Origin of the sequence: Pseudomonas sp. PICF6, assembly GCF_009831705.1 — a bacterium.
GTDB classification, from domain to species: Bacteria; Pseudomonadota; Gammaproteobacteria; order Pseudomonadales; family Pseudomonadaceae; genus Aquipseudomonas; species Aquipseudomonas rhizophila.
In genome coordinates, this window is the sequence record NZ_WUUD01000016.1 from 4,714 (window position 1) to 62,384 (window position 57,671).

Below are 57,671 nucleotides of genomic sequence, written 5' to 3' on the forward strand. Positions count from 1 at the left end.
GGCTGTCGATGCTGTTGACCGCGTTGGCGAACAATTCCCGTCCCGATCGACTTGCGTTTTCGGCGACGGCGGCGGCATCAGCGGCCTGGTGGGAATGACGGGCTACTTCCTGGGCGCTGGTGCTCATTTCATGCAGGGCGGTCGCTGCCAGTTCGACTTCCCGGTACTGCGTATGCATCCCCGCACTGACTGCCCGGGCCACCTGCGCCGACGTATCGGCGGTGTTGCGGGTGTCCAGGGAGGCTTGCTGGATATCGCGGATAATGGGCTGCAACTTGTCGAGAAAGCGGTTGAAGCCCTGTGCCAGATGGCCCAATTCATCGTGACGGTCGTTGGGCAAGCGCTGGGTAAGGTCACCGTCGCCTTCGACAATCGCATCAAGCATATGCGCCACCCTCAGCAGCGGCCGGGTCACGCCGTAAGCGGTGAGCCAGATGAGCAACAGTCCCAAGCCGGCAGCCAGCAATCCCAGGCTGAGGTTGAACCAGTTGGCCTGGCGATGCTTGTCGTCCAACTGGGCCTGCATGTGCAGGGCTGGCGCTTGTACAAGCGTTTCAGGCACGCGTATCTGCAATTGCCAGGGCGCATTGGCGGGAACGGTTTGCACGGCTTGCCGAACGTCGACCGAGGTGCCGTCAACCGCGCCGCTGTGGCCGGCAATTTGCCCGGATGGGGAAAGAATGTTGATTTCGCTGTGACCGGGGTACAAGTCGTTTGCAAGGCTGGCGGCGAGTTGCTGAAGGGTATCGAGGCTGATGTCCATGCCGACGACACCGATGACTTTGCCCTGGTCCAGCAGCGGTATGGAGATGCTGCTCATCAACGTCTTCTGGCCTTCGACCTCAATTGCGTAGGGCTCTGTTATGCAGGTGCGCCCCTGGGTCTGTGGGCAGACGTACCAGGCGTTGGCCGGCTCGCTGCCCGGTGGTGCGGTGTTGGCGCTGATCTGGGCTTCGCTGAGCACCTCTTGCACCAGATGGCCGGGTTGGCTTTGCGACCAGTACAGGGCAAAGCGACCTTTTTCATTGCCGGCCAGATCGCGTTGGCTAATGAAACCGGCATCTTCACCGACCAGCGCGTCAGGAAGCAGCACCACGTAGAGGCCGAGGACCTTTTCACGATTCTGAAGGGCCTGGCGGGTCGTGGCGATCAGGTCCCGGCGCAACTGCGCTGGCGTCAGTCGCCCGTTCCACGCCTGGGCGCGCAGTTGCAGGACCTGTTGGGCGAAACCTTCCCCATAGATCGCTGTTTCGCTGAAAAAGCGCTCCACCCGCTGACCATGGGCCAGAGCCTGTGCCTGCAGGCCTTCCAGGGCCGAGCGCCCCAGTAGTTGACTGCTTTGCTGCTTGAGCAGCGTGGCGCCTTGCTGGTTCTGATACAGGGAGGCACCGGTCAATGCCCCGACGACGGCCAGCAGGCACAGCCCACTCAGGAGCGTGATCCGCCATTGGATAGAGAGACGAGCGAAGAACATGCTGAAGTTTTCCTGCGCGTGGGGGCTTTTATTGTTTTGGGCCCAGCGCTGTCTGAACGGTGGGCGAGGTTATCTTGCGGCAGGAAGCGCCTGCCCGTTATCCCGAATCGGCAGCCGTTGTGCTCCGGCATGGGGCTAATGCGGTTCACTTGGGGCAATGACATACCTGTGGCGAGGGGATTTATCCCCGCTGGGCTGCGCAGCCGCCCCCCTAAGCAGTCAACTCACTCTGTCAGATACATCGGGTTGCTTGTATTAGGGCCGCTTCGCGCCCCAGCGGGGATAAATCCCCTTGCCACAGGTATGTCGTCGGCCTTAATGGGCTGACCTGTTTTAGGGCGCGGCTTCGGATGCTGCCGTTTTGGGATAGCGAAGGGTTTTGGCAAGGGCCTAGCATCGAATCCAGCGTGCAACCAAAACAATAAGCATCTGGACAGCGGTGAAGCTGGCCGCGCCCCGATCCTACAGCGACTGCCTCATACAATAAGGTCAAGAGAAATGAGTGTGTCTTTCCCGATCAGCAGCTCGACGGAGCTGAAGCGAGGCGCCCTGGGCGTTGGCTTCATTATTTTCTTTGTGATTTCGGCGGCGAGCCCCTTGAGCGTCATCGCCGGCGGTTTCCCCATTGGCATCATGCTAGGAAATGGCGCCGGCACACCGGCTTTGCTGATCCTGGCGCTACTGGTGTTACTGGCCTTCTCGGTGGGCTACACCGCCATGTCCCGGCACATGACCAACGCCGGTGGATTCTATGCGTTCACCGCTCGCGGTTTGGGTGGCTTGGCCGGTGGTGCGGCGGGGGTGCTGGCGATGTTTGCCTACAACATTCTCCAGGTCGGCCTGTACGGCATGTTCGGCGGCGTGGTCAGCGGCACGATGGCCAGCGTCTTTGGCCTGGATTTGCCGTGGTGGACGTATTCGCTCCTGGCGATGGCGAGCATTGCTATTCTGGGTTATCGCAAGATCGACCTGTCGGCGCGGGTGCTGTCGGTAGTGGTCATTGCCGAGTACCTGGCGATCCTGACGCTGGATTTCGCCATTCTGAAAACCGGTGGTGACAGCGGTATCAATCTCGATTCCTTCGACCGCAGCCATGTGTTCAGTGGTACGCCGTCCATCGGCTTGCTGTTCTGCTTTGCAGCGTTTATCGGCTTCGAGGCCACGACTATCTATGGCGAAGAGGCCAAGAATCCGCACCGTACGATACCCATCGCAACCTACAGCTCGGTGCTGCTGATCGGTGCTTTCTATGCCCTGTCGGTCTGGGCGATGGTGATTGGCGTAGGGGCCGACAAGATCGTGCCGACCTTGCAGGCACTGCAGGATCCGACCACGTTCATCTATGGCATGTCCGATCATTTTGTCGGCCCGCACCTGACCCAGATCATCCGCGTGCTGTTCATGGTCAGCATCTACGCTGGGCTGTTGGCGTTCCACAACGCCGCGGCGCGTTACTTCTATGCCATCGGGCGTGACGGTTTGCTGCACAGCCGGTTGGGCACCACCCATCGCGTGCACCAGAGTCCGCACATGGGCTCAGTCCTGCAAAGCCTGATCGCGGCGGTGGTGGTGCTGATCTTCGCCGCGCTGGATGCCGATCCGATCCTTCAGTTGTTCGCTTGGTTTTCCAATCTGGCGACGCTGTGCGTGATCTTGCTCATGGCCCTGACCTCTGCAGCGGTATTTGTCTATTTCCGCGCGCACCCGGAACTGAAGCTGGGACTCTGGCGCGGTCGGATTCTGCCGGGTTTTTCGTGCCTGGCATTGGTGGCGGTCCTGGTCCTTGCAGTGATTCATTTCGACGTGCTGACCGGCGCCAGCCAGCTCTTGTCCTACGGTCTTTGCGCGATCATTCCCGCCGCACTGATCGTCGGCGTGTTCCTCGCCGCCCGATTGCGCAAGGCCTCGCCCGAGCGGTTCATGGCGCTGGGCAGCCACAAGCTCTAGGGCGTCCGCGACATCGTCAAACCCCACAAAAAACAACTGCGCTGTCGTTCGGGACGGTCTGACAGCGCGTGAAAGGAAGGTGTCATGCACGATTATCAAATGCTCATCAATGGGGCCGGGGTCGACGGCGATAACGGTCACTTCGATGTGGTCAATCCGGCGACCGGTACGGTGTTCGCCCGGTGCTCGGCCGGTTCCCTGGCCCAGCTGGACCTTGCCGTCGAAGCGGCGCAGTCGGCCTTTGTCGAGTGGCGCCACAGCACCCACGAAGACCGCCGCCAGCGCCTGCTGAGCATCGCGGCGCAGATCGAGCAGGACGCCGAGTCGTTGGCCCGACTGATTGTTCTGGAGCAGGGCAAGCCGCTGGAACTGGCGCTCTTTGAAGTGATGGGCGCGGTGGCCTGGACGCGCTACACCGCCGAGCAGCAGATCCCCGTGGAGCTGGTGGAAGAAACCCTGAGCCAGCGCATTGAACTGCACCGCAAGCCGTTGGGTGTCGTCGCGTCGATCACGCCCTGGAACTGGCCGTTCATGATTGCCGTCTGGCACATCATGCCGGCGCTGCGTGCCGGCAACTGCGTGATCAGCAAGCCGTCCAGCCTGACCCCGTTGAGCACCCTGCGCCTGGTGGAGATCATCGCGCGCCATGTGCCTCGGGGCGTGATCAATAGCGTGACCGGTGAGCAAGGGTTCGGCAGTGCGATCACCGCGCACGCCGGTATCCAGAAGATTGTCTTCACCGGCTCGACCGCCACCGGCCAAAGCGTGATGCGCGGCGCCGCCAGCAACCTCAAGCGTCTGACCCTGGAGCTGGGCGGTAACGATGCCGCCATCGTGCTGCCCGGCACGCCGGTCGAGGAGGTCGCCGATGACATTTTCCAGGCGGCCTTCCTGAACATGGGGCAGACCTGCGCCGCCCTCAAGCGTTTGTACATCCACCAATCCCAGTACGAGGCCTTTGCCGAGGCCCTGGCCCTGATCGCTCGGCGTCAGGTGGTAGGGGATGGTTTGGCGCCTGGGGTCACGTTTGGACCGGTGCAGAACCTCGAACAGCTAGCGCTGGTGGAGGAACTGGTGGCGGATGCCCGTGCCCATGGGGCGCGGGTGTTGTGCGGCGGTGCCCGCCTGGACCGACCGGGCTTTTTCTATCCGCCGACCCTGGTCGCCGACGTGACCGACGGACACCGACTGGTGGACGAAGAACAGTTCGGTCCGGTGCTGCCCCTGATTGCCTACCAGGATGTCGGGGACGTCCTGCGTCGCGCCAATGCCAGCGACATGGGGTTGGGCGGGTCGGTCTGGGGCCCCGATGTCGAGCAGGCACAGGCATTGGCCAGTCGTCTTGAAAGCGGCGTGGCCTGGGTGAATTGCCATGCACAAATTCAGCCCAATACGCCATTTGGCGGCAGCAAGATGTCCGGATTCGGTGTCGAGTTCGGCCTTGAAGGGTTGCTGGAATTTACTGGCCAGCAACTGCTGTACGTACGCAAGCGTGAAACAGAATGAGGACTGCAACCATGTACGAGCAATACAAGACAGCACAGAAGAAGTTCTGGCACCCGATGAGCTCTGCGGCGCCAGCCAATCGCTCCAAAACGTTGATCATCGCCCGTGGCGACGGTAACTACATCACCGATATCGAGGGCCATCGCATGCTCGATGGTGTCGGCGGCCTGTGGAACGTGAACGTGGGCCATAACCGGGCTTCAGTGAAAGCGGCCATCGCTGCGCAACTGGACGAGCTGGCTTATTACCAGACCTTCGACGGCATTGCCCATCCCCGGGTGTTCGATCTGGCCGAGCGACTGACGTCGATGTTCGCCCAGGAGAACATGGCGCGGGTGTTGTTCAGTTCCGGCGGTTCCGATGCGGTCGAGACGGCACTGAAAATGGCCCGCCAATACTGGATTGCCAGCGGCGAGCCAGGGCGCACGCGCTTTCTGTCGTTGCGCAATGGCTACCATGGCGTGCACGTGGGCGGTACATCGGTGGGCGGCAATGGGGTCTATCACTACAACCACGGGCCACTATTGGCCGGCTGTCATCTGCTCGATACGCCCTGGCTGTACCGCAACCCCTGGGACTGTCGCGATCCGCAAGAGTTGACCGCTCATTGCATTCGCCAGTTGGAAGACCAGATCGCGTTGCTTGGGCCACAGACCATTGCCGCGCTGATTGCCGAACCGGTACAAGGCGCCGGCGGCGTGATCGTGCCGCCCGCACACTACTGGAAGCAGCTGCGCGAAGTCTGCGATCGCCACGGCATCCTGTTGATCGCCGATGAAGTGGTGACCGGCTTCGGCCGCACCGGCTGCATGCTCGGCAGTCGTGGCTGGGGTGTCGCGCCCGACGTACTGTGCCTGGCCAAGGGCATCACTGCCGGCTACATCCCCATGGGCGCCACGGTCTTCAACCAGCGCATGGTCGATGCCATCGAGAATGGCCCGGGCTTCAGCAGTGTGATCATGCACGGCTACACCTACAGCGGTCATCCAACCGCGTGTGCCGCGGCCCTGGCGGTACTGGATATTGTCGAAGCCGAGGACCTGCCGGGCAATGCCGGAAAAGTCGGTGCCCAGTTGCTGGAGCAACTACAACCGCTGACCGAGCGTTATGCGGTGGTGGGTGAAGTGCGTGGCAAGGGCTTGATGATTGCCGTGGACCTGGTGGCGGACAAGGTTACGCGCGAGCCGCTTGACCCGGCCAACGGCCTGGCCTCGCGCATTGCCGAGCAGGCGCGCCGGGCCGGCGTACTGGTGCGCCCGATCGGCAACAAAATCGTGATGTCGCCACCGCTGACCCTCACCAGCGACGAGGCCGCCCTTATGGTCGGCGCGTTGGACGGTGCGCTCGCCGACTGCCGCTAGCCTGTTCGCCGGCGCAGTGTCTTGCGCCGGCTCCTGAATACAAAGACAGCCTTCAAAGGCGCACCACAAGGGAGCTCCAGCCATGCGGTCTCTATCGCGTATGGATTTTTTCGGCAGTGGCCTTGCCTGTACGCTGGCGCTTTGTGCCACGAGTCAGGTTCAGGCCTATGAGTTGTATGCCGATGAAGACACTCACCTCAACGCCGACATGCTGGCGGTGTTCGGTCATTTCAACAGTCGCAAGAACTACGACGGCAGGCCCGGCGGTTCAACCTGGCGCGAAGGCTTCATCAAGTATGGCGTCAGCGGCGACCAGGGCCTGGCCGGCCGGGGCATCGCCTACGGTGCGTTCAGCCTGGTCAGTTCCGCTACTTGGGGCGATGGCGACCCTTCCGGGAATACGCTTGGGAGCGAGCGCACGACGAAGATTGAAGACGCTTACCTGGGCTGGCGTTCCGCGGATCTTTTTCCCGCGTTGGGACAGGACGGTGTCGATATCTCTGGCGGACGCCAGGTGGTCAAGGTGGGGCGAGGTTTCCTGATCAACGATGACGGGCCAAACCTGGGCAAGGGGCCTGCCGATGGCCGCTTGAATCGAGGGGGCGCCTATTACCTGGCGGCTCGGCACGCGTTCGATCAAACCGCCGTTCTGCGTCTGGGTGGGCAGGACGGCATGCATGGCAGCGTGGCGTGGCTCAAGTCCGATAACCGCGCCCAGGCCGAAACCGAACTCACCGCCGCTACGCTGGATTACACCGCCAAGGCCGGTACGTTGGGCCTGACGTGGATACACGGCATCGACGTTAATGACCGCTGGGCCAGCGATTTCCAGAAGCAGCGCAAGGGTATGGATGTCTACAGCATTCGCGGTGAAGGCGATGCGGGTATCGAAAATGCCAGCCTGGCATTTGAATACGCCTGGCAAGACAAGGACGCCGGACCTGAGAAGGCCTGGTACGCCGAGGCCGGATATACCTTTGCAAGCGTTGCCTGGGCGCCGAAGCTGACCTATCGCTACACCCGCTATTCGCAGAAGTGGGACTCATTGTTCACCGGGCAAAGTACCGGCTATGGCACCTGGTTCCAGGGCGAAGTCGCGGGTAACTATGCCGGGCCCTTCAACAGCAATACGGGGGTCCACCATGTCGGTCTGAAGGCCACACCATTGGAAAACCTGACCCTCGGTGCGTTGTACTTCGACTACAACACAGTGCGTAAAAGCAATGCCCTCAACCTCGACGCCCGTGAGCTGGATGTTTATGCCGAGTGGGTCGTCAATGAGCACTTGATCGTCACGCCGCTGATAGGTCTCTACAAACCGGATCGGGACGCCACGACGGGGGGCAATCAAGTGACAGGCAATGGCACTAACGTGTACAGCCAGGTGAGTGTGGCCGTGCCGTTCTGAAACAGGGGTTGTTCGGTAAACCCTGTGGCGAGGGGATTTATCCCCGCTAGGCTGCGCAGTAGCCCCATACAGCCAACTCAATCTATCTGACACACCGAGTTGTTTGGCTTTTAGGACTGCTGCGCAGCCCAGCGGGGATAAATCCCCTCGCCACAGAGGCATCGTTTCCCTTTAGTGAGCCGCGCCTGGCTTTTAGCCGACTGCAGGCGGATGTTGCATCCGCTCGGCAATCCTCCGGGTGGTGTCCATCACCATTTCAACCACGGTTTCCTGGCGCAGTAGCTTGAAACTGTCGGTGCTGCCCACGGCCGAAAGGCTGCCCACCACTTCGTCGAGCTCCGGGTTGAAGATCGGCGCTGCGATACCGGTGAGCCCCAGGTTGAGTTCGTCGTGGGTCATGCAATAGCCGTCTTTGCGGATCTTTTTCGCGGCCTTGGAGAAGCTTGTCCAGTCATGGCCGCTGTCGGGGTCGTGGGCCAGGTGTTCTTCGAACAGGCGTTGCAGGCGCCGACCCTTCTGGAAGGCGATCAACACCTTGGATTGCGCACCGCGAAAAAACGGCAGCGGTTGGCCGCGGCCGAATGAAAACTGATAGGTGTCACTGGGTTCGGCGATGTAGGTGTTGATGATGCGCCCGTCGTAGAAAACGCTGGCGAACACCGCCAGGCCGGTGGCTTCGGACAGCTCGTGCATCAGCTCGCGGCCTGCCACCAGGATCGGGTCGTACTGGCGCATCATCCAGTCCAGCTCAATGATGCGTGGCCCCAGGCCGTAGCTGCCGGCATCCACCCGCACCAGCAGGCCGGCATCGCACAAGTCCTTGACGTAGCGGTACACGGTCGCCCGTGACAGGCCCATGCGCTCGGCGATGGTATCGGGGTCGATCTTCAGTGTGGCCGGGCCGAACAGGTCCAGGACACTCAGCATTTTGCTCAGACTGCTCATTTCGCTCCTAAAGGGGGAATGGCGCGTAGGGGGCGTTGGGTGAGCACTATAGGTAGCCGCGGCGGTGATGAAAAGCCCGCGTGCTCGCTCAGGAGCGCCTTGTCACGGTAATCCATTGCTTGAGAAATATGAATGGATTTCCAATATTTTGATCTGATAAAAACTGCATTAATCTCAAAATATGATTTTAATGCAGAAAAACAGCTTGTTTTGTCGATCTTCATGTGTGATAAATCTCAGCCACTGCAAACGCTCGAGCGAGAGGGCTGGAAATGAATGGTGCGCAACTGATAGTGAAGGCGGCGGTGGCGAGCGGTATCGAATACTGCTTCGCCAATCCCGGAACGACCGAAATCCCCTTGGTGGCCGCCATGGCCAGCGCACCTGCCCTCAAGCCGGTGTTGTCCTTGTTCGAGGGGGTATGCACCGGTGCTGCGGACGGCTACGGCCGGATTGCCGGCAAGCCGGCGATGACCCTGACCCACCTGGGGCCTGGCTTTGCCAATGGTATTGCCAACCTGCACAACGCCCGTCGCGCCAATACCCCGATCGTTAATGTCATCGGCGATCACGCGTCATGGCACGTCAATTACGATCCGCCGCTGGCCAGTGATATCCAGGCGCTGGCCGGGAGTGTTTCCGGGTGGGTGCGCACATCGCGCACCGCGTCAGGTGTGGGGGAAGATTTCCAGGAAGCCGTGCGTGCGGCCTGGCAAGCCAAGGGGCAGATTTCCAGCCTGATCCTGCCGATGGACTTGCAAGCCAACGAGGTGGAGCGCGAGCGCGCCTTCACCGCGTTGCAGGCCCCGGTTCGTCGTTTTGCCGGTGACCGGATCGAAGCCGTGGCCCAGGCACTGCGCAATGGCCAGCGCCTGGTGTTTATCGTGGGTGATCAGGGCTTGTCCGTCGCTGGCCTCGAAGCGGCGGGGCGTTTGGCCCAACTGCCGGGTGTGCGGATGTTCGCCGAAACCTTTCCGCGCCTGAGCTATCGCGGTGGTGGTTTGCCTGATCTGGATCGCTTGCCGTATTTCCCCGAGGTTGCCATTGAGATCCTTGACCAATACGACGCCGTGGTTTGCGCCGGGGTCCCGGATCCGATCAGTTACTTCGGTTACGAAGGCATTCCTTCGCGCCTGGCGGAACGTGATCGCCTGCTTTACCTGGCAGAAGTAGGGGACGACGTTGCGGGTGCGCTCACTGCGCTGGCTGATGCGCTTGAGGCTCCGGCTTATGTGCCCACGTCGCGGGCTATCGAGCTACCAGCGGGCAGTGCCGAGCTGACGCCGCAGTCGATCGGGCAGGTGTTGGCCGCCTCGCTGCCGGACGATTGCATCGTCTCCGTGGAGGGTGGGACCTGCGGTTATCCGTTCTTCACCGCTTCGGCCCATGCCGCACGGCATCGGGTGTTGACCAACACCGGTGGGGCCATCGGCCAAGGCATCCCGGTGGGATTTGGCGCCGCCCTGGCGGAGCGCGGCAATACGGTGTTCTGCCTGCAATCGGACGGCAGTGCCCAGTACACCATCCAGACTTTGTGGAGTATTGCCCGGGAGCAACTGCCGGTGGTGATTCTGATTGCCGCCAACCATCGCTACGCGATCCTGCAGAACGAGTTGCGCCGCTTTGGTATGACCGAGCTGGGCCCTGAGGCCCTGAGCCTGACGGTGCTGGACCGTCCTCGCATCGATTGGAAAGCCCTGGCCAAAGGCTACGGCCTGCCGGCCAGCACCGTACACACCAATGCTGAATTGCAGCGCGCCCTGGCCAACGCCAAGGCCGATGGCGGTCCGTGCCTGATTGAAATGGCGCTGTAAAGGAGGAGCTATGAGTCAGATCCAATTGTTACCTGCCGTCGAACAATTCCTGTCACAACCTGGGCGCCTGTTTATCGGCGGCACCTGGCAGGACGCCGCCAATGGTCGCCGGTTTGCCGTGGAGAACCCGGCCACTGAACACACCCTCGCTGAAGTTGCCGAAGGCGGCGAACGCGATGTGGATGCCGCCGTCGCTGCCGCCCGCGCGGCCTTTACGGGGACTTGGGCGCAGCAGTCGCCGGCCCAGCGCGGCCTGCTGTTGTTTCGTCTGGCTGAACTGCTCGACCAGCACCGCGAGGAGCTGGCGCAACTGATCACCCTGGAAAACGGCAAGCCGATCGCCGCGGCCCGGGGTGAAGCGGCCAGCGCGGCCAACATCATCCGTTACTTCGCTGGCTGGCCGACCAAGATCGAAGGCAGCACGCTCCCGGTATCGCCCTCCAGTGGCGCGCCGATGCTCAATTACACCTTGCGTGAGCCGGTGGGTGTCTGCGCGTTGATCGTGCCGTGGAACTTCCCGTTGACCATGTGCGTGTGGAAGCTCGGTCCGGTGTTGGCGACCGGCTGTGTCGCGGTACTCAAGCCCGCCGAACAGACGCCTCTGGTTGCGATTCGCCTGGTGCAACTGATCGAAGCCGCTGGTTTTCCGGCCGGGGTGGTCAACCTGATCACCGGCCTGGGCGTGCATACCGGCGGACCGCTGGCCCAGCACCCGGACGTGGACAAGATCGCCTTCACCGGCTCGACCCAGGTGGGGCGGCTGATTGCCCAGGCGGCCACCGGCAACATGAAGAAAGTGTCCCTGGAGCTGGGGGGCAAGTCGCCCAACATCATCTTGCCGGACGCCGATATCGTCCGTGCGGCCAAAGGCGCCGCCGATGGCATTTTCTACAACCAGGGCCAGGTCTGCACCGCCGGCTCGCGCCTGTATGTGCACGCCAGTGTTCTTGACCAGGTACTTGAAGAACTCCAGCGCCATGCCGCCGCCCATGTGCTGGGGCCAGGGCTGGATCCGGCCAGCAGCATGGGCCCGCTGGTCTCGGCCCGGCAGTTGGGCACGGTGCGTGGCTACCTGCAACGGGGCCAGGAAGAAGGTGCCGAACTGATTTGCGGCGGCGACCGGCCGGCCCATCTGGAGCGCGGCCACTTCATCCGCCCCAGCGTGTTTCTCGACCGCGCCGAGCGCGCCTGTGTCGCCCGGGAAGAAATCTTCGGCCCTGTGCTGACCGTCATGAGCTGGACCGAAATCGATGAACTGGTGCTGCGCGCCAACGACTCGCCCTACGGCCTGGCGGCCGGTCTGTGGACCCGCGACTTGCGTTCAGCCCATCGCGTGGCGGCACAACTGAAGGCCGGATCGGTGTGGATCAATTGCTGGAACGTCGTAGACCCGGCCTCGCCGTTTGGTGGTTACAAACAATCCGGATGGGGCCGGGAAATGGGTAAGAACGTGATCGATGCCTACACCGAAACCAAAAGTGTCTTCGTCGATCTCGCATGAGCCGAACAATCACAAGAGGAACTGCTATGGATCTGGAATTGCAAGGCCGCGTGGCGATCGTCACGGGCGGTGGTATGGGCATCGGCAAGGAAGTCGCGCGTTTTCTGTCCCAGGAGGGATGCAAGGTGGTGATCTGTGCGCGGCGCATGGAGTATCTCCAGCAGGCCGCCGAAGAAATCAGCGCACAGACCGGCAACGAAGTGCTGCCGCTGTTCTGTGACACCAACCAGATGTCGGCCGTGTCCGACATGGTGGAGGCCGCCCACAAGCACTTTGGCCGCATCGACATCCTGGTCAACGGCGCCGCCGCACCGTCCGGCGTGGTGCGCAATGACATTGAACATGCGGGCGACGATGAACTGCTCTCCGACCTCAACACCAAGGTGATCGGGTATTTCCGGTGTGCCAAGGCGGTGACCCCGCACATGAAGGCCGGGGGCTTTGGTCGCATCATCAACATCGGTGGCTTGACCGGGCGCGGCAGCAAGGTCCTTTCGGGCATGCGCAACCTGGCCATCGCCCACATGACCAAAACGCTCTCCGATCAACTGGGCCCTTCGGGCATCACCGTCAACCTGATTCACCCCGGTGTGGTGGACACCCCGCACATCCAGGAGTTGTACGAGCGCGAAGGCGTCAAGCAGGGCAAGACGCCGGAACAGGTGGAGCAGGGCTACATCGACGCAACGCCGATCCGCCGCACGTTGGCGCCCATCGAAATGGGCTGGCTGATCGGTTTCCTGGCGTCGCCCAAGGCGGGCGCCGTGACGGGAGAGTCCATCGGTATCGATGGCGGCCTGACCCGTGGCATCTTCATTTGAGGAGCAACAGTGATGAGTAACGGAACCCTTTTGGTCGCCACTGTGGGACAAGCGGTGATCCGCAGCGCCGACGATGGTCATACCTGGCATCGCCTGGGTCTGGGACAGGATCTGGAGTTTGATGCAATCACTCGATCCCTGAGCGTTCATCCCGATGCGCCTGAAGTGATCTATGCCGGGACCGACGTCGGCCTGTGTGTCAGTCATGACACCGGAGGCCATTGGCAGCGAGTGGATTCGCCATTCAACGGGCAGACCGTCTGGAAGGTTGCAGTGGATCCACAGGATGCGCAGCGCATCTTCGTCGGTACTGGTGCACCTTCGCGCGCCATGCTGTGGCGCACCCTCGACGCCGGCCTGAGCTGGGAGCGCGCGCCGGTGGATATTCCGGAGTTCTGCGAAGGTGTCAGTCGGCCGCGCTTGCTGGCTTTCGCTTATGACCCGACTGATCGCGACCAGCTCTGGTTCGGCCTGGAGGAGGGCGGGTTGTTCCACAGCCGTGATGGCGGTGATTCCTGGACCCGTGTCGATGATCGGCTGCTGTGGGACTTCAACTCGGACGTCCACAACATCCTGGTCCTGCCCAACCATGGCCAGAAGGTCATCGTGGTGGTGTGCGTCAACGCCGTTTACCGCAGCCTCGATGAAGGGCAAACCTGGACTGGCATCATTGCCCGGGAAACATTCGGCCTGTACTACGTGCGCGCCATGAACGCACCGCTGGGCAGTGAAAGCACCCTCTACCTGAGTATTTCCGACGGTACGCCTGGCACGACCAGCAAGGTACTCATCTCTCGGGATGCGGCCCTCAGCTGGGAGGTGCTGCCGCTGTCACAACAACCCAACTCGTGTGTCTGGGCCATTGCCTTCAACCCTGGCAACCCTCGTCAGATCGTTGCCGGGACCAAATACGGACACCTGTTCACCTCCGAGAACGGTGGGGACGGCTGGCAGAAGCAGTGGCGTGAGTTCAGTGAAATTGCTGATGTGCTCTGGACGCCCGCCGTGGCGCAGATCAAGTCCGGGCATCAATCCATCGTCAAACAGAACTGAGGTATCGCACGATGAAAATCGAGGTCGTTCGAACTCACCTGTCGCTGTTTGTCAGCGACCCTGAAACCTCGGCACGTTGGTACGCCGATGTTCTGGGTATGCACGAAAGCGCCCGGGGTGATAGCTGGGTCATGATGGCGTTTGGTGCCAAGCATCACGATATCGCTTTGATCCGCGCAGAGCCGGGGGCCCATCAGGGCGGCCTGGGCTTGCAGCACTACGGGCTGGAAATCGCCGGCGACATGACTACCCTGCGCCAGCTCTACGGCATGTTGCTTGCCAAAGGGGTTGAGGTGGTGAAGATCACCGATCACGAAATCGGTAACGGCGTGTACTTCAACGACCCCGATGGCAATCGCATGGAATTTTTTCTCGAGACCGAACATGACGACGCGCGAGGCAAGGCCCGTTTCAAGGCTGCCGGAGCGCCCAGCCGAAATTTTGATCTCGACCCACTTTGAAAGAGACCTGTCCGATGAAAACCGCAAATTTCGCCAGTTACCACATCCGCAAATGGTATAGCTTCGTCGAGGAAACCCTGGCCAACGAAAGTGGCCAGTTGGCCGACGGTGAACCGTTGTTCAAATACGCCATTGGCGCCGTGATCGCCAATCCCTATGCCGGGCGCTACAGCGAAAGCCTGGCCGAGTTGGTCGAGCCATCACCTTTGTTGGGGCAGGAGTTTGGTCGTCGCATCCAGGCACTGGCTGGCCAGCGTGAGATTGTCAGTTATGGCAAGGCGTGTCTGGTGGGCTGCCAGGGCGAGTACGAACATGGCAATGCACTGCTCACCAATCCAGCAGCGGATCCGATTCGGGTGGCATTGGGCGGTGGCAAATCCTGGGTGCCTTCCACGGGCAAGCGTGGCGGGCCTGGCGTGACCATCGATGTCCCGCTGGCCCATAAGGATGCGCTGTATGTCCGCTCGCACTACGACAGCATTTCGCTTTCGTTCGGTGATGGCCCCTCGGCGGACGAGTTGATCATCATCTGGGCCTTCGCCACTCGCGGGCGTTTGCATGCGCGCCTGGGTGGTCTCCAGGCTGCCGACATCAAGGGCAATGATGGCCTGCATTGAGGTGGGTTGACCGTGGAGACCAAACGAATGTCTGCAAACAGCCACTTCTTCACCAATCGCTCGCAGATGCGCCTGCACTATCTGTCGTGGGGCAACCCGTCGGGCATCGCGGTGGTGTTGTTGCACGGGCTGCGCTCCTATGCCCAGACCTGGGATGGCCTGGCTAATGCGCTGGGGGAGCAGTACTGTTGCTATGCCCTTGACCAGCGCGGTCGCGGTTACAGTGACTGGGCGGATCCCTCCAGTTACCGAACCGAAGCTTATGTCAGTGATCTTGAAGATCTGGTGGCGCACTTGGGACTGCAGCGTTTTGTCCTGGTGGGGCATTCCCTCGGCGGAACCAATGCACTGGAGTATGCGCGACTCAATCCGGGCCGACTGCAAGCCTTGGTGATCGAGGACATCGGTCCGGGCTCGTCGGTCAGTGGTGATGGTGCCGAGCGCATTCGGCGCGAGATGAGCCAGACACCGCTGGTGTTTGCTGACTGGGAGAGTGCCGCGCAATTCTGGCGCCAGGCTCGACCTGGCCTGTCGCTGGAGGGGCTGGCCTCCAGGCTGATGTACTCCATGAAGGAAACACTGGCCGGAATCGAATGGCGTCACGACCAACAGGGCATTGCCCAGGCGCGCCTGAGTATTGCTCCGACTGACCTTTGGCCTGCGGTACGGGCACTGGATTGCCCGACGCTGTTCATTCGAGGCGCGCGTTCCGATTTCCTGCCCTTGGCGACCCTTGAGGCGATCAAACAGACCAGTCCATGGGTGCGGGCAGAGGAAATCGCCGACGCCAGTCATTACGTCCATGATGACCAGAGCGAAATGTTCAACCTTGTCGTCATGGATTATTTGTACGACCAACGCCTACAACCACAACAACAAAGCGGTGAATAGCGATGAAGCAGGAGAAAACCCAGGTTGTCATCGTGGGTGGCGGCCCGAACGGGATCACGGCTGCCCATTACATGGGGCTGTACGGAGTCGACTGCGTCGTCCTTGAATTGGCTGACGGCGTCCTGCCGTATCCGCGCGCGGTGGGCATGGATGACGAGGCGCTGCGTGTGTTGCAGGGCATCGGCATCGCCGAGTTGGCCGCGCGCGACATGATCTGCAACGTGCCCTTGCGTTACTACAATGCGCGAGGCGTCTGTTTTGCCGAGGTCAAGCCGAGCACGGCAAACTATGGCTGGCCGATGCGCAATATCTTCATGCAACAGTTGCTTGAAACGACGTTGCGCGAACAATTGGGCAAGCACGCCAGTGTCGAGTTGCGCCAGGGCCATGAAATGCTCGACCTGGAGCAGGATGCCGAGGGCGTGACCTTGCAGGTGCGCGATGCCGGGGGCGAGCTCTATCAATTGCAGGCGCAGTACGTGATCGGCGCCGATGGCGGACGTTCCAGCGTGCGCAAGAAGCTCGGTATCGAATTGCTGGGGCTGACTCATCCACGCAAATGGGTGGTGATCGACACGGCCAACGACACCCTGGATGCACCTTATACGGCCCTGCATGCCGACCCTCAGCGGCCCTTTGTCTGCATCTACCTGCCATATCAGCAACGGCGCTGGGAGTTCATGCTCCTGGAGGGCGAAGACGAGACCAGGATGTGCGAGGAGGCAACGATCCGGGACTTGATCCGTGGGCATATCGGCGATGCGGTCGATCAACTGGAAATCATCCGGATCCGCGCCTACACCCATAACTCCCGGGTCGCGGCGCGCTTTGTCCAGGGCCGGGTGGCACTGGTGGGGGATGCGGCGCATATTTCCCCGCCATGGGCCGGGCAGGGGCTCAATTCGGGCTTGCGAGATGTCGCCAACGTCACTTGGAAGCTTGCGGCGATTCTCCAAGGGCGAGCGTCGCCGGCGATTCTTGCCAGTTACGATCAGGAACGCCGTGGGCATGCGACCGATCTCATCGCGTTGGCCGACAACATGGGCGCCGTCCTGGGGCTGACCAACCCGCTGATGGCCGGTGTCCGGGACTGGTTGTTCCAGGCCGTCAACAGCGTCGACAACCTGCGTTCGCACTTGTTGGAGTTCAAGTTCAAACCCAAGGCGACCATCACCAAAGGCCTGGTGTATCACGAGCGCGCCGAGCTGCATGAGGATGATCTGGTCGGGCAGTTGTTCATCCAACCCTCTATCGAAGATGCCCAGGGCCAGCGCCGGCGTCTGGACGAGGTGTTGGGGCATTCCTATGCGGTGCTGGGGTATCGGGTCAATCCGAGCGAACCGCTCAGCGAGCAAACCGCTGCCTATTGGGCGCGCTGGGACACGCGCTTCATCCAGATCAATCGTTCGCGCAGTGGCGTGGGGCGCAACCAACCCTTGTCTGCCAATGGTGCCCTTTGCGTCGAGGACGTTGATAACCGCCTGGGCGAGTGGTTTGCCAAGGTGCGTGACTGCATCGTGGTAGTGCGGCCGGATCGTTTTGTCGCCGCGATCACCACACCCGAGCGGCTCGAAGGCGTGTTGCGCAAACTGGCGGAGCAACTCTCATGAGACGCGAAGATGATCTGCTGGTCCGGCTTCATGATGCCGCACAGGCCGTACACGCCTTGCCTTCGTTGGAGCTTCAGGCCTTCGACCTGTCGGCGGGCTACACTTTGCAGCGCGAGGCATTGCGCCGACGCCAGGTCGCTGGTGAGCAGTTGACCGGATGGAAGGTGGCCTTCGCTGGCCGCGCCGCCCAGGACCGTTTCGGTATTGATGAACCGGTATTGGGCGGGCTGACCGATGCCATGGCGGTGGAGCCCGGCAGTACGGTGCCGCTTGCACGGCTGATCCAGCCCAAGCTGGAAATCGAGTTGGCATTTGTCCTGGGGCGTACCCTGGAGTCAGGTTTCTACAGCGACGAGGACATTCTGGCCGCCGTGTCTGAGGTCGCGCCGGCGTTCGAGATTGCCGATTGTCGCTGGCAGGGCTGGCGTTTCGGTGTCGGGGCGTTTCTTGCCGACAATGCCGCCGCGGGGCTTTATTGCCTTGGCTCGCGGATCAGGTTTCATCCTGAGCTATTGGCCCACGTGACCTATCGGCTGGAATGCGACGGGGCGCCCTGCGGCGAAGGCGATGCCCTGGCGCGCGAGGACACGCCCCAGACAAACCTGTGCTGGCTAATCCGGCGCCTGCTGGCCGACGGGCAATGTGTTGAAGCGGGTCAGGTCGTGCTGTCCGGAGCGTTGTTGCCACCCATGGCTATCCAGGCGGGCGAGTACCGGTTGCATATGCTTGGCACGGAACTGGCTTTGGCTTTCCAGGCATAAACCCCAGCCATCGTCAGGGAGGATCGAGCCACTTAAGACAGGCCGACAATAAGAACAGCGCCTCTGAGGAACGATGACCATGCTCGCCGAAGTCCGTACCTTCAATGATCCCCAGCAACACGCCGGTTCCATCCTGGGCTGGCAACAGGTCTATGACCAGCTTGGTCGTGGATGTCTTTCCAGTGAGCTGCGACAGATTTGCGCCGACCGTTTTCAGATTTTCCAGGAAGTGTTGGATAAACGTGTGGTGCAGCGAGGTTGCGCACCAAAAGGGCGATTGTGCATTGCCATGTCGCTGGGCAGCGCGCCGGTGGTCCAAGGGCATCAGGTGGGCGCCCACAGTGTGGTGCTGCTGCGAGATGGAGAGGACTTTGTCTTGCATGCCCCGGAAGGTACGCACTTCTTTGCGGTCAACGTCGACACTGTTCGTTTCGCCAAACTGGCGGCTTACGAATTGTCGGGCGAACAGCTCAAGCGTTTGAAAAGCGAATCGCAGATCAGCGTGGATGAGGCGGTGTTGCTGAGCGTGCAGCAAAGGATCCATCCGTTGTTCCGTCACCTTCTGGAACAAGCGGACGCCATCTCTCCAGCCTCGGAAAAAATGTTGGAGGAGGTGCTGCTTAACGCATTCCTCGATCTGTTCAGTCACGCCTCTGACGAGGTTCGTGGCCGTCGCGGCAACGTCGCTGTCAGTGCCTATCTGGTCAAACGTTGCCAGGAACTGGTCGTAGACAGTGGTGACACATCGCTGAGCATTCTTGATCTGTGCGAGCAATTACGGGTGAGTCGCCGGACCCTGCAGAACAGTTTCCAGGCGGTAACCGGGATGCGTCCGGTCGAGTACCTGCGTAACTTGAGGCTCAATGCCGTACGGCGGCGCTTGATCACGACCCGTGCGACCACGCTGAATGTCGGTGAGATCGCCGTTGCCATGGGCTTCTTCCATCTGAGCCACTTCGCCGCTCATTACCGAGCGCTGTTTGGTGAGTCACCTTCGGACACTCCCAGGGCTGGATGATTGAGTGTTACCTGGCTACCACTGTGCACACTAATGGGCGTCGCTTGAGCCATTTGGTAGCACCTCTACCCAATTGACGCCGGGCCCATGCACGCCCCATAGCAAGACCCTTTCCTTCAAATCAATCACTTGCACATCGATCCATTCAGTTGGCACGCATTCTGCTTTTTTGAATTCATGGATAATTGGATACAAAAATTCAAAAGGTGCTGCCATGCAATTCGCTCCGAGTTATGTTGAGCGCCCGCCGATGACGGCCGAGGAGGAGGCTTACAACTTCCTGCTGGATGCCATTTGCGGCGGTCGATTCCGCAAGGGTGACCGGCTGATCGCTGAAGACATCGCCAGCGAGATCGGTATGAGCCGGATGCCGGTGCGCGAGGCGTTCCGTCGATTGGACGCCCAGGGCCTGGTGACCCTCAGGCCCAATCGCGGGGCCGTTGTCAGTGGCCTGGATATCGATGAGCTGCACGAAGTCTTCGAGATGCGCAGCGTCCTCGAAGGCCTGGCGATCCGTGTCGCGGTAGCCAGGATAGGCGAGCGCCAATTGGCAGCCTTGGAGCGTCTGCTGGACGAGATGGACGATTACCGCGAGGAAAGCGCCGAGTGGGTCAGCCGGCATCGCGCCTTTCATGAATACCTGTGCAGCCTCAGCGGTCGTCCCCGGTTGCTGAAGCAGATCAGTGCCCTCTATTCCCTGATCGAGGCGCCCATGCGCCTATGGCTTGAGCACGTGGAAAAACCTCTGAGTGCGCGCCAGGAACACGCGGTGATTCTCGAGGCGATTCGTACTGGCGACGCCGATAAGGCCGAGGCAGTGGTGCGTGCGCACATCGAAGGCACCGTTCCTGAGTTGATCCGATTTCTGCAATCGAAAAAATAACCAGTGCGGGCCCCGAGCCTGCCGTTGTTTTGACTTTGAGTACTGCCCGTTACTAACTGAACTGGAGTGTCTGGTCATGCATAAGCCTCGCCTGTTGGTTGCCGCCCTATCCTTGGGATTCTGTGCTCAGTGGGCGGTTGCCGCGCCCGTTGTTCCGGAGCGCTTGCTCAAGGTCGAAAAACTCGTCTATTGCTCAGGCATGGATTCGCCGCCCCTGGTGTCCTTCGATGAAGCGCAGAAACCCAGGGGCTTGACCGTTGACCTGGGCCTGGAAATCGCCAAGCGGCTGGGCGACAAGAAAGTCGAGTGGCGGGTGATTCCCTTTTCCGGGCTGCTCCCTGCTTTGCTCGCCAAGCAGTGCGACATGATCGTCGACCAGTTGTTTGACAAGCCCGAGCGCCGTGAGGTGATCGATATCGTCAACTACATGTACTCCAGCCAGGCGGTGGTCGTGCCCAAGGGTAATCCGAAGGCAATCAAGACGCTGTCGGACCTGTCCGGGCATAAAGTTGCGGTGCTCAATGGCTCCACCATCAAGACGCTGCTCGACGCCGAGAATGAAGCGCTGACCAAGGCTGGCAAGCCTGGAATGAAACTGGTGGTCTACAACACCGACACCGATGCATTCCAGGCCTTGCGCATCAGCCAGGTCGATGCCTACGGCACCACGGTGGAAACCGCCGGTTATTACGCCACCATGGCCCCCGATTTGTTTGAGGAAGGGGTGCCTGCCTTCAGCCGGATTCTTACCGGACTGGGTATTCGCAAGGACGACACGCAACTGAGCGCCGCAGTGCAGCAGGTGATCAACGACATGCGCAGTGATGGCAGCTACAGCCAACTGCTCAGCAAATGGCATGTCGCCAGTGACACTCTTGATTGAGGTGAGCGTTGATGAACTTCAATTGGGATGTGTTTTGGCAGTACTTGTTGCAGCCCAGTGATGTTTACCTCACCGGGCTCTGGCTGACCTGCGTGATCAGTGTGTTGGCGATGCTGCTGGGCTGCTTCCTGGGACTGGCCGCGGCGTTGATACGGTTGTCGAGCAATCCGTTGCTGCATTTACCGGTGCGTTTTTATGTGTGGCTGATGCGCGGCACGCCGTTGCTGGTGCAGATTGTCTTTCTCTATACAGCGCTGGCGGCAGGGGGGATTTTCCGCTTCGAAGACATCGATCTGTTCGGCCTGGTGATTCCCGGCAATATCCAGGCGGCGATCATTGCCCTGGGGCTCAACGAAGGTGCCTATATGGCCGAGATCATCCGGGCCGGCATCGGCGCGGTGGACAAGGGCCAGTACGAAGCCGGGCGTTCCCTGGGCATGACGTTCGCCAAGCTGATGCGCCGCATTGTCTTGCCCCAGGCGTTCCGGGTCATCGTCCCGCCACTGGGCAACGAGTTCAACGTGATGCTCAAGAACACCACGTTGGTCAGTGTGATCGGCGTACAGGAGCTGTTGCTCAGTACCCAGATGGTCACGTCGGCGACGTTCCGGGTGTTCGAGTTGTACCTGGTGGTGGCGATCTATTTCCTCTTGTTGACCACTCTCTGGGGCTTTTTCCAGCGCTGGCTGGAAGCCCGTTTCGGCCAATCGGACCGACCCTCGTCACCACCGCCGGCGTCGACGCGGATGTTCGGTCGCAGCACCCTGAACCTGTTGAGGGCACGTTAGCGATGGCGCACAAAAGTGAAGAGCTGATCATCGAGGCGCTGGATGTGCACAAGTCCTTTGGCGAGCTGCAGATCCTCAAGGGCATATCCCTGCAAGTACGGCGCGGCGAAGTGGTGGTGCTGATCGGTGCCTCCGGCTCGGGCAAGACCACCTTTATCCGCTGCATCAATCTGCTGGAAGACATCCAGGGCGGGCGCATCCGCGTCAATGGCCGGGCCATGGGCTATCGCGAGCGGGCTGACGGCAGCCTGGTGCGTGAGTCGGAGCGCAACATCGCCCGCCAGCGCCGGGACATCGGCATGGTGTTTCAGCGCTTCAACCTGTTCCCCCACATGACGGCCCTGGAGAACATCATCGAGGCGCCGATCCAGGTGCTCGGGATGCCTCGCGCCGCGGCGCTGGAACAGGCCCGCAACCTGCTGGAGCGGGTCGGTCTGGCGGACAAGGCCAACCACTACCCGTCGATGCTCTCCGGCGGCCAGCAGCAACGGGTGGCGATTGCCCGGGCGCTGGCGATGAAACCCCAGGCCATGCTGTTCGATGAACCCACCAGCGCCCTCGACCCGGAAACCGTTGGCGAGGTGCTGCAAGTCATGAAAGCGCTGGCAGAGGAGGGCATGACCATGGTCGTGGTCACCCATGAAATGGGCTTTGCCCGCGAAGTGGCAGACCGTGTGGTGGTGCTGGACCAAGGTGAACTCATCGAGCAAGGCCCGCCGGAGCAGATCTTCAGCCATCCCACGCACCCGCGAACCCGGGCTTTCCTCAGTCGCGTGTTATGACCGTTCCGGGGTGTTCGCCCTGAGTCCCGCCAATGAATTGAAGAGTCTTTGCCATGCTGAAATTTTCTGCTCACGAGTACCCTTATCCGTCGCAACGCCAGAGCGTTTTTGCCCGCCGGGGCATGGTCGCCGCGTCCCAGCCTCTGGCTGCCCAAGCGGGCATCGAGATCATGCAAAAGGGCGGCAACGCCATTGATGCGGCCATCGCCACGGCGGCGGCGCTGACGGTGGTCGAGCCCACGGGTTGTGGCATCGGTGGCGATGCTTTTGCCTTGGTCTGGTGCAAGGGCCAGTTACATGGCCTCAACGGCAACGGCCATGCACCGGCGGCCCTGAGTATCGAGGCGGTCAAGGCGGCCGGCCATGAACGGATGCCGCTCTATGGCTGGACGCCGGTAACCGTCCCGGGTTGCCCATCGGCCTGGGCCGAGTTGTCGCAACGCTTTGGCAAGCTGCCCTTTGCCGTGTTGCTGCAGCCGGCGATCAGCCTGGCGCGGGACGGTTTTGCGCTGTCGCCGGTGGTTGCCCATCAATGGCAGATCGCTTTGAACGAATTCACGCCTCATCGTGATCAGGTCCTGGATGCCTGGTTCCAGACTTTTCTGATTGACGGTCGCGCGCCACGGGCCGGGGAGATTTTCCGCAACCCGGCCCAGGCCCGAACCCTTGAAGAATTGGCTGCCACCCGCTGCGAGAGCCTGTATCGCGGCGCCTTGGCCGAACGCCTGGATGCCCACTCCCGGGCCAGCGGCGGCTACCTTCGCGCCACGGACCTGCAGGATTATCGCGCCCAATGGGTGGCACCGATCCACGTCAACTATCGAGGCGTCGATGTCTGGGAAATCCCGCCGAGCGGACAGGGGCTGGTGGCCTTGATGGCGCTGAAAATACTGGAGGGCTTCAGCTTCGATCACCGCGACAGCCAGCAGACCTGGCATCGCCAACTGGAGGCCATGAAGTTGGCCTACAGCGACGGCCTGCACTACATCACCGACCCTCTGCACATGCGTGTGGCGGTGACTGACCTGTTGAGCGAGGAGTACAGCGCCTGCCGTCGCGCCCAGATCAGCGAACAGGCCCAGGCACCCAAACCCGGCGATCCCCACGCCAGTGGCACGGTGTACCTGGCGACTGCTGACGGGGAAGGCAACATGGTCTCGTTCATCCAGAGCAACTATCACGGATTCGGCTCCGGCGTGGTGCTGCCCGACAGCGGGATTGCCTTGCAGAATCGCGGACAGGAATTCAGCCTGGATCCGAGCCACGCCAATTGCCTGGTCCCGGGCAAGAAGACTTTTCACACCATCATCCCTGGTTTCCTCACCCAGAATGGCCAGGCCCTTGGCCCTTTCGGCGTGATGGGCGGTTACATGCAGCCCCAAGGCCATGTGCAGATGGTGATGAACCTGGTGGACTTCGGCCTGAACCCGCAAGCGGCGCTGGACGCTCCGCGCTGGCAGTGGCTTGGTGAGATGAAAGTTGGCATCGAGCAGGGTGCCTCCGGCGACTTGGCCAATGCCTTGGCGCGGCGCGGTCATGAAGTGCAGATCGCCAGTGACCGGACTGATTACGGACGAGGCCAGATCATTCTCCGCGACCCGGTCAGCGGTGTCCTGTGCGGCGGCACCGAGCCCAGGGCGGATTCTCATATTGCTGTGTGGTAGGCACGATGAACCGGCCGTGCTTGCAGGGACTCCCGGGGGCGTATGGTTGAGAACCCGGGAGGACGAGCGCCGCCGCAGGCAACACTCCATGACCGATGAAACACTCATTGCGTCGTGATAGCACTCAAGTGAATAAAAACGATTGAAAAAACCCTCTGGACGCTATACACCGAAGGCTCACTGGCATATTGCCCGGCAATCAGTCATTCAATCTCGCCACTGTGGCGCAGGGAGCGCTGATGAGTTTTCGCCCATTGAGCGATCCCCCGCAGCCATCGAACCATTACGGTGTGGCAATTCACCTGCAAGAAAACCCGGATGCGGCCGGCATGGCATACGTTGGCAACGAAGACGCGATCGAACAATTGCTGGAATCAGCGCGCACCTGGACCCACACCACCCAGTGGGTGGTTTATCGCGCCGGTGAACAACTGCATCTGCTGGGGCAGGGCGACCCAGGGCAACAGTGGCCGGCCAGCGTTGCGAACGCAGAGTTCGAGACCTTCTGCCGGACCAGACGGTTGTGCCGCTGGCCGACCGGTCGGGGCGAAAGTGTGCTGGGTTGGCTACTGGCGCCAGTCACCGATACCGAGGAGCCGGCCCTCGCCGAGTTTGCCCGATGCCTGGGCATCCAGGTACAGACCAATACCCTGGCCCGGGCCCAGATTACTCAGCGTGTGCTGTATGAAATTACCTACCTGGCCAGCTCCACCCGCGACCGCTCCGTGTTCCTGGTGGGGGTTCACCGGCTGCTCGCCAGCCTGATCGATGCCGAGAACTTTTATCTCGCGCTGTATGACCCCCACAGCGGAAAAATCGACTACCCGTACTACGTCGACATCATCGACGTCGATGCCGTGGAGTCCCAACACTACGAATACCTTGACCCTTCACGTCTGTCGTTGACCGGCCAGGTGCTGACCTCGGGCCAGCCGTTGCTGATCGATGCCGCGGGCATTTGCGCCGCTCAGGCCGAGGGTCGTTTCTATTGCGTGGGTGATCGTCCCGAATTCTGGATGGGCGCTCCGCTGAAAAATGCCGCCGATGAAGTGTTTGGCATGCTTGCCATGCAGGTCTACGACGTTGCACGCACCTACAGCGCCGAAGACCGCGCGCTGTTTCTGGTGGTGGCCCGACACGTGGCCATGGCGCTGGACCGGATTCTGCACCGTGAGGGCATGGAAGAGACGGTGATGCGTCGCACGCTGGAACTGTCGGCAGTCAATGACGCGCTGAGGCAGGAAGTGGCAGATCGAGAGCGCGCCGAACACCTGCAGAGTGCGCTATTTCAGATTGCAGAACTGTCGAGCCAGCCTGGCGACATGGCGGAGCTGTTCCAAACCTTGCATGGCATTGTCGGCGATCTGCTGTTCGCGGAGAATTTCTACATCGCGCTGTTCGACGACGCGATCGGTGAAGTGACCTTTCCGTATTATGTCGATGAGCGCAAAACCACCCTGCCTGAGGCACGCCGCGGGTGCCGGGGCCTGACCGAGTACGTTATCCGCCAGCGTCGTCCTTGCCTGATTGATCCTTTCGACGCGGATCGGTTGTCTGCGCAGGGTGAACTCGAAGTGGCCTACGAGTCGGTCCGCTTCCATTCCTGGCTGGGCATTCCGTTGTTCGATGGCGATGTGGTACGGGGTGTGCTGGCGGTGCAAAGCTATACCTCCCAGGTGCGCTACACCTTGCGCGACCAGGAACTGCTGACGTTCGTGTCACGGCACATTGATACGGCATTGTCGCGCCGCACGGCCGCAGAAGCGATCCATGCCGCCAACCTCAAGCTCGAAGCCAGGGTGCAGGACCGCACCCGCGAACTGGATCACGCCAACGCCAAGCTGCAACACGAAAACGCCCATGATGCGCTGACCGGGCTGCCGAATCGCTCCTACCTGCAGCAGCGCCTCAATGTGGCCTGGGCGCGGTTCGAGAGCGAAGGCGGGCAACTGTCGGTGATGTTCATCGACCTCGACCGCTTCAAGATGGTCAACGACAGCTTCGGCCACCATTTTGGCGATTTGCTGTTGATGCAGGCCGCCCACCGCTTGCGCAGTTGCCTGCGTGACACCGACATGCTGGCCCGCCTGGGGGGCGATGAGTTTTCAGTGCTGGCGCCCGAGGCGACACTGGAGGTGGTGATCGAAATCGCCGAGCGGATTCTGTCGGTGTTCGACCTGCCGTTTTTCATCAATGGCCACGAAGTGTTTTCGTCGTGCAGTATCGGTATTGTCAGCGCCGACAGTCAGTTTCACCACGAACCCGCGGACTTGCTGCGCGATGCCGATGCGGCGATGTACCGGGTCAAGAATGCCGGGCGCGACAGTTACGCGGTGTTCAACCAGGAAGTGCGTCGTGAAGTCTCGGACCAGGTTGAGCGTGAAGGGCACCTGCGCAATGCGCTCAAGCGTACCGACGAACTGCTGCCGTATTTCCAGCCGATTGTCAGCGTCGAAAGCGGCGAGCTGGTGGCCCTTGAAGCGCTGATCCGCTGGCATCAACCGGGTGGCCGGATCATCGCGCCGGGCGAGTTTCTGCCCGATGTCGAGGGGTTGCGTCTGATCGGTCGACTGGATCTGTACATGCTCACCAGCATCGTGGCGATCCTCGCACTACCGCAACACGCCAATTGGCCACCGGTGCATGTCAATTGCTCCAGCTACAGCATGACGCGCCCGGATTTTGCCGATGATGTGCTGGCACTGTTGGCCCGTTACAACGTCGCGCCGTCGCGGATCTGCCTGGAGTTGACCGAAGGTGCGCTGGTGGCCGAGCCCGCCATTGCCCGACTGACCATGCAGCAATTGGCCGACAACGGCATGTCGGTGGTGCTCGATGACTTTGGCGCAGGATTTTCATCCCTGAGCTATGTGCATCAATACCGTTTCAGCGGTTTGAAGATCGACAAGTCGTTCATTTTCGAACTGACCACCAGCCCCCGCAGTCGCGCGATCGTCCGGGCGATCGTGCGTATGGCCGAATCACTTGACCTTAGCGTGGTGGCCGAAGGTGTCGAAGATGAAGCGACGTTGCTCTTGCTGCGGGAGATGGGGGCAGGGCAGGCCCAAGGTTATTATTTCGCCAAGCCGATGGGGCTGGAGGCATTGCTGGCGACTTCGCTGGTTGGTGGCTAGGTGCGTGGAACGGGCGGTTATTTCTGCCTGAGGGCGGCGATGGACAGTCCTGACACGATGAAGGTCAATCCCGCCCCGAGGTTCAGTCCGTTGGTAAGGCGTGGGCGTTGACAGATGTATTGCGACAGGCGCGTGGCGAAGATCCCCATCAACGAGAACCCCACGGCCGTCAGCAGGGCGAACCAGAACCCGTAGACCAGCATCTGTACGGTGACCGAGCCGAGCGCGGGGTTGATGAATTGAGGGATGAACGCCAGGACGAACAACCCGGGTTTGGGGTTTAGCGCCGCCGAAAGAAAGCCTGTAAGCAAAATGCTTCGCAGTGGCTGTCGTGCGGCGGGCGCGAAGGTTATCAGGCTTCTGGAGCGCAGCACCTTGATCCCGAGCCAGACCAGATAGGCCGCCCCTACCAATTTGACGACCCAGAAGGCAACCGTCGAGGTCTGGATCAACAGAGTCAGCCCCAACGAGGCGGTGGTGACGTGAAACAAAATGCCCAGCCCAGACGACAGGCCGGACACGATGGCGGCCAGGCGACCCTGGCTCAGCCCCCGTCCTATGGCCAGCAGATTGTCAGGACCGGGTGACAAGACCAGTAGCACGCAGGCTGCGGTGTAGGTGAACCAGATATCCATCGGAAACACGGTGAAGCTCCCTGTGAGGTATGAATGGGGTCAACGGATGATGCCCGCGAGGCTGTCCTGGATTGTGGCGCTGGCAGAGACAAGGCCAAGGTCTTTCATTTCTAGCAGCGGTGAACCGGTTCGGCAACTCAATAACGGGCCCCGAACTCCTCGGCAGCGGGGCTGATGGTGGGAGTAACACTGGGATCAACGACCGTTTCATGAGGATTCGCTTCACCCACTTGAACGTCTGCTACCACGCGGCCTCTGACGTAATGCAGGGCGAACATACGCCGCTCATTCCGACTTGGAGGATAGGTTTACATGAACATTCTAATGGTCCTGACGTCCCACGATCAGTTGGGTGACACCGGCAAGAAAACGGGGTTTTGGCTGGAAGAATTCGCCGCGCCCTATTACGTGTTTGTCGACGCCAAAGTGACGGTTACGCTCGCCTCACCAAAGGGAGGGCAACCGCCGCTGGACCCCAAGAGCGACGAGGAACAGGCCCAGACGGACGCCACTCGCCGCTTCAGCGCCGATACCCGGGCCCAGGCAGCGTTGGCCGACACGGTGCCGCTGGGCGAAATTGATCCCTACGACTTCGATGCCGTGTTCTATCCCGGAGGTCATGGGCCGCTGTGGGATCTGGCCGAGGACACTGATTCCAAGACCCTCCTCGAAGCCTTTTACGCCGCGAATAAACCCATCGCGGCCGTCTGTCACGCGCCTGGGGTGCTCAAGAACGTCAACGCGCCGGATGGCCATCCAGTGGTCAAGGGCAAGAAAGTGACCGGGTTCACCAACTCTGAAGAAGAGGCCGTGGGATTGACCCAGGTGGTGCCATTTCTGGTGGAGGACATGCTCAAAGCCAGAGGTGGCGAGTATTCAAAGGCGGCAGACTGGGCGAGTTACGTGGTCGAGGATGGCCATCTGATCACCGGCCAGAACCCGGCTTCTTCCGAAGCCGCCGCCAACGCGCTGCTCAAGCGCTTGCAGCAAGAGCAGAAGGCTTGAGTCAGCTCAAACAAGGGCCGGATCGCAACCGACGCGCGTTCACCTCGCAAGGGCGCATGCCGTTATGTTCGAATGCACAGTCGCGGACAATCAATGAGACTCGCGCAAGACCTCGATGAAGGCCTGCAAGCCTGATGGGATATAGCGGTGCCCCGGATAATACAGAAACAGCCCAGGAATCCTGGGGCACCAATCCGCGAGGACCTCGACCAGACGAGCGTCTGCCAAAAGTTGCGATACCGTCTGCTCTGGCACGTAAGCGATGCCGAGCCCGGATATGGCTGCATCGACCATGATTTCGGCATTATCGAGGGTTAGCTGTCCTTTGGGCTCGATGACCATGGATTGTCCGTTCCTGGAGAATTCCCATCTATAAGGTTTACCACTGGGCATCCGGATGCAGATGCATTGATGTCCTGGCAGATCATCCGGCGTAAGGGGGACAGGATGAGTCTTCAGGTATTGGGGGGACGCCACGGTAATAAATCGCGTATCCGTTCCTATCGGCACGGCGATCATGTCTTGGGGGATCGCTTCACCTAAACGGATACCGGCGTCGAAGCCCTCGGCCACGATATCGATCAGACGGCCCTCGGTCACGAGGTCAACCGACATCTGGGGGAAGCGTTCCAGGAATATCGGAAGGGCAGCTTTCATCAAAACGCGCGCGGCCTGTTCGCTGGCATTGATCCGTAAAGTGCCGCTGGGAAGATCCCGGTATTCATTGACTTCCTCAATCGCCAGCTCGAATTCGCGCAACACAGGCGCCAGTCGTCTTAGCAGACGCTCTCCCGCTGCCGTCGGTGAAACGCTGCGCGTGGTGCGGTGCAGCAAACGCACCCCAAGACCGGCCTCCAGCGTTTTCATCATATGACTCAGGGTAGAGGCTGACAGGCCCAACTCATCGGCCGCTTTACGAAAGCTGCGATGAGCAACGATGCGGGTCAGCGCGCGTAAATCGGCAAGCGAAAGGGGCAATTGATTCATGGCTATATTTCATTAGCTCATCCGAATTATGCCCCATAGTAGCAGCAGTCCGGCTGACGTAGTTTGGTCTCACATCGATGGCAACTCACCCTTCATTCGGAGATCAAGCACATGAGCAAAACTTGGTTAGTGACTGGAAGTTCGTCCGGCATTGGTCTGGCGGTGGTCGAACAATTGCTGGAACGGGGGGACCGTGTGGCGGCTACTTTGCGTAAGCCTCAGGCCTTGAGTCACTTGAAGACACGCTACGGCGAGCAACTGTGGACAGCGTTGCTTGATGTAAACGACGCATTGGCCATCCGCGCTGTGGTTCATCAGGCGTTCACCGAGCTAGGACGTATTGATGTTGTGGTGAGCAGTGCGGGCTACGCGTTGTTTGGTGCGGCGGAGGAAGCCAGCGATGAACAGATCGACCAGCAGTTGCAAACGAATCTGCTCGGTTCTATTCAACTCATCCGTGCCTGCCTACCGTTTCTGCGCAAACAGGGGGGCGGTCGAATTCTTCAAGTGTCCTCGGAGGGCGGGCAGCTCGCTTACCCGAACTTCAGCCTATACCACGCAAGCAAATGGGCCATTGAGGGATTCGTTGAGTCGGTCGCTCTGGAGGTTGCGCCTTTTGGGATCGAGTTCACCCTGGTAGAGCCGGGCCCGACACGAACTAATTTCGGCGCCGCGCTGGTTCGTCCGCCCGCGATGGCTGAGTACGAGCAAACGCCTGCCGGTGAAGTGCGTAAAGCAATCGCCGAGGGTACTTTCCCGCTTACCGGAGACCCGCAGAAAATGGCCAGGATCATGCTCGAGATTGTCGACGTCGATCCCGCACCCAGGCGTCTACTGCTAGGCAGCGGGGCTTACGAGCGTGTTCGCAATGCCCTGGTCCAACGGCTGGCTGAGCTGGAGCAATATCAAGCGCTTGCAATGAGCACGGAGGTTGACTGAGATCGGCCCGTTTCTCATCCAGTCCTGATCATGGACCCCGAAAAATCAGTGTTCCCATTGTTCAAGCAATATCGAGACAAATTTTTCCGCGGCCGGGGAGAGCGATGCGCCCCTTCGATAGACCAGGCCCAGCGATCGGTTTACCACCGGATCAATCAACGGCACGCTGACCAATGTCGGGTGATCCTCGGCCGGCATTGCCAGGCTGGGCATGGCCGACACCCCAAGGCCTGCCTCGACCAACCCCAACGATGTAGACAAGTGCTGCACTTCGTAGAACCACTGCGGACGCCAGCTCAAACCCGATAAAGCATGGTCAAGCAGCATTCGGTTGCCGCTGAGACGACCGACACCGATCAGTCGGTAATCGCTGAGCTCAGACCAGCTTACCGAGCTGCGTCTGGCCAGTTCATGGTCGCGTCGACAAGCTAAAACGAAAGGTTCGTTGACCAATGGCACGAACTCGATATCCGGGTGCTGGCCACTCATCATATTGATACCGAAATCGGCTTCGCCACGCAGTACCGCCTCGAGCCCTTCGTTTGCGCTGAGGTCGAGCAGGCGGATGCGGATTTTGGGGTAGCGCTCGTTATAGAGGCGGATCACCGAAGGCAGGAAATAGAAGGCCGCGGTGGGGATGCAGGCCAAGGTCACCCGACCGATCTGGCGCTCCGCCAGTTCGCGAATATTGAGAATCGAGTCGTCGAAATCATCCAGCAAGCGCCGCGCCTTGGGCAGGAAATCGCGCCCGACGCTCGTCAGGCTGACCTTGCGGGTGGTGCGATCCAGCAAGGCGGTCCCCAGGCCTTCCTCGAGTTTTTTCATGCGCCGGCTCAGGGCCGGTTGAGAGAGATGCAACGCATCGGCGGCTTCATGAAAACTGCCTAGTTCAGCGATTTTCACGAAAGATCGTATGTCCTGAAGCTCGTATTCCATGTTCTTTCTCACCGGGCAAGAGCGATGCGCTGGGAAATCATCGTAAATTAATTCATTCGTGAAACGCAATAATTGCTCTGATCTTTGCATTGGAAACACTTTTAGAACCCTGCCACTCTTGTGTCCAGAACATCAATTATCCAGATTGATCAACAAGAGTTAGTGTTCATGCAGCGAATTCCTTGTGTGCTGATGCGCGGTGGTACTTCCAAAGGGCCCGTATTTCTTGCCTGGGACCTGCCCAGTGCCATCGCCGAACGTGATGAGCTGCTGCTCAACCTGATGGGGTCCGGCCATGAGCTGGAAATCGACGGCATCGGTGGCGGCAGCCCGCAAACCAGCAAAGTGGCAATCGTCAGCCCATCGTTGCACCCGGACGCGGATGTCGACTATCTGTTCGTCCAGGTCATGGTTTCCCAGCGCCGGGTCGATACCGCGCCCAACTGCGGCAATATGCTGTGCGCCGTCGGCCCGTTCGCCATCGAGCAGGGGCTGGTCAAGCCTTCCGGCGATCTGACCCGCGTGCGGATCCGCAACCTCAATACCGGGACCTTCGTAAATTCAGAGGTGCAAACCCCTGAGGGCAAGGTCAGCTATGAAGGGGACACCGCCATCGACGGCGTGCCTGGCACGGCGGCTCCGGTGCAACTGACCTTTCTGGATGCGGCTGGCAGCAAGACCGGCAAGCTCTTCCCGACGGGGCAATCGCTGGACCTGATCGATGGTATCCCGGTGACCTGTATCGACATGGCGATGCCGATGCTGATCGTCGAGGCCAGTCAGCTTGGCAAGCGCGGCGATGAAAGCCCCGCTGAACTGGACGCCGATAAAGCGTTCCTGCAACGCCTGGAGTCCCTGCGACTCAAAGCCGGCTTGGCCATGGGCCTGGGTGATGTCAGTGACAAGGTCATCCCCAAGCCGGTATTGGTGTCGCCTGCCAAGTCGGGCGGGACTGTCCAGGTGCGCTATTTCATGCCGCACAACTGTCATCGCGCCTTGGCGATCACCGGCTCCATCGGTCTGGCCACCGCTTGCGTGACTGAAGGCAGCGTAGTGGCGCAGTTGCTCGGCGGCATCAGCGAGCCGCGTCTGCAGCAGGTTCGTATTGAGCACCCAAGCGGTGGTATCGACGTCGTACTGTCCTACACCGGCGAAAAGGGTGAGACCATTCGTGCCTCGGTGGTGCGTACCGCCCGCCGGCTTTTCTCAGGTTTCGTCTACGCCACCGCTTCACACCGGCTGGCCGGATAGTCCAGGCAGTCATTGTCGTTTGCATCAGAACAATTCTAAAAATGGGTGATGCCATGAAAGTTGTTAAATCGCTCTACTTCCAGATCATCTGCGCCGTGCTGCTGGGGGTGCTGGTCGGGCACTTCTGGTCGCAACAGGCGATTGCCTTGAAGCCGCTGGGTGATGCTTTCATCAAGTTGATCAAGATGATGATCGCGCCGGTGGTGTTCTGCACGATTGTCACCGGCATCGCCGGCATGAGTGACAAGCGCTCGCTGGGGCGCTTGTTGAGCAAGACCATGCTACTGTTCCTGGCGCTGACGGTGATCAGCCTGATCATTGGCCTTGTGTCGGTCTACCTGTTCAAGCCCGGTGCAGGCATGAACATAGACCCGACCCAGTTGAGCACCCAGGGCCTGTCGCAATACACCGACTCCGCTGCGAAGCTGAGTGTGGTGGACTTCTTCATGCACATCATTCCCGACACCTTTATTGGCGCTTTCAATAAAGGCGAGGTGCTGCCGGTGCTGTTTATCGCAGTGCTCTGCGGCTTTGCCCTGTCGTCCTTGGGCGAGCGCGGCAAGCCGGTGCTGGATGTGCTGGAATCAGCTTCGCACATGGTGTTCAAGATATTCTCCTACCTGATGCGTTTTGCTCCGATCGGCGCTTTCGGAGCCTTGGCCTTCACTGTCGGGCAGTACGGCATCACGTCGCTGGGCTCGCTGGCCAAGCTGATCATGACCCTGTACGTCGCTTGCGCCTTCTTCGTCTTCGTTGTGTTGGGCAGCATTTGCCGTGCACACGGCTTCAGTTTGTGGAAGCTGTTGCGTTATCTGCGCGAGGAATTCCTGGTGGTGCTGGGCACTTCTTCGACTGAACCGGTGATGCCGCGGATGTTGGAAAAGCTCCAGGCCCTGGGTTGCAAGAAGGGCGTCGTGGGGCTGGTGCTGCCAACCGGTTACTCGTTCAACCTCGATGGCACGGCGATCTACCTGTCGCTGGCGGCCATTTTCATTGCACAGGCCTGCAACATCGACCTGACGCTGACCCAGGTCATCACCATGCTGGCGATCATGTTGCTGTCTTCCAAGGGCGCCGCAGGTGTTACCGGCAGCGGCTTTGTCGCGTTGGCCTCGACCCTGACCGTCATCCACGATATTCCTCTGGCCGGTTTGGCCCTGTTGATCGGGATCGACCGGTTCATGTCCGAGGCGCGGGCGCTGACCAGCCTGGCGAGCAACGCAGTGGCGACCGTGGTGATCTCCATCTCGGAGAATGCCTGCGACCGCGATGTGCTGTTGCAGACCCTGGATGGCAAACCCTCCCCGAGGCACGTCCAGGCAACGGAGCACGCCTGGGACGACACAAAGGTCGCGAATCACATCTAACCGGTCACGGCTGACCCGACATCACCGCGTTATCTTCCTGAATACCTGCGCCAGGCAATCATTCGAGTGTCGCCTGGCGAGTGGGATGGCGTGCGCCTGAATGTCGGCCAAGCTACTCATAACAACAAGAGATCTGACTTATGCTCGCTTTACTTGGCTTGGCCATGGTGGTGGTCTTCACCTTCCTGATAATGACCAAACGTTTGTCACCGATCGTCGCCCTGACGGTGGTGCCAATAGTCTTCGCGGTGATCGGCGGGTTTGGCGGTACCACCGGCAAGATGATGCTGGACGGCTTGAAGATGGTCGCGCCGTCGGCGGCGCTGCTGTTGTTCGCAATTCTGTTTTTCGGCCTGATGATCGACGCCGGTCTGTTCGACCCGCTGATCCGCAAGATCCTCAAGCGGGTCAACGGTGATCCGATGAAAATCGCCGTGGGCACTGCACTGCTGTCGCTGTTGGTGGCGCTGGACGGTGACGGCACAACCACGTACATGATCACCTGTGCAGCGATGTTGCCGCTGTACAAGCGCATCGGCATGAACCCGATGATCCTGGCGACCATTTCCATGCTCTCGTTGAGCATCATGAGCGGCATGACGCCCTGGGGCGGCCCGGCGACCCGTGCGATCGCAGCGCTGGGCCTGGATGCCGGCGAGTATTTCGTACCTTTGCTGCCGACCATGATCGGCGGTGCAGTGTGGGTGGTGTTCACGGCGTTCCTGCTGGGACGCGCCGAACGCAAGCGCATCGGCAACACCCTTCTGCAAAGCGGTGGGGGTAATTGCTACATCAAGGCGATTATTGAAGACACGCCGCACAAGCGCCCGAAACTGGCCTACGTCAACCTGCTGCTGGTGACGGCGGTGATGGTTGCGCTGGTCATGGGCCTCATGCACTCGGCGATCCTGTTCCTGATCGGTTTTGTCCTGGCGTTGATGATCAACTATCCGCAACTGGATATTCAGAAAGAACGAATTCTCGCTCATTCGGGCAACGCCATGACCGTGGTTCTGCTGGTGTTTGCCGCGGGTATCTTCGCCGGGATCTTCTCTGGGACGAAAATGGTCGATGCGCTGGCGCAAACCCTGGTCGACTGGATTCCGCCATCCTGGGGCCATCTGTTCCCGCTGGTGGTTGCCATTACCAGCATGCCGCTGACCTTCGTGCTGTCCAACGATGCCTACTACTTCGGTGTCGTGCCGATCCTGGCCAACGCCGCAGCGGCCTATGGCATTGATCCGGTCGAGATTGCACGGGCCTCCATTCTCGGCCAACCGGTACACCTGATGAGTCCGCTGGTGGCCTCGACGCTGCTGCTGGTCGGCATGGTGGACCGTGATCTGGGCGACTTCCAGAAAGCCACCGTCAAATGGGCGGTGCTCACTTCCCTGGTCGTGACTGCGTTGGCCTTGCTGACTGGGGCAATCAGTCTGTTCTCCTGATTCTCCAAACCTCTTTGACACCTGACGCCCCATGCCAGTGGGGCGGACGGTCAGCTGCATTCCAAATAACAACAATGAGTAGTTTGATATGACCTCTGTTTATAACCGTGGAGCTTTATTGACTCTCCTGGCTTTGTTGCCGCTGGCCAATGCCAATGCGCAAGGCTTTATCGACGACAGCAAACTCAAGCTGCAATTGCGCAATGTTTACATCAATGAAAATTTCCGCGATGAACATGGCATGAGTGCGCGAGCGGCAACGACCGCCAAGAGCGAGCGCACCGAATGGGGCCAAGGCTTTTTGCTTGACTATCAGTCGGGATTCACGACCGGCAGCCTCGGTTTGGGTATTGATGCTTTGGGCCTGCTGGGGGTCAAGCTCGACTCCGGCCGCGGTCGTAGCGGCACCGGCCTGCTGCCTGTGCATGATGACGGTCGTGCCGCCGATGAATTTGCGAGCTTCGGGATGACCGCCAAGGCTCGATTTGCCAAGACCACCGTCAAGTACGGTACGTTGCTCCCTAAAACGCCGGTGCTCATTTACAACGATGCCCGACTGCTGCCTCAGACCTACCAGGGCGGCCAGTTCACTAGCACCGACATTGATAACCTTAGCCTGACGGGCGGCTATCTTGATCGTTTCAAGTTGCGAGATTCGAGCGACAGTATGCCCATCGTGCCAGACGGCTACAGTGGCGATAAGTCAGGGGACTTCAGTTACCTCGGTGCCGATTACAAGTTGGGCAAGACGATTCGCCTCAGCTACTTTCATGGCGAACTGGAGAACTTCTATCGGCAGAACTTTGCGGGTGTCCAACATGATCTGCCGCTCGGCCCAGGCGTGCTGACCAGTGATCTGCGCTACTTCCGCAGCGTTGATAGCGGTTCTGCCTATGGCGGTAAAATCGACAACCATATGCTCAGCGGCCAGCTGACTTACGCTGTCGCAGGCCATACCGTAGGCGGCGGCTATCAAACACTGAAGGGCGACGCCGGGCTGCCCTACATCAGCGGCGCGTCCGTTTATTCTTTCAGCAACGCCGGCATAGGCAAGTTCGTAGAGGAAGACGAGAAGACATGGATGCTCAACTACGGCTACAACTTCGCGGCCCTGGGCGTCCCCGGCCTGACGTTCTCCACGCGTTACCTTAGCGGCGACGATGGAGAGTCCAACACCACCATCAAAGAGTGGGAGCGCGATGCTGAACTGGCTTATGTGGTGCAGCAAGGCTCCTTCAAAGGGTTGGGCGTGAAGCTGCGCAATTACGTCTACCGCTCTGAATTCTCGAGGGGACGGGACAGTAACCGGATCTACCTTACCTACGATATCGCCCTTTGGTGATCGTTCGTCGCCCGCCTGATGGCGGAGGGGTGGGCGGTCATCGTCGATTTTCCAGGGCCGGGCAGGGTGGCCCAGCAAGGGCCACCAAGCCTGCAACGGTCTACTCCTGAACGCCCACCGCGTGTTGCTGTAGCCAGAAAAATGGCAAACAGCAGCACGAGGTTGATCCAGATCAAACGGCATTCGTTGATCGGCGCCATTCTTTTGATAAGCATGGGGCAGAGATACGGTCATGGCAAACAACAGACCCATCAGCGGGGCGCGGGTGGTTCAGGACCGGAGCAAATCCGCATTGCCCGGGTTTTTGCATCTTCGGGGCACACGCTCGAGAAAACGTCAGGCAGCCATTTTGCTGTCGATTCTGGCGGTGCTGACCTCGGGATATTTCACGGTGTCGTATTTCGCCACCCATGCGATGCAGGATCTGGCAGACACCTGTACCGAGCGTTATGAGCTTGAGCTGGAGAATGCCGATATAGGCCAGCTGCCAGAGGCGCTGCCGCGCTCCTTGTGTGAATGTCTGGCAAGTTCGCTTCTCGACAAAAACGGAATCATGCGTCTGGCATTGGTCGACAGGGGCCTGCTTGAGCCGCTGGCCCTTGAACCTGTGACGCAGAAGGACGCTTCGGCCTGCATTGATGCCCTGTGGGTGCCGAATGTCGAACTGGCCACGGGCTTGCCCCATGAATGAAGTTCAACAGGACTAAAAAGCCGCTCTATGCGGCACCTGTCCACCCAAGCAGGAATGCGCAGGGACGCCATTTTTATCATCGGATGCCGAGGTGTGAAATGACTCATCCATTGCGTTTACTGTTTCTTGCCCCCCCTCAGGCAGCTCACTCTCCCGGATTGGAGTATGCCGGCGATCTGGCACGCGCCCTGGGCGTGCCACTGCACGTGGCGATGTTCACTGAGCCCCACGGTGTAGAGCCGCCCGGCCATGCAGTCACCGAGAGGCCCGACATCGTGCGCGATAACTTAATGTCGTCGCGTCGCAAATGGCTGGAAAGTGAAAGTGCGCACCTGCAGGAAAAAGGCGTGGATGTCCATCCAGAGCTGGTATGCGCCAGTTCCTCGGCAGTCGAATGCGTTGCCTATGCGCAGCGTGTTGAAGCGGACTTGATCATCAAGGACATCCAGGAACGCCCAGGCCTGGCGCAGCGCGGTTTGTCAGCACTGGACTGGGAACTCTTGAGCGTCAGCCCGATTGCCGTGCTTTATGTGTTGCCGGGCCCGATTCAGACACCCAGCAAGTTTCTGGTAGCGGTTGACATGGAGTCACAGGCGAAAGGAAACCGCGACAATCATTCGCTCATCGAGGCGGCCAGGCACCTGGCAAACGCCTGCGGTGCCTCATTGCACGTGATCAGCGTTTACGACTGTGCCGCTGCCAGCCACGGTGACCTGTCTCTCTATGAGGCCCAGGTACAGGCGTTCGATGCCTTGGCCAGCCAGCATGGTATTGCCAGCCAGCATCGGCACTTCATTCCCGGCGCTCCGGCGAATGCAATTCATGCTTATCTGCAGCGCAGTGCTTACAACCTGTTGGTCATCGGTGCGGCCGATCATCATACGCAGGCCTCTGATATTGGCTTGACCGCTGAAGGGATACTCGAAGACCCCATGTGCAGCGTCCTGATGATCAAGTTGCCAGCCGACGCAGCGCCGCAGCAGGCCAAACGATACGGTTAGACCGCTGCCTCTATGCCGCTGTGGCCTGCCGGCGGCGTGAAGAACGGCAGCCTTGCTCCGGTTGATATTTATCAACGTCAGGCATCTTCCGACGGCGCAGTCTGAAATGACGCTGGTGCACGATCCGGCGCAGATGTCACGGCTGAATGTGTAGCTGGCAGTGGCAGAGGTTGAGTTTCACCTGTCTGGAGGCAGATCATGGGCCGGTATCAACAGCTGTTACTCATCACCCACCTGGCCCTGCGCCATTCTCCGGTGATCGACCATGCCGCAGCGCTTGCCAAGGCCAGCGCTGCACGCTTGCATATAGCGGCGTTGATTCCTGCCTTGAACCTGTTGTCGCTGCTTGAAGAGGGTGACCGTGAAAAGACACGCGAGCGTTACCTGCAGGACCACCGCGACTGGTTGGGGGAACAGGCGAAAAAGCTACATGCCAGAGGGGTCGATGTGACCACCGAGCTGGCGTGGGCTGATGACATGGAAAAGGACATCCTGGACCACTTCAGCGAATTGCAGCCTGACCTGTTGATCAAGGAAATCCAACATGAGTCGGTGCTCAAGCGTGCTTTTTTCACCCCGTTGGACTGGCACCTGCTGCGTTACTCACCGGTACCGGTGTATCTGGTGGGCGGGGTTCGACCTGCCTTGCCGCGCAAGGTCGTGGCGGCGGTAGAGGCGTCGCTGGCCGAGCCTGGACAAAATGAACTCAATGATCGCGTTATTCGCCAGGCCTGCAGTCTCGCCGAACAGTGTGATGCTGAACTGCACTTGCTGTATGCCTACGACATATCCCAAGACTACCAGGCGTCAGACACAGGCTTAACGCTGTCGGAGCTGACCCGATGGCAGCGCAAAGCGTTGGAACAATCGTTTCTGAAACTGGCCAGTCGATACAACGTTCCGCCTGGCCGCAGGCATTTCGTTCTGGGACACCCGGTTGCGGCGCTGAGTGAGTTTGCCAACACACATCACATGGACGTCATCGTGATGGGCAGAGTCCAGGATCCAGGCGGAGAGAAACTGCTTGGCAGCACCACCGAGCATATCTTGTATCAGGTGCCTTGCAGTGTTTTGGCGGTCTAGCGCAACTGCATCGGGCTCACCCCGAGCCGTTGCTTGAACGTGGTTGCCATGTGCGCCTGGGAATTGAACCCGCAGGCGAGGGCGATTTCCGACAGCCTGGCGGTGGAATCACGCATCAGTGCCCGGGCCTTGGCCAGACGCCGGTCGATCAGGTAGCTGTGCGGGCTTTTGCCCGTGGCGAGCTTGAAGGCCCGCATGAAATATCCTTCGGACAACCCCAGCAAACCTGCCATCGCTGACACGCCCAGCGGCCCTTCAAGATTTGCTTCGATAAACTCATCAAGCAGGCGCATGCGCCGGGGAGTGATAGCGCCTTGGTCCGGTGTCGACAACGCGCTATCACCGGTTGCCCGTTGCGCCAGCGCCAAGGCCCAGGTTTCCCAGTCATCTTCCACGCAGGCACGTAACAGCGCGCCGCGCATTCGCAGCGCGAGGTCAATGGCCTGTTGATCGATGTGATTGTTGAATGGGCGATCCCCGCTCAGGGGGATGCCGTCGGTCCGCGTTACGCGCAGGTATTCACCGCCCATGAGCGACTCGGAGAACACGTCGCAGCCGGCGGGAACGAATGCCAGGCCGTTGGGCATGGCCTCGAAAGGATGCACCCGGTCGCTACCCAAGGCGTGCAGGCCGCGCTGGCTGTCGAAGGCAAACCCGATGGAGGCCTGGGCCGCCACATAGCGGGTCGAGTAAGCGGCGCTGGGCAACAATTCGATCGCCCAGGACCCAGTCTCGACACGGCGGACCGGTTCAGACAAGGGCGATGGCTGTAGGCGGTTTTGATGGTTCATGAGCGCCATAGTAGTGAAGAAGCGGCGCAAAAGTCAGGTCGGTTTTTTGAAAGCCGACCCACGGCGGCGATGCCTAGACTGGCTAACCACTCAGGGAGATAGCTTCATGTACCGACTGACTCGTGACGATATTGAACAGGCGGCTCGCCATGTGTACCAGGTGATGCCCGCCACCGCCCAGTATGCCTGGCCCTTGCTGGCTCAGCGGCTGGGCTGCACGGTGTGGGTCAAGCACGAGAACCACACTCCCACCGGCGCTTTCAAGATACGCGGCGGCATCACCTTCATGCATTGGCTCAAACGTGAACATCCCGGTGCGAAGGGCATCGTCACCGCCACCCGCGGCAATCATGGCCAGAGCCTGGCGCTGGCGGCGAGCGCGCTGGGTTTGAAGGCGTTGATTGTCGTGCCGCAGGGCAACTCGGTGGAAAAGAACAATGCCATGCGCGGCTTTGGCGGCGAAGTCATTGAGTGTGGGCGGGATTTTGATGAGGCCCGTGAAGAGGCCGCCCGTTTGGCGCAAGCGCCTGACCTGTTCCTGGTGCCACCATTTCACACGGAACTGGTCAAAGGCGTGGCCACTTACGCCCTGGAACTGTTCACTGCCGCGCCGCATCTCGATACCGTCTACGTGCCGATTGGCTGCGGATCGGGCATTTGTGGCGTGATCGCCGCCCGCGACGCGCTGGGTCTGAAAACCCAGGTGGTGGGCGTGGTGTCCAGTGAAGCCGCGGCCGCAAAGATATCTTTTGAGGCGGGTCAAATACACGAAACCGCTTCGGCAAATACCTTCGCCGATGGCCTGGCCGTGCGCAAACCGATTCCCGCGGCCTTCGCCCTCTACGCAGCCGGGGCCGCACGGATCGTAGCGGTCAGCGAGCAGGAAATTGCCGAGGCCATGCGCGTCTATTACACCGACACCCATAACCTCGCCGAAGGAGCCGGGGCCGCCGCCTTGGCGGCGCTTATTCAGGAACGTGAAGCTCGGGCGGGGGAGACAGTGGGGGTGATTCTGTCGGGTGGCAATGTCGATCGATCGGTGTATGCGGGCGTAATCGGTTAGTGACCGTCAGCCACCTTGCGCTCGATCTCCGCGATTTTTCGACTGAGCTCCTCTGCTTCCTGCTCCTTGGTTTGAGTTGAGGGGGGCGTAGCGCTGTCCTCAAGATTCTTATCGACCGGTTGGCCAGACGTATCGGTCGGCGGGGTACTCGAGGTTGCTTCTGATTCGATGCCGTTATCGCTGTTCATAATCGCGTTACCTCTGTTGATCTACACATTAGAGGCAGGGGTATGGAATGAGTTCGAGATTATTGCAGACGATAAAGTCAGGAATTGACGCCTTTCAAACAGCTTCACCTTGAGCCCCCACAACAGCACCTGTTTACCTACGCCGCTCGGATGGCCTCAGGCCTTGACCTTACTCATCGACACGTTCAACGAAGTCGAGCGGGCAATGACGCTGATGATCGTCAAGGCTGCAATCACCAAACCGGGCGAGGTGGCCAGCAGGACACCGGTGGTGCCGGCTCCGGCCGCCAGAATCTGCCCGGCCGCCAAAGGCCCGGCCACCGAGCCCAAACGACCGATCGCTACCGCTGCGCCGACGCCGGTGGCGCGCACTGAAGTTGGGTAGGAAGGCGGGGCCAAGGCGTAAAGCACCAGTTGCGCAGCCATCACAAACAACCCCGCGGCAAAACCGGCGATGGCCATGGGGATGATGCCCACGGACAGGCCAACCCCGCCCAGCGCTGCCAGCAAGCCGGTGTACACAAACAGCACCACCTTGATGCCGTTGCAGCGATCCAGCAACACTCCGCCGAGCAGGGAGCCGAGGGCGCCGCCGATATTGAAGAGCATCTGTACCAGGCCTGCCTGGGGTTTGCTGAAACCTTGTTCCAGCAGTAACGAGGGCAGCCAGTTGAGCAACATGTACATCACGGTCAGGGTGAAGAAGTAGCTCAACCATAACGCCAGGGTAACGCTGGCGCGGCCTTCGCCGAACAAGGCCTGGCCGGTTGAAGTGCGCGTCGGGTTGACGCTGTTTTGTTGTTGGCGAAAGGCGTTGGATTCAGGCAGCAGCACCATCATCAGTGGCACCACCAGCAATGGGGCAAGGCCGCCGATGATGAAGGTCGTCTGCCAATGTTCGGGAAACAGCATGGCGACCACCGCCGCCAGTGCCCCACCCAATGGCACGCCGGCATACATGATGCTGATGGCCGTACCGCGACGTTGCTCTCCCACGGCTTCGGCACACAGGGCGATCAGGTTGGGCAGGGCGGCGCCCAGGCCCAGGCCAGTCATGAAACGCACCAGCAGCAGGCCGGAGAAAGAGCTGACGTAGGCGGTGCTGAGCGAGAACACGCCAAACAGCAGCACCGCTGCGATGAGGATTTTCTTGCGACCGATGCGATCGGCAATCCAGCCACCGAAGAAGGCGCCCGGCAGCAAACCGATGATGCCGGCACTGAACACCCAACCCATCATTTTCGGGTCCAGGGCAAAGGTCTGACGCAACCCTGCGGCGGCAGTGCCGGCAGCTTGCAGGTCAAAGCCTTCAATCAGAGCGACGATAAAACACAGGGCAATAGTCAGCGTCGTGCGACGTGATGGAGTGTCCATGGCAAACCTCTTTATTGTTTTTGTGAGTGTGCTGACGGGCGCACGCAGGCTTGCTCGCATCCAGCAATGCAAAGCCGCAATTAAGATTAACAAAGATAACTAAAAAGTGAACGCTAACGGAAAATGTCCAAATGCATCGACATAAACCTATTAAAATCAACAGGATGTCATGTATTTTTTAGGTTTTCTTGGAAATAGATACGAATATTAATGTTCGATTATCGGCCATTGTGGATTGACGGCACCTCCGGCTTTTCCCACTCTCTGGCCCGAGATCGCGGCTGGATGGCTGGCGATCACGTTCAAAAAAACAACAACAATAAGTGGACATAGGACATGACGAATTCACCCCGGGGCGTCCTTGCGACGACCTCAGACTTACCTCTTTGCGCACGCGGTTTCGTCCTGTTGGGCTTATGTGCGGTCGCCACTCCAGCGCTGTCGGAAGGTTTCATCGACGATAGCCGCGGCACATTGACCTTACGCAATTTCTACCTGGACCGGGATTACAAGGATGAGGGGGCGAAAACCGCAGCCCAGGAGTGGGCTCAGGGTTTCATCATGAATGCGGAGTCGGGTTTTACCCCGGGCGCTGTCGGCTTCGGCCTGGACGCCCGTGCATTGATCGGGGTCAAGCTGGACTCGTCACCGGACCGCAGCGGCACCGAATTACTGCCGGTATCCAGCAGCGACAAGCGCGCGGCGGATGAATATTCGCGCCTGGCCATGACTGCCAAAATGCGCTTTGCCCAAACCACGGTGAAGACCGGCGATGTGTCGATTTTCCTGCCGTTCGCCTTTGCCAGCCCGTCGCGGTTGTTGCCGCAGACTTTTCGCGGCACCACGCTCAGTTCCAAGGACATCGACGGACTGACGCTCAATACCGGCTATATCGATCGCATCAACAGGCGTGACTCCACTAACTACCAGCCGATGAGCATCGCTTCGCCGAACGGGCGTTTCAACGGTGCGGCCACCTCATCGCACATGGCTTATGTCGGTGGTGATTATCAGGTAAACAAAGACCTCAGCCTGCGCGCCTACCACGCCGAAGTGGCCGACCTGTACCAGCAGAACACCCTGGCCTTGCTGCATAACATGCAAGTAGGCGAGGGCACGCTGACCACTGATCTGCGCAGTTTTTTCAGCGACGAAGATGGCAGTGCCAAGGCTGGCAAGGTGGACAACCGCAACCTGTCGGCGCTGTTCGGCTATCGCCTTGGCGGGCATCACCTGAGCCTGGGTTACATGCACGCCAGCGGCGACACAGCGACGCCTTATGTGTCAGGCACTGAGTTGATGGGCATGAGTGAATTGACTATGAGCTCGGACTTTCTCAATGCCAAGGAACGGACCTGGCAGGCAATCTACGACTATGACTTCGCCGCCGCCGGGGTGCCCGGCCTGAAGAGCCGGCTGCGTTACGTGCGCGGTGACAATATCGCACTGGCGGCGCTCAATGCCGACGACCGCAAGGAGCGGGAGTTCCAGATGGAGCTGGGGTATGTGATCCAGAGCGGTCCGCTGAAGAATGTCGGGTTGATGGCGCGCAAGTCGATCTATCGCAACGACTTCCCGAGCGGCGCGGCATTTCGTGATGAAAACCAGACCCGCTTCCTGGTGCTCTACACGGTGCCGATCTGGTAAGCCGTGGGGCGAGTGGATACCAGCAGTGCGCAAGCGTGGGCTGAGCAGTGCTCAGCCCACTCATGAACTGAGTCGGCCCCGCAGGGCTGCTCGCGACGTAGAGTTACTTTACCCGCTCCCAGATGATGTGAACCTTCGTGCCATCGGGGCGCTGGAAGTTTTCCACCATCCGGTTGCCGTCGACTTTCAGTTGCAGGTCATCTTGAGTACGTGTCGCGCCCACCCAATTCGGGAACGTAGATCCTTCGACGGTATTGCCGGTGAACTCGCCGTTCTGGTCGACGGTATATCGTCCGAAAAAACCGATGCTCCCAGCCATCGCTGCCCGGTTTTCCTCATCGGTTCCTTCGCCCCGAGCGTTGGATCGAAACGCGGGCACTCGCGGATCGGTGAGCACCTCGACGAACGTCAACTCTTCAGTGAACACCAGCCATCCATGTGGATTGGGGCCGTACGCATCCGATCGGCTGCCCTGGCGCTCAATGGTTGCGCTGACCATTTTCCATGTTCCGACCAGCGGGCTTTTCATGGCGGAAAACGCTGCCGTGCAAACCGAAAGGGCCATGATCGCACCTACCGTCAGTAGCGATATTTTCAGGGTCATTGGAATCACCGTTGTTGGTTATCTGAACACTGTTGTAGAGAGTTAAAAACATCACGCATTCATCAGGGCAACCAGGGCAGGCACAGACAGTACGGCTGTGTAATAGCCCATGAACTGCACACCGATGTTGAAACCCAAAAAGCGTGAGAGGAAACCGCCCAGCAGGCCGATGGTGACGATCACCAGCAACCCCAGCAGGCCGCCTTCCCAGATGCCGATCACCAGGATCAGGCCGACAAAGGTCGAGATCACGGCTTCGTGACTGATCTTGCGCGACACGTAGGAGGCGGCTCTGTGGGCGTAATTCATGGTGAAGGGGTAAGCGATCAGGATGGCCACGACCACCGCCAACACGCCGTAGCCAAAAAATTCCCAGGTGCTGAGCAATGAATGCAGGTTGTTCACCTGGCCTGTCGTCGCGTCGACGCTAAAGCGCGGCGGGGCGTTGAACAGTGGCGCTGCCGGGCCCGCTGCGACAGGGCTCAGGGGCAGGCCGAAAGCGATCAGCGGGATCAATGCTTCGGCCAGGTAGGTTGACTCCGTAACGCCGTTTCGAGCGGTGATGACCGTGGTCAGGCGATGGTAGACATGCTTTACCCTCGAACCGACGAGCTCGCCCATGATCACGGTCATGGCCACCGGGCTGAACACAAAGGTCGCGCTGGAGATCACGGCGGTAATGGCCGTCCACATGCTCTGCTTGCTGTCCAGCACCTTGAGCGGATTAGGAAAGAATCCACCCCAGCTTTTTACGTCGGGCGACAGGGAAAACGTGCGCACTTGCTGGCGTCGCATGGTGTCCCGTTCGGCGGGTGCGAGCAGCGAGAACAGCGCGGCGATCAACGGGCCAATCGCGATGCCCAGAAAGTAACTGACACTGAGCTTGACGCCGAACTGCGCGGTCATGGTTTGCAGGCCAACAATGATCATGACGAACGGGATCAGCGTCAGCACGGCCGCCAGACGGCCTTTGGAGAACCACGCGATCGCCACCGCCGCAAGCAGAAACACCCAAGGCGCAGCCTGCTTGATCATGTCACCGAACGGCGCGAGCATCAGCGCGAACAATACGGCCATTGGCACCGCGATCAACGCAGCAATGACCGCCCCGGAAATCATCTTGCGCAGGGCAATGTGGGGTACGCCCAGATTGCGCAGAAAGTTGGCCTCGCGCATCAGTGGCGTCGCCATGGTGTCGCCAGGAATACCCAGTAGCGCCGTCGGTACGGCGTGGGTCATATGTTTGGCGACGGCGCCGGCCAGAAAGAATGTCAGCACGCCGGGGGCAGGTACGCCCAGCAGGACGACCAGCAAGGTCAAGGGGGCGAGGGTAGTGGTTTCATCGCTCCCTGAGATCAGCCCGATCCCGGCAAAAATCACCGCCCCCAGGATCCCCATGCCCAGTGCCATCAGGACCTGATCCATCAGTGGAACGATCATGATTGACCTCCATTGCCACTGACTGCGCGACTGACTGCACCGACGCCAACAGTGGGTGTTGCAGCCGGGCTCTTCTCGGGAGCGACAAGGCTTTTCTCGTAATCGGCGAACAGCTCATAAAGGTCCATTTCCCGCAGTTCCGCGATCGTGGCCGGCGGCAGATCAGCCAGACTGCCCAGTGGGCCGTACTCGTTCTGCAACTCAATCAGGATTTTTGCGCGCCAGGCCGGATCAGCCAGATGTTCGATGACATTGCGCTTGGGTTTGAAAAGCAGCGCACTGATGGCGCCACCTGCCAGACAGCCGACAATACCTACCAGCATCGCGTAGGCGCGGGCCATCTGCACGGAATCCACCCAGCCGACAAACAAGTGCTGGGCGATAAAAAAAGCGCCGAGGCTGACGGCTGCACCGATGCCTATGGAGTAGAGCAGGTGGCGACCATCAACCGTGTCGCCCCATACTTCGAACAGTTCGGGTTTCATAAGGATTCTCCCACCTCCCCTGAGGGGTTTTATTGTTATGAACGTGAAGAGATGTGGTTGAGTTCGTGACTACGAGCCCGACTCCTGCGCGCGTTTTTGCTCAAGCAGCTCAGCGGCTTTGTCCGAGCGCACGTCCCGGGCTTCGACCATCTGCGCGACCAGCCAATTGACCTCATCGCCTCTGGCCCCCGCCGAAAGCGCAATGTTGCGTGCATGCAAAGCCATGTGCCCGCGTTGTATCCCCTCGGTAGACAGCGCCCGCAATGCGCCCAGGTTTTGCGCGAGGCCGACCGCCACGGCTATCTCGGCAAGTTCCTGAGCGCTCTTCACTCTCAGGATGCGTAACGACAGTTGCGCCAGCGGGTGAGTCTTGGTCGCGCCGCCGACCAGGCCGACGGGCATGGGCATTTCCAGCGTTCCCACCAGATGGCCCTTGCAATCTTTCTCCCAGGTCGTCAGTGAACCGTAATGCCCGTTGCGACAGGCATAGGCGTGTGCCCCGGCTTCCACCGCGCGCCAGTCGTTGCCGGTGGCGACGATCAAAGGGTCGATGCCGTTCATGATGCCCTTGTTGTGAGTGGCTGCACGATAGGGATCGACGACCGCAAAGTTGTAAGCATCGAGGATGCCTTCAATGACGTCCTCGCCCTTGTAGGCCTTGGTGGTGAGATGTTCAGGTGCAATGCGGATCTGGGCCCGGGCAAGCCGCAGGTCGGCGAGGTTCGACAGAATGCGCAGCCGTACCTTGCCGCCGGTAATCTGCTCCATCAGCGGGGCCACCGCTTCAGCCATCGTGTTCACGGTATTGGCTCCCATCGCATCGCGTACATCCACGATAAGGTGGGCGACCAGCATGGGGCCGCGAGGGCTCTGGGCGAAGGTATGCACTTCGATGTCGCGGCAACCTCCACCCAGCTGGTTCAGCAGTTGATCCTTGCGGTTGGCCAGTTCGATGATTTCGTCCTTGCGGCGCAACAGACTCAAACGGGCATTGAAGGGATCGTCGATTTCCACGATCTGCACTTGCGCGCGCATCAGCGGCAGCGAGCTGGAGGTCTGAAAACCACCGGCTTCGCGCGCCAGTTTGGCCATGAACGAGGCGGCGGCGACCACCGAAGGCTCCTCGACGACCAACGGCACGATGACGTCGCGTCCATTGATCTGGAAGTTGCTCGCCACAGCGTAGGGCAACTCAAATTTTCCGATGACGTTCTCAATCATGCCATCGGCTATTTCCAGGGGCAGGGCGCCAGCGTCGCGGAGTAGGGCAACGTCATCTTCTGCAAGCTCAAGCAGTTGTTGCAAGTGGCTCAGGCGTTCGGCGGGCGACAGGCTGCGGAACATCGGGAGGCGGGAGTCGATACTCATGGTAGCAATCCAGTTGCAGTTATTGTTTTCGAATGCCTGCCACCCTATGCGTATGTGTCCTGGCAAAAAAGGTACAGTTTGGACAGACAGTACCTAAGCTGTACCCTCTGCGAATAATTCATCCAGGACTTCGTACAATGGCGCGACTGACGCTTGCCCAAGAGCTGACGGCCGCCTTGGTGACGCAGATCGGCAACGGTACCTACCGAGTGGGCGACCGTTTGCCGTCCCTGCGCGAATGCATGCGCTTGTTTGGTCATTCGAAAAACACAGTGATCAACGCTTATGAATCGCTGGCCTCCCAAGGACTGGTCGAGGCGCGTCACGGGCAGGGCTTCTTCGTGACACGAGGCGCCCCGAGCAGCAGCGAACCGGAAGAGCCGCTGCCCTTTACCCGGGCGATGGACACCATCTGGCTCATGCGCCAGCAATTTGTCCGTGAGCCGGGTCATTCGCCGCTTGGGGAAGGTTTTCCGCCCGTAGAGTGGCTGATGGATCTGCGATTGGACAAGTTCACCCGTCAGATCATGCGCATGGGGGTGACCACGCTCTTTCGCTACGGCAACCGGCTGGGCAATGCTGCACTTCGTCAACACCTGGTGCAAAAACTGGCGAGCTATTCGATTACCGCCAGTGCTCGGCAAATCGTCACGACCCATGGGGCCAATCACGCACTGGATCTGATCATCCGCCGCTTCATTGCCCCCGCAGATTACGTTTTCGTCGAAGACCCGGGTTATTACCCGCTGTTCGGCAAGCTGCAACTGCAAGGGGCGCGAATGTTATCCGTACCCCGATTGCCGGACGGGCCGGACCTGCAAGTGCTGGAGCAGCATCTTCTGTTGCACAAACCGAAATTGTTCTTCCTTCAGTCGGTTGGGCACAATCCGACGGGCTCCGATATTTCCCCCGGCAAGGCTCATCGACTGGTTCAGTTGGCCCATGAGCACAACTTCATTCTGGTGGACGACGACGCTTTGGCAGATTTCAAACCCGCGTCGGCCATCAAGGTGTCTGCACTGGATCAGTTGAACCGTTCACTGTACGTGGGCAGTTTTTCCAAATCGGTTTCTGCGGCATTGAGGGTGGGGTTTATCGCCGGGAGCAAGGACGTCATCGATGAACTGGGTGATCTGAAAATGCTCCTGCATACCAGCACCTCGGAGCTGTGTGAGCGAACCATCGATGTCATCCTGACCGAGGGGCATTTTCTGCGACATCAGATCCGCCTCCAGGAGCGACTCAAGAGTGCCACTGCGGCAGGTTTGCAGATGCTCGATGAGATCGGCGCCGAGGTGTTCTTTCGGCCAGAGCAGAGTCTGTATTTGTGGGCCAGGTTCGCCCACATTGACGACGCCAGGGAGCTGACCCGGCAACTACTGCCGAAGGGATTCATGATTGCTCCCGGCCATATTTTTTCACCGGAGCAGTCGCGTATAAATCCCTGGACCAGATTGAATGTCGCCTACCTGAATGACCCGTTGCTTAAAGCCGAGTTGAGTGGCTGAGGGCTCACCACTCATGCTGCTAAGGCTGGGTTTGCGTTCCGGTCGAGACCACGCTTTCGTGCCGATTCACACCGCGCGCCTCAACAGGCACCCATAGGCGTTCACTGCGACATTTGAATTTCACGCCTTTGCGCGGCGCCATCGTCCTGGCTGAGTCCATGCACACAGCCCTGGACGCGTAAGTCGGCCCCGGCTTTCGCTCTTCTACACAACCTTCCACGCCGCTGCAGATAGCCATAACCACAAAATAAACAGTCATCATCCTGAATGCTCCTATAGAGCGATGCGATTAATACATCTGCGTCAGGCCTGAAAATGCTGGCTGTGACAGACGGATGATGAGCCTGCATTCAAATCCCCAGCAATGGCTTGCACGGGCCAATCGTCGGAAAAATGTCGTTAGTTCAGGTTTATTCAGATTTGGATTTTTCGACGCCAATTCGTTGGCGTTTTTTGCCGCTTCAGTGGGTATTCCCTATGGGAAAAGCTGCGTGGCAAAGGAGCGTGGGCGGTAGCGCGGCTCACTCGAAAAGATTGAAATGGGAACAGTCCGAGTTTAAGGTGCGCGCGTGATTTTTGAGCGGTCACGCGCTCCAAGGCGAATACAAGACGGGACCGTGGGCAACGGTATTGAACAGGAGCAGGCGTTGAACGAACAGACATTGTCCCAGCGCCTGGAGCGTGTGGCCGCGCATATACCCGCAGGTGCGCGCCTGGCCGATATCGGCTCTGAGCACGGCTACCTGCCGGTGGCATTGATGCGCCGTGGTGTGATCGCAGCGGCGGTGGCTGGCGAGGTGGCGTTGACGCCGTTTCGTTCGGCTGAACGCACCGTGCGCGAGAACGGTTTTACCCAGCAGGTCATTGTCCGCCTGGCCGACGGCCTGGCGGCGATCGAGCCCGGAGACGGGATCACGGCAGTCAGCCTGTGCGGCATGGGCGGCGAGACGATCCGCGACATTCTCGCTGGCGGCAAGGCGCGCCTGAGCGGTGAGGAACGGCTGATCCTGCAGCCCAACGGCGGCGAGCAGCCACTGCGTCAATGGCTGATGGAAAATGGTTATCGCATCTGCTTCGAAGAAGTGCTGCGGGAAAACCGCTTCTACTACGAAATCATCGTCGCCGAGCGCGCCGGCCCGGTGACGTACACCGCGCAGGAGCTGTACTTCGGGCCATTGCAGATGCGCGCCCGCAGCCCGGCGTTCCTGGCCAAGTGGCAGCGCATGCTGCGCCTCAAACAGCGGACCCTGACTCACTTCGCCCGGGCGCGACAAGCCGTGCCCGAGCAGAAGGTGCAGGACATCGCTTTGCAAACCCGCTGGATCACCGAGCTGCTGGCCTGAGTCCGGTACTCGGAAAATAACGAAGCAATCATCCCTCGTCGACCTCGTCACCGCCCCCGGAAAACTTCGATATGAGCGTTAAGCGCTCGCAAGGGCTTGCCCCTGTCATGTGAACCTTCCGCCCATGCAGCGCTCACTTGTTAAGTCGCCGCGTTGAGTGATCGCGCTGTCTCATTGCCGATAAGGAATTCGCATGCACCCAACCTCGCCAACCATCGCCCTGGATTACCCTGTCGAACGTGAGCTGAGCCTGCGAGCGGTCAGTACGGGAATCGTGATCGGTGTCCTGTTGACGCCTTCCAATGTGTACGCCGGCCTCAAGATTGGCTGGTCGTTCAACATGTCGATCATTGCCTTGCTGATCGGCTATGGCATCTGGCAAGGCCTGGCCAAGCGTTCGGCCGCTCAACAGCCCTGGACGCTGCACGAAAGCAACATCAACCAGACCGTGGCCTCGGCCGCAGCGTCAATCATTTCCGGTGGGCTGGTTGCGCCCATCCCGGCCTACACCTTATTGACCGGTCAACAGTTGGACGTCATCCCGATGATCGCCTGGGTGTTCTCGGTGAGCTTCCTGGGGATCTGGATCGCCTGGTACCTGCGACCCTCGCTGCTCAATGACAAAGCACTGAAATTCCCCGAAGGCATGGCGACCCTGGAGACCCTTCTGCACATATACAACCAGGGCCACGAAGCGGCGAAGCGCTTGAAGGTGCTGCTCAGCGCTGCGCTGCTGTCCGGGCTGGTCAAGTGGGTCGATACCTTCATCTGGGTTTTCCCGCGCTGGTCGCCGACCCCGCAGTTGGAACGCCTGACGTTTACCGCGGACCCTTCGCTGTTGTTGGTGGGTTTCGGCGGGATCATCGGGATTCGCGTTGGCCTGACCCTGCTGCTTGGCGCCTTGTTGGCGTGGGGTGGATTGGCGCCGTGGCTGCTGGAGCAAGGCTTGGTGCAACTGCCGCCGGACAGCAGTGGCCCGCAGTTCGCGGCGTTGGTGGAGTGGCTGCTGTGGCCGGGCGTGAGTCTGATGGTCTGCTCGACCCTGACCTCTTTGGCGATTCGCTTGTGGGCATTGCACAAGTCCACCAAGGCGGGCGGCGGGACGACTTGGGTGGTGCCCAAGACCGGACCTGCCAGCGGTTTCCTGGTGGCTATCGTGTTGGTGGTGAGCCTGCAAGCGCTGTTGTTTGGTATCAACCCCTGGATGGCGTTGTTGACCATTCCCTTGGCCATCTGCCTGGCCGCCGTGGCCGCCCGGGTGGTGGGGGCCACGGGCATTGCGCCCATCGGCGCCATCGGACAATTGTCCCAACTGAGTTTTGGCATCGTCGCCCCGGGGCAGGTGCCGATCAATTTGATGAGCGCCAACACCGCGGGCGGTTCGGCTGGGCAATGCACGGACTTGATGAACGACTTCAAGGTGGGCCGGGCGATTGGCGCCACACCCCACAAGCAGTTGATCGCCCAGACCCTGGGGATTTTCGTTGGAAGCATCGTTGGGGTATTGGCCTACCTGGCCCTGATCCCCGACCCACAATCGATGCTGCTCACCCAAGAGTGGCCGGCCCCGGCGGTCGCTACCTGGAAAGCCGTGGCGCAAACCCTGACCCTGGGGCTGGACTCGCTGTCAGCAAGCATTCGCTGGGCGGTCATCATCGGCGCCGTGGCCGGCTTGTTGCTGGGGATTCTCGACAGCGTACTGCCCACCCACCGGGCCCGTTATTTGCCAAGCACGGCGGCTTTGGGCCTGGCGTTCGTCTTGCCGGCCTCGGTGTCGCTGATGATGGCCTTCGGCGCGGTACTCACCTGGCTGGTGAGCTGCCGCTGGGCGAGCCTTACAGAACGTTTTGCCATTACCGCGGCGGCGGGGTTGATTGCTGGGGAGAGCATTACCGGGGTGGGGGCGTCGTTGTGGCAGATGGTTGGGAATGGCGGATGATCTCAAACCGGCACGCATGAATGAGCGGGTATTTTCCCGCCTGCAACCGTACTGAGAAGGAGACAACATGATTGCTCGCTGGCGCTGGCTGTTGACGCAGCTGACTAAACAGCTGTGGTTCAAGGCTACGTTGTTTTCGCTGCTGGGCGTGGTCACGGCGTTGCTGGCCATCGCGCTCAAGGAATGGATTCCGTTCTCCTTGTCTGCCCGGATAGGCGCCGATGCCGTCGACAACATCCTTGGCATCATCGCTTCCAGCATGCTCGCGGTGACCACCTTCTCTTTGAGCATCATGGTTGCGGCGTATGGCGCAGCAAGTACGGGCGCCACGCCCCGTGCCACAACGCTGGTGATTGAAGACACCACGACGCAGAACGCACTCGCCACTTTTATCGGCTCTTTCTTGTTCAGTCTGGTCGGCATTATCGCGCTGAGTACCGGCGCTTACGGCGGGCAAGGGCGCGTCTTGCTGTTCGCAGTGACGATCGGCGTGGTGATTCTGATCGTGTACATGCTTTTGCGCTGGATCAATCATCTGTCCAAACTGGGGCGGGTCGGCGAGACGATTGATCGCGTAGAGAAGGCGACCATCGCCGCGATCAACCATCGAGTTCGATGGCCGTTTCTTGGCGGTTGTGCATACCCCGACGGCTGGGTCTTGCCGTCGTCTGCGCGACCGGTCGTCAGCGGCACCACCGGTTATGTCCAGCATATCGATGTACAGGCACTCAATGAGGTTGCCAGGGGTTGCGAGGCGCAGTTATTCCTGGAGATCTTGCCCGGAAGTTTTGTCCACCCGGGTATGCCGCTTGTCCATATCGCGCGAGCCAGCGAGGAAGGGCTCGACGGGGACGACCCGCTCGCCAGTAAAGTTCTCGCCTGCCTGAGCATCGGCGTTCGACGAACCTTTGAACATGATCCGCGTTTCGGGCTGTCAGTGCTTTCGGAAATCGCCTCACGGGCTTTATCAAGTGCGGTCAACGACTCCGGAACGGCCATTGACGTGCTGGGCCGTGGTGTTCGCAGCCTGGCCTGCTGGGGCACGTTTGAGCTTCATGAAGCGGTAACGCAACCGGAATGTGACCGTGTGTTCCTGCATGGCCTGAACGTTGACGACCTGTTTGATGATTTTTTTGGTCCCATTGCCAGAGATGGCGCCGGCATTGTCGAAGTGGATATTCGGATGATGAAGGCGCTGATTGCTCTCAGCCAGATCAATCCTGGATTGTTCAGCGCAGCCGCGACCAGGCAGGCTGATCGCTTGCTCGCGCGAGCCGATGCCGCGTTGGTGCTCGATGAAGAGAAGCAGCGGCTCAGAGCGCTTGCCGCAAGGCTTGTTTGCGCAACGGCTTAGTTTTTTTGTCGGTGCCAGGCGCAGCGCTTTGTGAACGCAACGTTAGCCGCACTTGAAATGTACCCAATGGACCCCTCTGCCCAATGCTAGACATTATTGCAATATTCCTCTGTATCACAGCAGTACTCGCTTACCTCAATCGGCGCTACGTAGGGCTACCCCCGGCCATTGGCGTGATGGGTATTGCCTTGGGCTTATCGTTATTGAACATGGCCTCCGATGCGCTGGGCTTTCACTCCCTGCACACGCTTGAGCAATCACTGGTGGAGTCCATCGACTTCTCCGAGTTGCTGATGGAGGGCATGCTGTCATTGCTGCTGTTCGCGGGGGCCCTGCATGTCGACTTGTCGCAACTGCGCGCCTATCGATGGCAGGTGGCGTCCCTGGCTGTGGTTGGCACGACTGTGTCGACGCTGTTCATCGGCTTCGGGCTACGGTGGCTGCTGTCTTTTACCGACCTGGAGTTGCCGCTTGCCTACTGCCTGGTGTTCGGTGCGCTGATTTCACCCACCGATCCGATTGCGGTCATGGGCATTCTGAAATCCGCCGGTGCTCCAAGTAGCGTGGAATTGGTGATTTCCGGAGAGTCGCTGTTCAACGATGGGGTCAGCGTTGTGCTGTTCTCACTGATTCTGGCGATGATCGCCAGTGGCGACGCGCCCTCCGTTACCGGCGTTTCGCGGCTCTTGCTGGAGGAGGCGGGCGGCGGTGCGCTTTTGGGCGCGGTTGTTGGGTACGTCACGTTCCGCATGCTCAAGAGTATCGACAGCTATCAGGAGGAGGTGCTCATCACCCTGGCCGCTGTGCTCGGCGGATATGCCCTGGCCACTCATTTGCACGTGTCCGGCCCGCTGGCGATGGTGGTGATGGGGTTGATCGTCGGTAACCATGGACGCTCTTATGCCATGTCTGAGCAGACCGAGAAAAACCTGGACATGTTCTGGGAGTTGATTGACGAAATACTCAACGCGGTCCTGTTTGTACTGATCGGTCTGGAAGTGATTCTGATCCACTTCACCAGCCCGCTCATTGTCACGGGCTTGATGGTGATCGTGCTGACCTTGTTCTCGCGTCTGTTGACGGTAGGCGTCCCGATAGCGGTCCTGGGGCAGCGTTTCCGGTTACCTGAAGGCTCCTGGAGCGTGCTGACGTGGGGTGGGCTGCGCGGCGGGATATCGGTGGCCCTGGCATTGTCGTTGCCACCGGGGGATGCTCGCGACGTCGTGGTTGGCATGACCTACCTGGTCGTGGTGTTTTCGATTCTGATCCAGGGTATGACCATCGGTAAGCTGGTCAAGCGCGTGATTCCTTGCTCGGGCGAATAGCGCTCATGCAAGTCGTGGACGTGGCTCCTTGACTTGCATGATCCTGCGTCGCTGCTGCGTTGAATGTTTCTAGGGCTGCGATGTGGTCAGAAGCTCGGCGCTCACGGTTGAGCGCCGATCAATGCGTGCCACGACATAGGCACACACTCCAAGTACCGCAGGGCATAGAGCCAGTACTGCGAAGCTTTTCACCACGGGCATGCCGCTGTTGAGCACGTAGGCCCCGAGTAACGGTCCGCATACAGAACCGATCTTACCCATTGATGCTGCCCATCCGGCGCCGTTGCCGCGAATGGCACTGGGGTAGAAAACCCCGGCGATGCTGGTGATGCCGTAGTGGCTGCCTTTGACGAAAATAGCGCCCATCAGGCTCAGTGCAATAAAGGCGTCTCCTTGCAGTTCGCCAATGCCCAGGACTAGCAGAAAAGGTAATGACAGCAGGGGATAGATCATCACGGCGTAGGGCCCCCGGGTGTCGACCACTCGCATCAATACGAGCCCGGCCATGGCGCCGCTGAACGAGGCGAAGGAGCTCACCCATGATGCAGTCGCCCGGTCGAAGCCGGCGTACTGGTACACCAGCGGGCTCCATGAGGCGAGAAAATACATGGCCATGGAGCTTGCTCCAAAGCCAATCCAGATCATGGGAGTGATCCATTTCAGTTTGCCGATGAACAACTGTCCGACACGGAAAGGTCGGTGACCGATGTCGATTTCATCGGCAAGAAAATAGCGGTCCCCGGCGCGAAGATCGATGTCCGGATCCAGGCGCCTGAGGATCCGCGCCACGGTTTCGGGTCGTCTTTGCTTGCTCACCAGAAATCGCACCGATTCTGGCAGGGTGAAAAACAACAGCACACTGGAAAGCAACGTTGCGATGCCGCCCAGCGCGAACACACTGGCCCAGCCATAGTGGGGAGCCATCCACACGGTTAGAGGGCCAGCAACCGCGCCACCCAGGCTGAAGCCAACCATGATGATTGTGATCACGGTTGCACGGTAACGCTTGGGCACAAACTCGATATTCAGCGCCCAACAGAGTGGCAACATGGCGCCCAAGGCAAAGCCATTGAGAAAGCGCAAGATCAGCAGCGAGGCGTAGCTATCGGCCAAGGTGAACAGCAACGTCATCAGGCCAAAGGCGCTGGTGGACAGGATGATGGTCGGGCGACGGCCGATCCGGTCACCTAGATAACCGAAAAAGAATCCACCCAACATCATGCCGAACAAACCTATGG

General features: G+C 60.0%; 51 protein-coding genes (1 of these 51 running past the window's edge). 36 read left to right on the top strand and 15 right to left on the bottom strand.

The window, feature by feature from the left end:
- The coding region (locus tag GSM73_RS07815) for a methyl-accepting chemotaxis protein (protein WP_256676777.1) at nt 1–1,474 on the bottom strand (1,474 nt) is incomplete at its 3' end.
- A 498-nt stretch (nt 1,475–1,972) separates the two neighbouring features.
- Between GSM73_RS07815 and GSM73_RS07820 the strand changes: the two genes are divergently transcribed.
- From GSM73_RS07820 to GSM73_RS07835, 4 genes are all read left to right on the top strand, one after another.
- Nucleotides 1,973–3,421 (top strand): APC family permease, encoded by a 1,449-nt coding sequence (locus GSM73_RS07820; RefSeq protein ID WP_160892060.1) that lies wholly within the window; start codon nt 1,973–1,975, stop codon nt 3,419–3,421.
- A gap of 84 nt (nt 3,422–3,505) precedes the next feature.
- Nucleotides 3,506–4,927, top strand: coding sequence for an aldehyde dehydrogenase family protein (locus GSM73_RS07825; RefSeq protein ID WP_160892062.1), 1,422 nt, complete (start codon nt 3,506–3,508; stop codon nt 4,925–4,927).
- A gap of 11 nt (nt 4,928–4,938) precedes the next feature.
- Complete coding sequence (locus GSM73_RS07830) at nt 4,939–6,288, top strand: aminotransferase class III-fold pyridoxal phosphate-dependent enzyme (RefSeq protein WP_160892064.1); 1,350 nt, start codon at nt 4,939–4,941, stop codon at nt 6,286–6,288.
- Nucleotides 6,289–6,370: 82 nt separating this feature from the next.
- Nucleotides 6,371–7,696 (top strand): hypothetical protein, encoded by a 1,326-nt coding sequence (locus GSM73_RS07835; protein ID WP_160892066.1) that lies wholly within the window; start codon nt 6,371–6,373, stop codon nt 7,694–7,696.
- Nucleotides 7,697–7,888: 192 nt separating this feature from the next.
- Here the strand turns inward: GSM73_RS07835 and GSM73_RS07840 are convergent, their stop codons facing one another.
- Nucleotides 7,889–8,641, bottom strand: coding sequence for an IclR family transcriptional regulator (locus GSM73_RS07840; protein WP_139049799.1), 753 nt, complete (start codon nt 8,639–8,641; stop codon nt 7,889–7,891).
- Nucleotides 8,638–8,865 carry a hypothetical protein gene (locus GSM73_RS07845; protein WP_160892068.1) on the bottom strand — a complete coding sequence of 76 codons (228 nt, stop codon included), beginning with the start codon at nt 8,863–8,865 and terminating at the stop codon, nt 8,638–8,640. Before GSM73_RS07845 ends, GSM73_RS07840 begins: the two co-directional genes overlap by 4 nt.
- 48 nt (nt 8,866–8,913) lie before the next feature.
- Between GSM73_RS07845 and GSM73_RS07850 the strand changes: the two genes are divergently transcribed.
- The 10 genes from GSM73_RS07850 (at nt 8,914) to GSM73_RS07895 (ending at nt 19,188) form a co-directional block, all read left to right on the top strand.
- Nucleotides 8,914–10,455: an acetolactate synthase large subunit gene (locus GSM73_RS07850; protein ID WP_139049801.1), complete on the top strand. Its 1,542-nt coding sequence runs from the start codon at nt 8,914–8,916 to the stop codon at nt 10,453–10,455.
- A gap of 10 nt (nt 10,456–10,465) precedes the next feature.
- Nucleotides 10,466–11,956 carry an aldehyde dehydrogenase family protein gene (locus GSM73_RS07855; protein ID WP_139049802.1) on the top strand — a complete coding sequence of 497 codons (1,491 nt, stop codon included), beginning with the start codon at nt 10,466–10,468 and terminating at the stop codon, nt 11,954–11,956.
- 26 nt (nt 11,957–11,982) lie between these two features.
- Nucleotides 11,983–12,777, top strand: a complete 795-nt coding sequence (locus tag GSM73_RS07860; protein WP_139049803.1) for an SDR family NAD(P)-dependent oxidoreductase — start codon at nt 11,983–11,985, stop codon at nt 12,775–12,777.
- A 12-nt stretch (nt 12,778–12,789) separates the two neighbouring features.
- Complete coding sequence (locus GSM73_RS07865) at nt 12,790–13,830, top strand: YCF48-related protein (protein WP_160892070.1); 1,041 nt, start codon at nt 12,790–12,792, stop codon at nt 13,828–13,830.
- 11 nt (nt 13,831–13,841) lie between these two features.
- Nucleotides 13,842–14,291, top strand: a complete 450-nt coding sequence (locus GSM73_RS07870) for a VOC family protein (protein ID WP_139049805.1) — start codon at nt 13,842–13,844, stop codon at nt 14,289–14,291.
- A 14-nt stretch (nt 14,292–14,305) separates the two neighbouring features.
- Nucleotides 14,306–14,908: an amino acid synthesis family protein gene (locus GSM73_RS07875; protein ID WP_160892072.1), complete on the top strand. Its 603-nt coding sequence runs from the start codon at nt 14,306–14,308 to the stop codon at nt 14,906–14,908.
- A gap of 27 nt (nt 14,909–14,935) precedes the next feature.
- The gene (locus tag GSM73_RS07880) at nt 14,936–15,799 is read left to right on the top strand and encodes an alpha/beta fold hydrolase (RefSeq protein WP_139049807.1); all 864 of its coding nucleotides are present in this window, start codon (nt 14,936–14,938) and stop codon (nt 15,797–15,799) included.
- A 2-nt stretch (nt 15,800–15,801) separates the two neighbouring features.
- Nucleotides 15,802–17,409, top strand: a complete 1,608-nt coding sequence (locus GSM73_RS07885; RefSeq protein ID WP_160892074.1) for a bifunctional 3-(3-hydroxy-phenyl)propionate/3-hydroxycinnamic acid hydroxylase — start codon at nt 15,802–15,804, stop codon at nt 17,407–17,409.
- Nucleotides 17,406–18,170 (top strand): 2-keto-4-pentenoate hydratase, encoded by a 765-nt coding sequence (locus GSM73_RS07890; protein ID WP_160892076.1) that lies wholly within the window; start codon nt 17,406–17,408, stop codon nt 18,168–18,170. The genes GSM73_RS07885 and GSM73_RS07890 overlap by 4 nt, the downstream gene beginning before the upstream one ends.
- A gap of 79 nt (nt 18,171–18,249) precedes the next feature.
- Complete coding sequence (locus GSM73_RS07895; RefSeq protein ID WP_160892078.1) at nt 18,250–19,188, top strand: helix-turn-helix domain-containing protein; 939 nt, start codon at nt 18,250–18,252, stop codon at nt 19,186–19,188.
- Between the two features lie 30 nt (nt 19,189–19,218).
- Here GSM73_RS07895 and GSM73_RS07900 read toward each other — a convergent pair whose 3' ends face one another.
- Nucleotides 19,219–19,404, bottom strand: coding sequence for a hypothetical protein (locus GSM73_RS07900; protein WP_160892080.1), 186 nt, complete (start codon nt 19,402–19,404; stop codon nt 19,219–19,221).
- On the opposite strand from GSM73_RS07900, the gene GSM73_RS07905 reads away from it, so the two are divergent.
- The 6 genes from GSM73_RS07905 to GSM73_RS07930 all read left to right on the top strand — a co-directional run bounded on the left by GSM73_RS07905 (nt 19,403) and on the right by GSM73_RS07930 (nt 27,322).
- Complete coding sequence (locus GSM73_RS07905; protein ID WP_160892082.1) at nt 19,403–20,071, top strand: GntR family transcriptional regulator; 669 nt, start codon at nt 19,403–19,405, stop codon at nt 20,069–20,071. The two genes, GSM73_RS07900 and GSM73_RS07905, sit on opposite strands and share 2 nt — an antisense overlap.
- Nucleotides 20,072–20,147: 76 nt before the next feature.
- On the top strand, nt 20,148–20,954 hold the full coding sequence (locus GSM73_RS07910; protein WP_139049813.1) for an ABC transporter substrate-binding protein: 807 nt from the start codon (nt 20,148–20,150) through the stop codon (nt 20,952–20,954).
- 11 nt (nt 20,955–20,965) lie between these two features.
- A complete protein-coding gene (locus GSM73_RS07915; RefSeq protein WP_139049814.1) occupies nt 20,966–21,742 on the top strand; it encodes an amino acid ABC transporter permease in 777 nt (258 codons plus the stop codon).
- Between the two features lie 2 nt (nt 21,743–21,744).
- Nucleotides 21,745–22,524: an amino acid ABC transporter ATP-binding protein gene (locus GSM73_RS07920; protein WP_160892084.1), complete on the top strand. Its 780-nt coding sequence runs from the start codon at nt 21,745–21,747 to the stop codon at nt 22,522–22,524.
- 53 nt (nt 22,525–22,577) lie between these two features.
- Entirely contained in the window at nt 22,578–24,188 is a 1,611-nt protein-coding gene (locus tag GSM73_RS07925) for a gamma-glutamyltransferase family protein (protein ID WP_139049816.1), read from the top strand.
- 239 nt (nt 24,189–24,427) lie between these two features.
- Nucleotides 24,428–27,322: an EAL domain-containing protein gene (locus GSM73_RS07930; protein ID WP_139049817.1), complete on the top strand. Its 2,895-nt coding sequence runs from the start codon at nt 24,428–24,430 to the stop codon at nt 27,320–27,322.
- 17 nt (nt 27,323–27,339) lie between these two features.
- On the opposite strand, the gene GSM73_RS07935 is transcribed toward GSM73_RS07930, so the two are convergent.
- Nucleotides 27,340–27,966, bottom strand: a complete 627-nt coding sequence (locus GSM73_RS07935; protein ID WP_047225545.1) for a LysE family translocator — start codon at nt 27,964–27,966, stop codon at nt 27,340–27,342.
- A gap of 303 nt (nt 27,967–28,269) precedes the next feature.
- Between GSM73_RS07935 and GSM73_RS07940 the strand changes: the two genes are divergently transcribed.
- The gene (locus GSM73_RS07940; RefSeq protein WP_047225546.1) at nt 28,270–28,962 is read left to right on the top strand and encodes a type 1 glutamine amidotransferase domain-containing protein; all 693 of its coding nucleotides are present in this window, start codon (nt 28,270–28,272) and stop codon (nt 28,960–28,962) included.
- A 90-nt stretch (nt 28,963–29,052) separates the two neighbouring features.
- On the opposite strand, the gene GSM73_RS07945 is transcribed toward GSM73_RS07940, so the two are convergent.
- Nucleotides 29,053–29,949, bottom strand: a complete 897-nt coding sequence (locus tag GSM73_RS07945) for a LysR family transcriptional regulator (protein WP_160892086.1) — start codon at nt 29,947–29,949, stop codon at nt 29,053–29,055.
- 111 nt (nt 29,950–30,060) lie between these two features.
- Between GSM73_RS07945 and GSM73_RS07950 the strand changes: the two genes are divergently transcribed.
- Nucleotides 30,061–30,888 carry an SDR family oxidoreductase gene (locus GSM73_RS07950; protein WP_076384163.1) on the top strand — a complete coding sequence of 276 codons (828 nt, stop codon included), beginning with the start codon at nt 30,061–30,063 and terminating at the stop codon, nt 30,886–30,888.
- A 45-nt stretch (nt 30,889–30,933) separates the two neighbouring features.
- On the opposite strand, the gene GSM73_RS07955 is transcribed toward GSM73_RS07950, so the two are convergent.
- Nucleotides 30,934–31,824, bottom strand: coding sequence for a LysR family transcriptional regulator (locus GSM73_RS07955; protein WP_047225549.1), 891 nt, complete (start codon nt 31,822–31,824; stop codon nt 30,934–30,936).
- Between the two features lie 168 nt (nt 31,825–31,992).
- Between GSM73_RS07955 and GSM73_RS07960 the strand changes: the two genes are divergently transcribed.
- The 7 genes from GSM73_RS07960 to GSM73_RS07990 all read left to right on the top strand — a co-directional run bounded on the left by GSM73_RS07960 (nt 31,993) and on the right by GSM73_RS07990 (nt 40,004).
- The gene (locus GSM73_RS07960) at nt 31,993–33,075 is read left to right on the top strand and encodes a 4-oxalomesaconate tautomerase (protein ID WP_047225550.1); all 1,083 of its coding nucleotides are present in this window, start codon (nt 31,993–31,995) and stop codon (nt 33,073–33,075) included.
- A gap of 41 nt (nt 33,076–33,116) precedes the next feature.
- Nucleotides 33,117–34,442, top strand: a complete 1,326-nt coding sequence (locus GSM73_RS07965) for a dicarboxylate/amino acid:cation symporter (RefSeq protein ID WP_160892088.1) — start codon at nt 33,117–33,119, stop codon at nt 34,440–34,442.
- Nucleotides 34,443–34,582: 140 nt separating this feature from the next.
- Nucleotides 34,583–35,887, top strand: coding sequence for a CitMHS family transporter (locus GSM73_RS07970; protein WP_160892090.1), 1,305 nt, complete (start codon nt 34,583–34,585; stop codon nt 35,885–35,887).
- 88 nt (nt 35,888–35,975) lie between these two features.
- Entirely contained in the window at nt 35,976–37,229 is a 1,254-nt protein-coding gene (locus GSM73_RS07975) for an OprD family porin (RefSeq protein ID WP_160892092.1), read from the top strand.
- 349 nt (nt 37,230–37,578) lie between these two features.
- On the top strand, nt 37,579–37,920 hold the full coding sequence (locus GSM73_RS07980; RefSeq protein ID WP_256676779.1) for a hypothetical protein: 342 nt from the start codon (nt 37,579–37,581) through the stop codon (nt 37,918–37,920).
- Nucleotides 37,917–38,921, top strand: a complete 1,005-nt coding sequence (locus GSM73_RS07985) for a universal stress protein (RefSeq protein ID WP_080962844.1) — start codon at nt 37,917–37,919, stop codon at nt 38,919–38,921. The genes GSM73_RS07980 and GSM73_RS07985 overlap by 4 nt, the downstream gene beginning before the upstream one ends.
- A 198-nt stretch (nt 38,922–39,119) precedes the next feature.
- Entirely contained in the window at nt 39,120–40,004 is an 885-nt protein-coding gene (locus GSM73_RS07990) for a universal stress protein (protein WP_160892096.1), read from the top strand.
- Here GSM73_RS07990 and GSM73_RS07995 read toward each other — a convergent pair.
- Nucleotides 40,001–40,804 carry a helix-turn-helix domain-containing protein gene (locus tag GSM73_RS07995; RefSeq protein ID WP_256676810.1) on the bottom strand — a complete coding sequence of 268 codons (804 nt, stop codon included), beginning with the start codon at nt 40,802–40,804 and terminating at the stop codon, nt 40,001–40,003. The two genes, GSM73_RS07990 and GSM73_RS07995, sit on opposite strands and share 4 nt — an antisense overlap.
- Before the next feature lie 97 nt (nt 40,805–40,901).
- On the opposite strand from GSM73_RS07995, the gene GSM73_RS08000 reads away from it, so the two are divergent.
- Entirely contained in the window at nt 40,902–41,858 is a 957-nt protein-coding gene (locus GSM73_RS08000) for a threonine dehydratase (RefSeq protein WP_160892100.1), read from the top strand.
- Here the strand turns inward: GSM73_RS08000 and GSM73_RS08005 are convergent.
- Both GSM73_RS08005 and mhpT read right to left on the bottom strand, forming a co-directional pair.
- Entirely contained in the window at nt 41,855–42,046 is a 192-nt protein-coding gene (locus tag GSM73_RS08005) for a hypothetical protein (RefSeq protein ID WP_160892102.1), read from the bottom strand. The two genes, GSM73_RS08000 and GSM73_RS08005, sit on opposite strands and share 4 nt — an antisense overlap.
- A gap of 156 nt (nt 42,047–42,202) precedes the next feature.
- Nucleotides 42,203–43,420 carry a 3-(3-hydroxy-phenyl)propionate transporter MhpT gene (gene mhpT, locus GSM73_RS08010; protein ID WP_240539566.1) on the bottom strand — a complete coding sequence of 406 codons (1,218 nt, stop codon included), beginning with the start codon at nt 43,418–43,420 and terminating at the stop codon, nt 42,203–42,205.
- A gap of 336 nt (nt 43,421–43,756) precedes the next feature.
- Between mhpT and GSM73_RS08015 the strand changes: the two genes are divergently transcribed.
- The gene (locus GSM73_RS08015) at nt 43,757–45,067 is read left to right on the top strand and encodes an OprD family porin (protein ID WP_160892104.1); all 1,311 of its coding nucleotides are present in this window, start codon (nt 43,757–43,759) and stop codon (nt 45,065–45,067) included.
- 103 nt (nt 45,068–45,170) lie between these two features.
- On the opposite strand, the gene GSM73_RS08020 is transcribed toward GSM73_RS08015, so the two are convergent.
- From GSM73_RS08020 to GSM73_RS08035, 4 genes are all read right to left on the bottom strand, one after another.
- A complete protein-coding gene (locus tag GSM73_RS08020; RefSeq protein ID WP_160892106.1) occupies nt 45,171–45,671 on the bottom strand; it encodes a lipocalin-like domain-containing protein in 501 nt (166 codons plus the stop codon).
- A gap of 51 nt (nt 45,672–45,722) precedes the next feature.
- Nucleotides 45,723–47,111, bottom strand: coding sequence for a tripartite tricarboxylate transporter permease (locus GSM73_RS08025; RefSeq protein ID WP_080962847.1), 1,389 nt, complete (start codon nt 47,109–47,111; stop codon nt 45,723–45,725).
- Nucleotides 47,108–47,596: a hypothetical protein gene (locus GSM73_RS08030; protein WP_256676780.1), complete on the bottom strand. Its 489-nt coding sequence runs from the start codon at nt 47,594–47,596 to the stop codon at nt 47,108–47,110. The genes GSM73_RS08025 and GSM73_RS08030 overlap by 4 nt, the downstream gene beginning before the upstream one ends.
- A 69-nt stretch (nt 47,597–47,665) precedes the next feature.
- Entirely contained in the window at nt 47,666–48,964 is a 1,299-nt protein-coding gene (locus tag GSM73_RS08035; RefSeq protein ID WP_076384183.1) for a hydroxymethylglutaryl-CoA reductase, degradative, read from the bottom strand.
- 137 nt (nt 48,965–49,101) lie between these two features.
- On the opposite strand from GSM73_RS08035, the gene GSM73_RS08040 reads away from it, so the two are divergent.
- The 5 genes from GSM73_RS08040 (at nt 49,102) to GSM73_RS08060 (ending at nt 56,433) form a co-directional block, all read left to right on the top strand.
- Nucleotides 49,102–50,472 (top strand): PLP-dependent aminotransferase family protein, encoded by a 1,371-nt coding sequence (locus tag GSM73_RS08040; protein WP_160892108.1) that lies wholly within the window; start codon nt 49,102–49,104, stop codon nt 50,470–50,472.
- Nucleotides 50,473–51,119: 647 nt separating this feature from the next.
- Nucleotides 51,120–51,815: a class I SAM-dependent methyltransferase gene (locus GSM73_RS08045; RefSeq protein WP_160892402.1), complete on the top strand. Its 696-nt coding sequence runs from the start codon at nt 51,120–51,122 to the stop codon at nt 51,813–51,815.
- A 193-nt stretch (nt 51,816–52,008) separates the two neighbouring features.
- The gene (locus tag GSM73_RS08050) at nt 52,009–53,754 is read left to right on the top strand and encodes an OPT family oligopeptide transporter (RefSeq protein ID WP_160892110.1); all 1,746 of its coding nucleotides are present in this window, start codon (nt 52,009–52,011) and stop codon (nt 53,752–53,754) included.
- 67 nt (nt 53,755–53,821) lie between these two features.
- Complete coding sequence (locus GSM73_RS08055) at nt 53,822–55,108, top strand: DUF2254 domain-containing protein (protein ID WP_160892112.1); 1,287 nt, start codon at nt 53,822–53,824, stop codon at nt 55,106–55,108.
- A gap of 83 nt (nt 55,109–55,191) precedes the next feature.
- The gene (locus tag GSM73_RS08060; protein ID WP_160892114.1) at nt 55,192–56,433 is read left to right on the top strand and encodes a sodium:proton antiporter; all 1,242 of its coding nucleotides are present in this window, start codon (nt 55,192–55,194) and stop codon (nt 56,431–56,433) included.
- A 69-nt stretch (nt 56,434–56,502) separates the two neighbouring features.
- Here the strand turns inward: GSM73_RS08060 and GSM73_RS08065 are convergent, their stop codons facing one another.
- Nucleotides 56,503–57,671 carry the 3' portion of an MFS transporter gene (locus tag GSM73_RS08065; RefSeq protein ID WP_160892116.1) on the bottom strand. Its footprint extends 196 nt past the window's final position, so 1,169 of the gene's 1,365 nt are visible here — the last part of the coding sequence; its start codon lies off the right edge, out of view; its stop codon occupies nt 56,503–56,505.

Bases quoted from the DNA above. Each gene is read 5' to 3' on its own strand.
- GSM73_RS08035 (WP_076384183.1), bottom strand. From the start codon at position 48,964: ATGAGTATCGACTCCCGCCTCCCGATGTTCCGCAGCCTGTCGCCCGCC.
- GSM73_RS07850 (WP_139049801.1), top strand. From the start codon at position 8,914: ATGAATGGTGCGCAACTGATAGTGAAGGCGGCGGTGGCGAGCGGTATC.
- GSM73_RS07965 (WP_160892088.1), top strand. From the start codon at position 33,117: ATGGGTGATGCCATGAAAGTTGTTAAATCGCTCTACTTCCAGATCATC.
- GSM73_RS07860 (WP_139049803.1), top strand. From the start codon at position 11,983: ATGGATCTGGAATTGCAAGGCCGCGTGGCGATCGTCACGGGCGGTGGT.
- GSM73_RS07870 (WP_139049805.1), top strand. From the start codon at position 13,842: ATGAAAATCGAGGTCGTTCGAACTCACCTGTCGCTGTTTGTCAGCGAC.
- GSM73_RS07930 (WP_139049817.1), top strand. From the start codon at position 24,428: ATGAGTTTTCGCCCATTGAGCGATCCCCCGCAGCCATCGAACCATTAC.
- GSM73_RS07975 (WP_160892092.1), top strand. From the start codon at position 35,976: ATGACCTCTGTTTATAACCGTGGAGCTTTATTGACTCTCCTGGCTTTG.
- GSM73_RS07830 (WP_160892064.1), top strand. From the start codon at position 4,939: ATGTACGAGCAATACAAGACAGCACAGAAGAAGTTCTGGCACCCGATG.
- GSM73_RS07875 (WP_160892072.1), top strand. From the start codon at position 14,306: ATGAAAACCGCAAATTTCGCCAGTTACCACATCCGCAAATGGTATAGC.
- GSM73_RS07910 (WP_139049813.1), top strand. From the start codon at position 20,148: ATGCATAAGCCTCGCCTGTTGGTTGCCGCCCTATCCTTGGGATTCTGT.
- mhpT (WP_240539566.1), bottom strand. From the start codon at position 43,420: ATGGACACTCCATCACGTCGCACGACGCTGACTATTGCCCTGTGTTTT.
- GSM73_RS07990 (WP_160892096.1), top strand. From the start codon at position 39,120: ATGGGCCGGTATCAACAGCTGTTACTCATCACCCACCTGGCCCTGCGC.
- GSM73_RS07985 (WP_080962844.1), top strand. From the start codon at position 37,917: ATGAAGTTCAACAGGACTAAAAAGCCGCTCTATGCGGCACCTGTCCAC.
- GSM73_RS08050 (WP_160892110.1), top strand. From the start codon at position 52,009: ATGCACCCAACCTCGCCAACCATCGCCCTGGATTACCCTGTCGAACGT.
- GSM73_RS07895 (WP_160892078.1), top strand. From the start codon at position 18,250: ATGCTCGCCGAAGTCCGTACCTTCAATGATCCCCAGCAACACGCCGGT.
- GSM73_RS08030 (WP_256676780.1), bottom strand. From the start codon at position 47,596: ATGAAACCCGAACTGTTCGAAGTATGGGGCGACACGGTTGATGGTCGC.
- GSM73_RS07855 (WP_139049802.1), top strand. From the start codon at position 10,466: ATGAGTCAGATCCAATTGTTACCTGCCGTCGAACAATTCCTGTCACAA.
- GSM73_RS07890 (WP_160892076.1), top strand. From the start codon at position 17,406: ATGAGACGCGAAGATGATCTGCTGGTCCGGCTTCATGATGCCGCACAG.
- GSM73_RS08025 (WP_080962847.1), bottom strand. From the start codon at position 47,111: ATGATCGTTCCACTGATGGATCAGGTCCTGATGGCACTGGGCATGGGG.
- GSM73_RS07845 (WP_160892068.1), bottom strand. From the start codon at position 8,865: ATGAAGATCGACAAAACAAGCTGTTTTTCTGCATTAAAATCATATTTT.
- GSM73_RS07900 (WP_160892080.1), bottom strand. From the start codon at position 19,404: ATGGCAGCACCTTTTGAATTTTTGTATCCAATTATCCATGAATTCAAA.
- GSM73_RS08005 (WP_160892102.1), bottom strand. From the start codon at position 42,046: ATGAACAGCGATAACGGCATCGAATCAGAAGCAACCTCGAGTACCCCG.
- GSM73_RS08000 (WP_160892100.1), top strand. From the start codon at position 40,902: ATGTACCGACTGACTCGTGACGATATTGAACAGGCGGCTCGCCATGTG.
- GSM73_RS08020 (WP_160892106.1), bottom strand. From the start codon at position 45,671: ATGACCCTGAAAATATCGCTACTGACGGTAGGTGCGATCATGGCCCTT.
- GSM73_RS07950 (WP_076384163.1), top strand. From the start codon at position 30,061: ATGAGCAAAACTTGGTTAGTGACTGGAAGTTCGTCCGGCATTGGTCTG.
- GSM73_RS07925 (WP_139049816.1), top strand. From the start codon at position 22,578: ATGCTGAAATTTTCTGCTCACGAGTACCCTTATCCGTCGCAACGCCAG.
- GSM73_RS07865 (WP_160892070.1), top strand. From the start codon at position 12,790: ATGAGTAACGGAACCCTTTTGGTCGCCACTGTGGGACAAGCGGTGATC.
- GSM73_RS07995 (WP_256676810.1), bottom strand. From the start codon at position 40,804: ATGGCGCTCATGAACCATCAAAACCGCCTACAGCCATCGCCCTTGTCT.
- GSM73_RS07820 (WP_160892060.1), top strand. From the start codon at position 1,973: ATGAGTGTGTCTTTCCCGATCAGCAGCTCGACGGAGCTGAAGCGAGGC.
- GSM73_RS07825 (WP_160892062.1), top strand. From the start codon at position 3,506: ATGCACGATTATCAAATGCTCATCAATGGGGCCGGGGTCGACGGCGAT.
- GSM73_RS07970 (WP_160892090.1), top strand. From the start codon at position 34,583: ATGCTCGCTTTACTTGGCTTGGCCATGGTGGTGGTCTTCACCTTCCTG.
- GSM73_RS07840 (WP_139049799.1), bottom strand. From the start codon at position 8,641: ATGAGCAGTCTGAGCAAAATGCTGAGTGTCCTGGACCTGTTCGGCCCG.
- GSM73_RS07955 (WP_047225549.1), bottom strand. From the start codon at position 31,824: ATGGAATACGAGCTTCAGGACATACGATCTTTCGTGAAAATCGCTGAA.
- GSM73_RS08055 (WP_160892112.1), top strand. From the start codon at position 53,822: ATGATTGCTCGCTGGCGCTGGCTGTTGACGCAGCTGACTAAACAGCTG.
- GSM73_RS07960 (WP_047225550.1), top strand. From the start codon at position 31,993: ATGCAGCGAATTCCTTGTGTGCTGATGCGCGGTGGTACTTCCAAAGGG.
- GSM73_RS07920 (WP_160892084.1), top strand. From the start codon at position 21,745: ATGGCGCACAAAAGTGAAGAGCTGATCATCGAGGCGCTGGATGTGCAC.
- GSM73_RS07905 (WP_160892082.1), top strand. From the start codon at position 19,403: ATGCAATTCGCTCCGAGTTATGTTGAGCGCCCGCCGATGACGGCCGAG.
- GSM73_RS07915 (WP_139049814.1), top strand. From the start codon at position 20,966: ATGAACTTCAATTGGGATGTGTTTTGGCAGTACTTGTTGCAGCCCAGT.
- GSM73_RS08060 (WP_160892114.1), top strand. From the start codon at position 55,192: ATGCTAGACATTATTGCAATATTCCTCTGTATCACAGCAGTACTCGCT.
- GSM73_RS08040 (WP_160892108.1), top strand. From the start codon at position 49,102: ATGGCGCGACTGACGCTTGCCCAAGAGCTGACGGCCGCCTTGGTGACG.
- GSM73_RS07880 (WP_139049807.1), top strand. From the start codon at position 14,936: ATGTCTGCAAACAGCCACTTCTTCACCAATCGCTCGCAGATGCGCCTG.
- GSM73_RS07835 (WP_160892066.1), top strand. From the start codon at position 6,371: ATGCGGTCTCTATCGCGTATGGATTTTTTCGGCAGTGGCCTTGCCTGT.
- GSM73_RS07940 (WP_047225546.1), top strand. From the start codon at position 28,270: ATGAACATTCTAATGGTCCTGACGTCCCACGATCAGTTGGGTGACACC.
- GSM73_RS07885 (WP_160892074.1), top strand. From the start codon at position 15,802: ATGAAGCAGGAGAAAACCCAGGTTGTCATCGTGGGTGGCGGCCCGAAC.
- GSM73_RS07945 (WP_160892086.1), bottom strand. From the start codon at position 29,949: ATGAATCAATTGCCCCTTTCGCTTGCCGATTTACGCGCGCTGACCCGC.
- GSM73_RS08015 (WP_160892104.1), top strand. From the start codon at position 43,757: ATGACGAATTCACCCCGGGGCGTCCTTGCGACGACCTCAGACTTACCT.